We start from the raw sequence: 57671 nt of genomic DNA on the forward strand, positions 1-57671 counted from the left end.
CTCAGAAACCGGTCATTGTCAAAGATGGTCGATTTGGCATGTATGTGACCGATGGAGAAACAAACGCGACGCTACGTCGTGGTGACACTCTAGAAGGATTGACCTTAGAGCGAGGACTCGAACTGTTGGCTGGGCGCCGCGCGTGGGAAGCTGAGAATGGGCCGTCTCCCAAGAAGGGCCGCAAAAAAGTGACTTCCAAGAAGAGCGCCGCCAAATCGTCCAAATCACCCAAATCATCGAGAGCCGCCAAATCAAGTGCTCCTACTTTGACGAAGAACACTGTAAAGAAGTCTGCAGCAAAGCGAGTCGCAAAGAAGGCGGCTACGGGCAAGGCAAAGGCAAAAAGTACTTCATAACTCTTACGGTATAGTAAGAGTTATGAAACATTCCGTGCTCTTGCCCATTTTACGTTCGCAAACCCAGGGCGACCTCTTAGCTTTGCTATTTTTTAACCCGGAGATGGAATTCACTATTGCCGAAGCTGCTCGGCAAATCGGCGTATCTGCCCCGGGTGTCCATCATGAAGTAACGAGGCTTTACGAGGCTGGGTTGATCGCTGATCGACGAGACGGCCAGAGCCGGAAAATACGGGCCCTCCAGACTTCTGTTCTGGCTAAGCCCCTCTTCGATCTACTCGCGGTCACCTACGGCCCTCTGCCGGTGTTGACAAAAGAACTTGCGCATATCAAGGGAATTGACCGGGCTTACATCTATGGCTCTTGGGCCGCCCGGTATAGCGGCAGAACTGGGAAAGTGCCTAACGATATTGATGTTCTCGTTGTTGGCTCGCCCGACCTAGACGAACTTGACTCCGCGTCGTTGCGTGCAAGATCTGCACTTCTAAGAGATGTGGACATTCAACGGGTCTCTACGAGTGCTTGGCAGGATGCGGTCAGTAAATCGAAGGGCGCAAGTTCTTTCCTAGCCACGCTACTAGCAAATCCCTTGGTCGAGATCCACAGGCCTTAAGAAAAGTCAGAGCAGTATGCGAAAGTGGTTGGGTGAAGAAATGGAATCAGGGCCAAGATGATGATCTCGAGGGTGCCTACACCCTGCTTTACGATGCAGCACGGAAATCTTTGGTTGCACTTTTAGAAATACAAGGTCTGCGACCAACTACTCAGGGTGGGCATATTGTTGTGTTTGAATCTCTAATCGCACAATTACAGCCACCCTTGGGAAGGGTCATCAGTCCATTCAATCGAATGCGACGCACGAGAAGAGTTGCGGAATATCCGCAAAGGAGAGATCGGGACGTCACGGAAGTGGATATTCGTGAGGACCTAGAAAAGGCAGAAGAAATCGTCAAACTTGCCGAAATGCTCATAGGAGAACTTCCTCCGTTCTGAGGTGCTGCACGGCGCCAGATTCAGGTAGATATGTCGGGTCCTGGGGAGGACGAACGGACTTATTCTTTTGACCATTCCGACTACCCTTACCCCGTGGCACGTTCACTCCCAACCCCAGCAGCTCTCGCGCCGGATCAGACCCGTGGCGTCATGGCTATCCCGGCCTTCCGCAAACTCTGGAACTCCATGGCTTTCTCCTCCCTGGGAGACTGGCTAGGCCTCTTGGCTACAACCGCGATGGCTCAACAACTCTCCGGTGGGGATTATGCCAAGGCCAACTTTGCGATCGCTGGTGTATTCATCGCCCGACTTGTCCCTTCGGTTTTCTTGGGGCCACTTGCCGGAGTGATTGCTGATCGATTTGATCGACGCAGATTGATGATCATGTGCGACATAATTCGCGCTGGTTTCTATATTTCGATTCCAATTATCGGCAATTACCTCTGGCTCTACATCGCCACCATTTCGGTTGAGTGTGTAACGCTTTTCTGGTCGCCAGCAAAGGAGGCGAGCGTTCCCAATTTAGTGCCAAAAGAGAAATTGGAAAGTGCCAACCAAGTCTCACTGCTTGCAGCATACGGAAGCGCTCCGATTGCGGCAGTCCTATTTTCTCTTTTAGCCCTGGTTAATGGCGTGCTTGCAAATGCTCTTCCATTCATTGAGAGCAATTCAGTTGATCTTGCTCTTTACATTAATGCAGTAAGTTTTCTCTTTGGTGCGTGGACCGTCTGGGGTCTGCATGAAATACCAAAGGGTGCAGCATCGAAGAATGCTAGTGAAGTTGGAGTAGCCAAGTCCCTCCTGGAGGGCTGGCGCTTCGTCAGTACTTCTAAAATTGTGCGCGGACTCATTGTTGGGATGGTCGGCGCATTCGTCGCGGCGGGTGCTGTCATCGGTCTTGCTCGGACATTTGTAGGAGATCTTGGTGGAGGTGACGCGGCATACGGTGTTCTCTTTGGAGCAGTCTTCACGGGGCTCGCAGTGGGCATTGCATTTGGTCCAAAAGTCTTTGCGCAGTTTTCAAGACGCCGGCTCTTTGGCGCTTCATTAGCGATTGCCGGGTTCTTCCTTGTTCTCCTTGCGATTATCCCTAACTTGGTTTTGGCGGTATTTATCGTCATAGTCCTTGGGTCTTTCTCTGGAGTTTGCTGGGTTACCGGATTCACCATGCTAGGAATGGAAGTTGCCGACGATGTACGCGGACGCACCTTTGCGTTTATGCAATCACTCATACGCGTGACTCTCGTAGCTGTCCTGGCAATTTCGCCACTCATTGCCGCTGCAGTGGGTCAGCATAATTTCAAATTTCAAAACACGCAGATTAGTTACAACGGAGCGGCCATAACGATACTAATTGCCGGCGTAATTGCCTCAATTATTGGCATGGTCTCGTATCGACAGATGAAGGACCGCCCCAATGTCTCGATCTGGAGCGATATCTCAAATGCGCTGAAAGGTGAACTAGGGTCCATTACTGGTGCTTCAACCAAGGGCGTCTTCATTGCCTTTGAAGGCGGAGAAGGTTCGGGAAAATCTACCCAGGTGAAGTTGTTAAAGAAATGGTTAGAGGGGCAGGGCCATGACGTCCTTCTCACTCGCGAACCCGGCGGTACCGAACTTGGCAAGGCTCTGAGAGAAATACTGCTCTCCCATGAAACAGGAGATATTTCCCCCCGTGCTGAGGCGCTGCTCTACGCAGCCGATCGGGCGCACCATGTTCATTCGGTGATCCGTCCCGCACTGGAGGCGGGACAGATAGTAATCACTGATAGATACTTTGATTCTTCTATCGCCTACCAGGGCGCGGGTCGGATTTTGGAGCCCGGGGAAGTTGCACGTATATCGCGTTGGGCAACCGAATCCCTTTTCCCAACCCTTACGGTGGTTCTGGATCTTCCGGCAGATGTTGGATTGAGCCGTCTGAAAAAGAAGGATCGGCTGGAAGTCGAACCCTTAGCCTTTCACGAGCGAATTAGGCAGGAATATTTACAGTTGGCACTTTTGGATCCCGAACGCTATTTGGTGGTAGATGCGCAGATGAGCCTTGCGGATATCGAGCACTCCATTATTACTCGCGTTGCAGAGTTGCCTGCGTTGAGCAAGGTTCCCAAGAAAGAGAGACCAATTCGGATTCCGGCAGGACTTAAACGTAAGCCGAGAGTGAAATAGGGTGTCCGTCTTTGCGGAGTTGGTAGGACAGTCACACATCGTTCTTGCCCTACAAGATGCAGTTAAGGCATCTCGAAATGGGGAAGAGTCACAGGAGATGACACACGCTTGGCTCTTTACCGGTCCACCCGGAAGTGGACGATCCAGCGCAGCCATTGCATTTGCCGCAGCACTTATCTGTCCCGAAGAAGGGTGTGGAACCTGCATTGACTGCCGCTCTGCCCAGGCAGGTGGTCATGCTGACGTGGAAATCGTAAGGACCGAAGGACTCTCTATCAAAGTCGATGAAATCAGGGAGCTCCTCCAACGCGTGGCCTGGGCGCCCAGCCTGGGCGGTTGGCGCGTTGTGGTGATGGAAGATGCTGACCGGCTTACCGAATCGGCTGCAAATGCCCTTCTTAAGGCAATTGAGGAGCCTGGTGCGCGTACGGTCTGGTTGCTCTGCGCACCCACTCTCTTTGATGTTCTTCCAACGATTCGCTCCCGCACCCGTCATCTTCAGTTGCATACCCCTTCGACGCAGGATGTCTCAGAAGTACTCATACGACGCGACGGTATTTCACCGGGGATGGCTGAATTTGCCGCACGCGTAAGCCAGGGCCACATAGGGCGCGCACGTCATTTAGCAAATGACGAAAGTATCCGCTCGCGTAGAAATACCATTATGAATTTACCGTTCACTCTGACATCTCTCTCCGCTGCCTTCGCCGCCGCCGCGACACTTGTCGAACTTGTAACCCAGGAGGCGAACTCTCAATCGGAGGCTCGCTCTGAAAAGGAGTCACACGATCTTGGCCAAGCGTGGGGACAAGGTGCGACTGGACGTGGCATGGCGACGGGTGGAGCAAGGGCACTTAAGGAATTAGAGAAGGAACAGAAATCACGAGCGACTCGTATGGTGCGGGATTCGCTCGATGGCGCATTACTTGATCTGGCTACTTTGTATCGCGACGTCATGATGGTCCAATCCTTTTCAACAACTTCAGCGCTTTCCTTACTTAATAAGGAACTCGAAGAAAAAATATTGGTGATGGCGCAGAGATCACAACCCGAAAGAATCCTAGAAAAATTAGACGCAATTATGCAGGCACGGACGAGTTTGAGTTACAACGCTGCTCCCTTGCTAACTATTGAGGCGCTCATGTGCGCCTTAGCGCAGTAGTTATCGGGGCGCACTGAGATATGAAACGTCCTGGTCCGCGGATTTCTAAGAGAAAACGGAACATATCCATCCTTGTTGTCGTGGTTTTTGTATTTATGGGAACTTTCTCAGCGCCGAAAATTGAGGACCTTCCAACATCGCTAGCCCAGTATGAAAGACAGTCATTGGATTGGTCTTCTTGTTATGACAATTTTGACTGTTCTTACTTGCAAGTGCCTATTGATTACGAAAATCTCGCCCTGGGTAGATTCAAACTACGTGTTTTAAGGCATGCGGCAATCGAACAGAAGAATCGGATTGGCTCTCTGGTCCTAAATCCTGGCGGTCCAGGCGCATCTGGGGTTGAGTATGCCTATAACGCTGAATATATATTTAACGCCAATATATTGCAGAGATACGACATAGTTGGATTTGATCCACGCGGAATCGGAGAGAGCTCCCCGATTAGGTGTCTGACGGATCGTGAAACTGATGAGAGTTATGCGGCAGACAGTAAGCCAGATAACGCAAAGGAATTGATTACTCTAATTGAAGAAGTGCGCGTCTACGCGGAGAAATGCAAGTCACGGACAAAGAATGTCCTGCACTACAGTACGCGCGATTCGGCTCGAGATATGGACATACTTCGCGCTTCCCTCAAAGAGAAGAAATTGAATTTCTTAGGCGTTAGCTATGGCACCTATCTGGGAACACTGTATGCAGAACTCTTTCCAAAAAAAGTCGGCCGGATGGTTCTTGATGGCGCAGTGAGCCCCAATGTGGATAGTGAGGATCAGAATCTGACTCAAGCAATTGGGTTTGATACAGCACTGAATGCTTTTGTATCCGATTGTTATTCCAAAACAGACTGCTCTCTGGCGCAACCCATGGAGAATGGTCGAGCGCAGATCATCGCGCTCTTTGCGAAGAGCGCGCGATCGCCTCTCACAAGTGAGAGTGGTCGTGCTGTGACCGAGTCGCTTATTGTTCTTGGCACCGCATCTGCGCTTTATGACAGTTCAACTGGTTGGCCGCAACTTCGAGTTGGATTGGCGCAAGCAATGAAGGGAGATGGAACCACACTTCTCTCTCTGGCCGATGACTATTCGCAGCGACGAAGTGATGGCACGTATATGAATAATGAAACGGATGCAGCTTTCGTAATTGACTGCCTTGACTGGCGCGGTCCGAAATCGACTGCATCAATAAAGGGATTGGCTCAGAAGTTTTCTCAAGTAGCCCCAGTGTTTGGACCGTATCTGGCTTACAGTGGACTTTCGTGTCAGTTCTTCACTGCACCGACGCGAAGTGTGATGAAAGAGGTATCTACGACGCCAGTCATTATTATTGGAACTACGCGCGACCCGGCGACTCCTTATGTTTGGGCACAAGAGTTACATAAGACAATTCGGAACTCACTTCTCATCACATTCGAGGCAGACGGGCATACGGGGTACGGGCACGGTTCTAGTTGTGTAGATTCCGCGGTGAACCAGTACTTCCTGACGGGCATTTTGCCAACCTCTGACCTGACATGCAAATCGCCCGCTTGACCTTGGATGGGCCATCGATGGTAATTAGCACCCCTTTTTATAGGGCAGGATATTACTTATGCGCCTAGACCATGTTTCCTATGTGACTTCCCATGACCAACTCGCCGACACCGTACAACGCCTCGGCTCTCGACTTGGAACAGCTTTCGTCGATGGAGGAGTGCATCCGCGTTTTGGTACGCGCAACTTCACACTGCCCTTATCCAATGGCCATTACATAGAAGTCGTGTGCCCCCTCGATCACCCAGCATCCGACGCATCACCATTTGGGAAAGCGGTATCAAAGCGCGCAAGTGAAGGTGGCGGATGGTTGACATGGGTTGTTTCTGTTGACGATTTAGCACAGGTTGAAAATCGGCTTGGCCGTCCAGCGGTTGAAGGGCACCGCAGAAAGCCAGATGGAACAGATCTTCGTTGGAAGCAGATTGGCGTGCTAGACACGCTCGAAGATTCTCAACTTCCCTTCTTTATCCATTGGCTCTCCGAGGAGCATCCCTCTGCTGATGGGAAAGCACACGCAAAGATTACTCAAATTGAAATTGCAGGGGACGAGCAGACGATTACTAATTACCTCGGAACCGATCTGGCTCATGCGATTGGTGACATTGAAGTTATGTGGAGCGAACCTTCTGACTCAGATGGCAACAATGGAATTATTGCCGTGCACCTCGAAACTCTTGGTGGAGTAATCCGCATAGATTAGTTTCACCAGGCCTCCTTGTCTTGAGGTGGAAATTAGGAATTAGTCAAGTTGTTATTAGAGAATCACTCCATCAGGTGCAATAACTGCAAGTCGATCTTGCCACGATTGAAGCAATTGATACCAGGCCATGGTCTTCGTCTTCTCGTCTGGAGTGACTATGCCTGCGCTGAGAGCTGAAGCAATTTCCGCCGCAGCTCTCTCTACAGTCCACTCCGTCTTGAAATCCAAAACACGGGCGATTTTCGAGAAATCTATTTGGTAAGAGCGATGATCAGGCTGACCGTACCACTCGAATTTGAATTCCTTATTGAGTCCTTGAGCGACCAAACGTGCCAGTTGCATCAGTTGGTAATTTTGATCGTTTGCCCCAACGTTGAAGGTCTCCCCGTTTACTTTCGAAGTGTCAGCCCGCAGTACTTTGATAAATGCATCTGATGTATCGCGAACATGGACCATTGGTCGCCACTGGTTCCCATCGCGCATAAGAGGAATTTGGCCGTTCTGCCACATTCCAAGGGTCATGCCATTGATCGCCAGATCAAAACGCATTCGTTGGCTCAACCCATAGACAGTTGCTTGTCGAAGAACGGTAATGGAGAGATCAGTTCCAGATCTCTCCAATTCCATCGCAGCTTTTTCGGCGCGGATATTCGCTTCAGCGTACGTCGTGAGCGGGTTGGTCGGAGAGTCCTCGGTCAAGATTCCCTCTTGAAAGCCATAGACGCTGCAAGATGAGGCTAAAACGTATCTCTCGACTCCACTCTCAGATGCGATCTCCTGGAGTCTTCTTCGAGATCTATAATTTATGTCAAGCGTCTTTGTCGGATCTAATTCACCGGCAGGGTCATTACTTATAGCCGCCAGATCAAGGATTCCGAAAACTCCATCGACGACCGAACTTCGTAAATTTCTTACATCACCGCGAATCGCCTCAAGATCAGGATCCGTCGGAAGCGTCTCTCCGAAGAAGAAACGGTCGTACACGCGTACCGCAAAGCCATCTTCGAGTAATTTTCGCACCAGCACGCTTCCGATGTAACCTGCGCCGCCTGTGACCAATATTAGTTTCTTCGCCATGCTCAGATGCTACAGGTTTGGAAGAACATGCTCAGTGACAGTCCAATCGGAAAAGGGGATGCATGAAGTCCACCCTGGTGAGACAGCGTTGAGGATATGCGTTGAATTGGCTCCATTTCTAACAATGAAATCTTGCTCCAGTCTTCCAGAAGGGAGGTGGATAAGTTGGGCTCTAATGCCGGGAGGGTTGCGATGCCAGCCTCTTACCGACTTCGAACTGGGTACCAATTCGGTAGCTTCTCTCATCAGAGTAGATGTCAATATTTTCGACCACTCTGATTTAATGATTGCCGACAAGTCGTGAACTCCTCCTCGCATCATTGCACGAATTCCGGCGAGGGAGTTTAAGGAATCATTCAAAGACCAGCCTTTGAGGAGTCCATATTGCTCGCGGCCCAGTATCGGAATTGCGGTTGGACCTATTTTCACTTTGTGGTCAGCGGTGAGGGTGATATGGACTCCTAAGAAAGGATTAAGTGGGTGGGGTACCGGATAGACGAGATGTTTAAGTGGCAACCTATTCTCAGGCACGGAGCGGTAGAGACCCATAAAGGGGATCATGGAGTATTCATGGCCAACATGATATTTATGTGCAATTCGATCTGACTGCGTACCAGTTGCATTAATGAAGTGACGAGTCTGAACGGCAATGCCATTCAATGCGATGACCTGTCCATTGAGTATCTCCAAGGTGGAATTCATTCTGACCTCAGCTCCAAGAGCTCCCACCTCATGGTTGAGGGCTCTTATAATTGAATTCGGATCACTGACGCCAGTCGTTGGCGACCAGAGGAAACTGCCGAATGTTGTCGCAAGGGGCTCAATTTTCTTGAGTTCACTTGCCTCATACCTTTCGAGTGCAACACCGTTAGCCTGTCCGCGCTCAAAGAGTGCTTGTAGACGCAGGACTTCCCCTGAATCTCGAGCGACAATCACCTTGCCCACATCCCGCACCACGATGTCATATTTTCTAGCAATCTCCCTGATGGCCAAGTTGCCATCTCGGCAGAATTTGGCCTTTAAAGAATCGGGAGAGTAGTAAAAACCTGCATGTAAAACTCCCGAGTTCCGCCCACTTGCGTGTGCACCAAGAATGGATTCCTTCTCAACAACTAGCACTTTTAGGAGTGGTTCGCGAAGCAGTAGTGCTCTAGCGAGCGACAAACCAATGACTCCGGCTCCACCAATTAGTACATCAAATCTCTCCATCACGCGATTCCCGACTGCTCGCGGCGTAATTTTTGAGAAAGTTTTCCATTCTTGGAATTGTAATTGAAAGGTAGTCTTCGCGGATCAGTGAAACAAGGTAGGAGTCTTCGTGGTCCGAAGACTCCTCCATTTGTTGATCTAGACGGCCCTCGATAACCATCCCGTAATACTGTTGCCACGCGAGCATACGTTCATTGGATCCCGCGATCCGTCCGTGAAGTTTCTGCAACCCCAACATCTCAAAAGCTACTTTGTATAGAATCAACGTTGCCTCAACGGCGATTGGTTGATTGCTAAAGTTTTTATCAACGAGAAACCGGGCGGGCTCTGCAAGTAGGTTCACTAAATCAATCTTCACGAGTGAGATCATCCCGCAAGGTTCACCATTGGTTGTCTCGATGATGAAATTCAATTCATTTTCAGGCCGAGATTGGATCCACTCTTCTTGCTCACTGATCTTTTGGGCTCCAACGTGGAGTAGCCGTGCACGGGGAGAGAGTCTCCAATTAAGGGTGAGCTCAGCATCGGAGACCACTAGGAGTCTGAGCCTCACATACTTCCCAGTGAGGCACTTCTCCAATATTTCAGGAATCCGCAAGGTCTAATCCGAGACCATGTGGTTTATGCATTTATGTTTCATCGAACACTTTGATCGATATCGATGACAGTTCCATTTACTGAGGGTGCACCTACTAGAGTTTTAATAACTGAGGCAATATCTTTGGGATCCAAACTTGCAGCGGTCGGTATGCGCAATTTGAGTGCGTCCATATTCTTCTGCGGAAGATTCTGGCTGTACCCGAAATCCAACAGCCCAAGCTGCAGTACGTTCGATGTGATACCGAATTTCGCATACTCGACGGCAATAGTCCTGCTTAACCCAACCTGCGCAGACTTAATCATTGCGTAGATGGACCCGCCAGCAACGCCTCTCGAACTCTCCTTTGATCCAATAAAGATGACCCGTCCAAAGTTTTGTTGGATCATTGTTAGCAGAACGTCCTTGATAAGCAGAGTTGGAAATTCAAGATTAGATTCAAGGTCAGCAGTTAACTGTTCATGCGAGATATCTTTGAGCAACGTCGGCTCGGTACCTATTCCGACAAAGACAAGGACGATGTCTTTATTCGAACTTATCTGCGCTGCGACAGATGGCGCATCGTGATAATTGGTGTCGATGAAACCGATATCTCGTCCACTGAATTCACCCGTAAGGCTGGCCGGGCGTTGTCGTCCAACCAGAACTACTTCTTCTTTCTCAAAGTGTCGGAGCAAGCGCTCGGTTAAAGCGGCGTTGGCACCAATGAAGAAAATCATCCTTTCGCCTCCAATAAAACCGATGTCATGCTCAATCCGACCCCGAAGGCGTGAAGGAGAATATTCCTCCCCAATGCCCCATCTGAAATACATTTCAATCTCTCTTTGAGGGCAATTGGGATGCTGGAAGAGACTGTATTTCCGATTTCCGAGGCAGTGAAGAGTTCTTTGCCCTCGATACCTAAGCGCTCACCAATCATTTCTACGACGATTCTACTTCCTTGATGGAGAAACCATTCGTCTATCTCATCGACTCGTAACCCAGCCTCAGCAAGGAGGGAGGGCACCATTTCTGCAGAGTATGAAAGGGACCAAGCAAGGACCGAGGAACCCTCCATCTCAAGTTTGAGATCGGCAAGTTCGGATCCTTGTATAGAAATCTTCTCCGACTGGGAGAAATCATTCCGAGTTTGGTGTTTAACAATCTTGAATTCATCTCCAGGAACGATTGTGCAGAGCGAAATGGCATCCGAGAAAATTGGCGAAACACTTGAATCGCTCTTGGTGAAATAGTCCGAGTACTTCTCAGCACAGACTATATGCACCCTAGGTGCACTATGCGCACTTACTAGCGCATCGGCCATAATAATCGCGCGTGCGAATCCACTGCAACCGTCCGATACTTCGATGATATTCACGGCACTTGATTCCGAAACATCCTTGAAAACTGTGGCCGAACTTCCCGGGATAAATTCAAGGATGGACTGATTCACGAAAATAACGAAATCGCCTTTGAGAAGAACTAATTTCTCTTTGAGGAAGTTGGAGAAGAATTCACTACTCCCTAGTGACGTGTGATGAACATTTATGAAACCTGAGCGGGAGACCAACTTTGAGTAATCTCTACCAACCTCCCTGCAGAGTGCCTCTACAGAAATGCGATTTTCCCCCAGCGCATAGTCAATTTCTTGGATACTGAAACTCACTCGATTAACCCATGATCTTTAAGTTCGGCGAAAATTCCTCGCATGGTGGTGGCTGTGGCAATGCCGGGTATTTTGTCGGTGGCACCGTTAGTCAATTTTGCAAGAGTGGCAAAAATTGAAAGTTGGCCAAGCGAATCCCAATTCTCGGTATTGTCCATTGTGGAGTCGAGATTTAACCCCGACTCTTCAATAGCAAAAGCCAGCTCTTTGAGAATTTCATCTCCGCTTAACATTGTGATACCCCTCAATTGGTCGATGTTCGCATACTTATGGCAAACAAAATCTACTCCCGTCAGGGTCGTAACTCATATATCTGCGTTGTGAATTGAAAGGATTCTCCGTTGGAGGTGAAACTCACCAAGTTCTTCTCTTTTAAGGATTCCATCTCAACTTGATCGTCTACCTTCGGAATTCTCAACGACCATTGATTCTCACTAAGGAGTGTGACGCGCGAGAAGTTGGCTCGCATCAGACGAAGCCCAGCGGCGGTATCGCTGAGTGAAATCAAAGGAATAAGTACGGAAGAATTGGAGTCTCGCAGGTGTGATTTTGCATTTTCAATTATGACCTTCACCAGCGCCAAACCGTCTGCTCCCGTCTCACATGGGACGCCTTCAAACCAGGTGTCGAGCATAGGGATTTGATCCGAAATTCCAGAGACATCGCAGACAATGAGGTCAAAAACTTCATCTACCCAGGGCTCGAAAAGCGATCCATTTACTGCTATTTCACCCAGGTGCAGGATGGAAGCGTTGTATTTTGCAGCCTCAACCGCTTCTCTGGATTGATCTGAAAGACAGACACTCACCTCCCTATTTGGATCGAGAGCCAATTCAAGGCCGATAATTCCCCACCCGCATCCGAGGTCAAGGACCCTCATTCCTGGCGCAATTCTTCTCTTCGCTTCCTTGAGTAGAAAGGAAGTGGTGGCTGTCGGTTGGAATACTCCTTCACCTGATGTACGTAACTCGTCACTGAACGGAAGAAGATTCTCGGCACCAAGTGCACGGAGAAATCGACTTGTCGTCGTCAAGATCGTCCGCCAGCGCTGAGTTGGTGCCCGCGAAGTCCAAGTAGTTCTTCGTAATCTCTAATGTATTCATTCGCATCATAAGGTTCGGAAGCGAAGACCCCTAGAACCGCATTTGAAGTATTGCCATGTTGGATTCCCCAGACCAATGCAGGAATATGCAAACCCTGTCTCGGTGAATCCAGAAGGTACTCCTCTTCGTGCAGCCCGTCTTTAAGTGTGACGAGCACACTTCCCGCTAATGCGACAAGGACTTGCTGGCATGTTCTGTGGGCGTGATCGCCGCGCACACTCGTTGCGGGCACGTTATACACGGAGTAGAAGCGTTTGGGCATAAATGGAAGGTCCGCAAGGAACTCGATAACCGTAAGATCTCCGCGGTCATCAAGTGAAGTTTTGAAAGTTAAAAGTGAGCCAAGAGAACGGCCATTTGTGGAGTTCTTAGTCATTGTCTTCCATCTTTTTATTAAAGATTCTGTGTTCAGAGATAATGGCAATGGGGCGAAGTTTTGTGTTCTCGTAAGCTCTCCAGGCATAGGAGCCCACGACTCCCAATCCCAACAATATTCCAGATGTTGAAGCAAGAATCACTGTCATCAGCGCTGCATATCCAGGCGGATTCAATGATCCCGTAAGTGATACCCAAAAGATCGCAATTCCTAAAATTACTGATGCCAAAATCCCAAATAAGCCCACAAACTGGAGGGCGATAATAGGGATGTCCGTGAATGCGAAGACACTATCCATGAAATAACGAATTCTCTTTCGCAGGGTCCAGCTACTTGACCCATAAGGCCTACTCAATCGAGTGTAATCGATGAATTCTCGACGAAATCCAACCCAGAATAGGAGGCCAATCAAACTCGTGCTTCCCTCTGGTAATTTATTTAGTTGGTTGGCGACGTTACGGGTACAGGCAAAAACATCTACACCACCGGACGGAACCTCCCTATTAATAATGCGTTTGTAGTTCCCCCAATAGATCCTTGCCATGAGCGCAGAAGAGAAATTGTCGTGTCTGGCAATTCTTCTCCCCATGACGATATCTGAGGAGCCTTCCTCAAGTTTGTTGAAGAACTTTCTGATTAATTCTGGTGGCTCCTGCAGATCGGCTGCAATAACGGCGATGTAATCTCCTTGTGCCGCCGCCAAACCCATCCGAACTGCAGATAAAGATCCAAAATTTCTCGAAAGTTGGAGAACTTGCGAGGTCATGTACTCATTTGGAAATCTCAAATTTATCTTTGAAGCTGAAGCGTCGGGAGATCCATCCACCACGAAAACAACCTCTAATACCCCAATAATCGACTCAGATAACTTTTGAAGTGAATCAACCAATTCGTCAATTGATTCTTCGTTCTTGTATACCGGAATTACAACCGAGTGAGTTACTTTGTTTGGCATACGCCTACCCCAGTATTTCTAGGACGGAGTTGGTGACTATCGAAACTTCTTGAGAGGTCATCTCAGGGAAACATGGAAGAGAGACGATCTCGTCTTTCGCCAATCTGGACTCCGGAAGCACGGGGACGATTTTCTGCGGTGGTAGACCGACTTGATCGCAATCCAAGATCGGGAAATGTACAGCTGTTTGGACTCCCTTTTCTTTGAGCACCTTTTGAAAATCACTCCTGACAATATTCCATGGCAGGCGCAAGACGGCCAGGTGCGCCGTTGAGTCTGGTGAATTCTCGGTGACAAAATGCAAATCTGTGCCTTGTAGAGCCTTTCGGTAACTTCCTACAATGTCGCGTCGTTTTTGGTTTAAAGAATCCACCTTTGGAAGTCCTACTCGAAGGATGGCGGCTTGCATTTCATCAAGTCGACTATTTGTGCCACCAGAAAGATCGATTGAGTATTTTTGACCCCAGCCATACTGACGCAATTTGCGAAGCTTGGTGGCAAGCTCTGGGTCGCTTGTAGCGACAGCACCACCATCGCCGGCCGCTCCTAAATTCTTGGTAGGGAAGAAACTGAAAGCCCCTATATGACCCACCGACCCGACTCGCCGATATCCGCTTAACCCGCCGATCGCCTGCGCGCAATCCTCAATGACTTTTATGCCGTATGGCTCGCATAATTCGCGAATTTGCTCCACGGGAGCGATGTTGCCATACAAGTGTGTTACAACGACGGCAACGATTTCGTGAGAGAGGAGTGGGGAGAGCGTATTCTCGCTAATCACGAGTTTCTCCGGGTCAACGTCGCAGTAAGTGATTTCGCATCCGATGCCCGCGGCCACAACGCTTGTATATCCGCCAGCATTTGCTGCGGTGATGATCTTCGATCCAGTCTTACAACCCACGGCCTTCAGTGCTAATTCCAAGGCATCGGTTCCTGAGGCGACACCTATCACAGACTCCACACCGAGAAAGAGTGCCAGTTCATATTCAAAAGCCGCATGTTCGGGTCCGTGAATGTAATACCCACTTTGAATGACACGGTTACAGGCTTCCTGGACTTCTTTGGAATTTGCCAACCACCCACGAGATAGATCGTTAAAAGGTATGTCGACCGGTGTAGAAATCAAGAATCACCCCCCAAGCAATGCGAAGTGGCACGTTGTAGCCGAAACCTATCGCAAATCTTGGGAGAATTCATGACTCCTCGTTCGATCCAAGCTAATTGAATAGAAGTTGCTTACTCAGTAACCTAACGGGATGCGCGGCATCATTCTCGCCGGTGGGACCGGTTCAAGACTCTGGCCATTGACCCGCGGTGTAAGTAAGCAACTTTTGCCGATTTACAACAAACCTCTTATTCATTACCCCTTAGGAACCCTCATGCTCGCTGGAATAAGAGAGTTTCTCATTATTACAACAGAGAGGGACCAGGAAGCTTTTCAGCGATTGTTAGGAACTGGCGAAGACTTGGGCATTGAGATTGATTACGCCATCCAACCCAAGCCAGAGGGACTAGCGCAAGCCTTCATCATCGGCGCAGATTTCATCCAGGATGAGAATGTGGCACTCATTCTTGGTGACAATATTTTCCATGGCACTGGGCTTGGCCATCAATTGCAGTCGCTTAGCAATGTTGAAGGCGCGCACATATTTGGATACAAAGTGAGAGATCCTCACAGTTACGGTGTGGTGGAAATCGGTGCGGATGGCAAAATTCTTTCTCTTGAAGAGAAGCCGGAAAATCCCAAATCAAATATGGCAATTCCAGGACTTTACTTTTACGATTCCTCAGTTGTAGATGTCGCTCGTTCAATACGACCGAGCGCGCGTGGGGAGTTGGAAATAACCGAAGTAAACAGGAAGTATTTGAATATTGGGAAATTAGGGATCTCAATTCTAGAACGTGGCACTGCCTGGCTAGATACGGGGACTTTCGAATCCCTGTACGCGGCGGCTTCATACGTCAGAGTTGTTGAAGAACGACAAGGAAATATGATTTCCTGTTTAGAAGAAATAGCGTGGCGTCAAGGATGGATAGATGGAGTCAAACTTGAATCTCTAATCAATAACATGGGAAGAAATGAGTATTCGAATTACCTTTCTCAATTCCTGGGGACGTTGTTTGAATGAATAACCTCACAATTCGCCTTGGTAAGAAAATAAATCTGAAATTCGTTCCGCTTGCGTTGGGAGGGCTAACCGCCGCCATGGTTGTGGCGTGGGTTTTAAGCGGGTATTTTGGTTATGACGTTCATGTCCTAATTTCATATTACTCATCTGATCTTCCGGGGAGCGCACTCATCGGCGATCGTGCATTTGGTATTCATACTTTTGGTGATTATTTGCTTGCCCATGAGTATGCGACCGCTGGGAATCCATGGGTAAATTCAATGGTTCCGGCAAACAACTACCCGCCCCTCCCAATGGCACTTTTCTGGATTCTCTCGCTTCTTCCATACAAGCTTGGGCTTGCAACTTACCTACTTCTTGCTTTTTGCTCGATGATTTATCCGATCATCCGTGAATTAGGTCGAACCAAGACATTTAACGAGTATGGAGCGGTACTAGTGCCCTGCATACTTTCAGTGGGAGTGATTGCCACGCTAGATCGCGGAAATTATGTGGCTTTTCTTGTCACTCCGCTCTATTTGTTCATTAAAGCAATTAGGGAAGAGAAGTGGGGCAGTTCTGCTCTTCTATTAGGCCTCATGGTTGCTTTGAAGATATACCCAGCCATACTGCTGGTTGTATATCTTAGGAAGAGGAAGATTCTCCCCATTCTGTTAGTTGCCTTTTACAGTGTGGGTAGTTCGATTGCTGCGGCATATGCATTCCCGGGTGATGTCAAGACGACATTGAAGACTATGTCCAGTGCGGTATTCGGATTTGGAGGAGATGGAACATTTGGACTCAATCCTTACAATGTTTCGCTCTTCAGTGCCATCAGTCGAATCCTTTCCAGAATTCCGTCTCTTAGTGAGGAGTTGCAAACTTTCACCGATCACCAGTGGTACATCGGGATTTTCTACATGGCTCTCGTTGCATTTGTTGTAATAGCGCAACGGATTCCATTTGTAATTTCTATGTTCTTATTGGTTTCCACGCTCTGGCTCGTTCCACCTCTTAATTTTCACTACGTAACCGTTCTTCTTCTTGCGCCTCTGGCAATTGTTATCGGCAATTCTCGAGGCTCCAAAAAGTCCCTTAGCAACGCACATTCCTATTCGATTCTTTACTCTCTCACCACCATTTCTATCCTCCTAACCTTATTACCAATCGTAATTCCAATGTCTCATGGTCCCGAGAACGCAATGCGGACAATCCCATCACTGTCCTGGCTTGTACTCGCAATCTTTGCGACGTCTTGGAGCCTTATACCTGCTTCACGCTCTGAACGTATTCAAAGAGTTTGAGTCGAACTTCGAAATAGTTTTGTTCTGAGAATAGATTCCATATCAAGGTAAATATCGTTTCAATTATCGTCAATGATGTGGACTTACAGGAGTGATAACCATAATATTTGGCTATGAAGTCAGTCGCCGTCATTATTCCCGCCTATAACGAGGAAGATTGTGTGGACGAACTCACTTCCCGTTTAAAAGTGGTTTTTGATGCCGAGACTCAATACACATGGCAGGCTCTGATCGTTGAGAATGGCTCTACCGATCACACGTGGGATAGGTTGCAAAAGATCTCCGAAGAAGATTCGCGTTTTAGGATATTGAGGCTTTCTCGAAACTTTCGCATGGATGGTGGGCTTACGGCTGGACTTGAATATGTGGATTCTGATGCCTGCGTTTTAATGACCGCAGACCTGCAAGATCCGCCAGAGTTAATCCCAACTTTCTTGCGAAAGTGGGAGCAAGGTTATGAGAATATTTTTGGGGTTGTCGAAGAACGACAGGGGACAAGTTTTCTTCGAAAGTTGAACTCCCGACTTTTTTACAAAGTAGCCGGAAGTCTCTCCGATGGGGCAATCCCCGCGAACGCCTCAGATTTTAGGTTGGTTGATCGAAAGGTGTACGAAGCGGTGCGAGGGATGACTGAGCGTAATCGCTTTGTTCGAGGGCTCTTTGCTTGGGTCGGTTTTAAATCCATTGGTGTTCCGATGAAACGCCCGCCACGATTTGCGGGCGTATCTAATGCGAGTTCGGTGAAGGTTATTGAATTGGCCCTCAAAGGAATATTTGCCCACTCGTACAAACCGTTGCGATTTATTTCGATTTTTGGATTGCTTCTCTCAAGTTTCTCATTTTTGGTGATGGTTGTGTTAGCAATCATCTGGCTCTTTATTGGGGTCCCCTTTGCTGGCTTTGGGTCAATCATTGCCCTCATACTTTTTGGTCTCGGAATGCAGGCGCTCATGCTTGGCATTGTGAGTGAGTACCTAGGCCTTGTTTATGAGGAAGTGAAGGGCCGACCGAATTTCGTTGTGAGTGAGAAAGTCGGATTTTAAACTTAGTTCTTTTGCCGTGATAAAAAAATGCTAGAAGTTGCGGTGGTCCTAATTTGCTTTGAAAGATCACTCAAGGCGACTCCAAATTCTAAAGCCATCGCATTGAAGGGTTTCACATCGGGTGTGTAGATATCCTCTTCGTGACCGTGAGTTTGTTTTGGGAGAAAGACTTCACCACTGGGATTTATCTCATCAAGAACCAGTCGAGCCAGGTCCTGCAAAGTAGTCTCAAATCCACCCGAGCTAATGAGTTGACCGGGTCCCTTGAGCAGATTAAGAAGAAGCACACCCATCATCTCGCCAGCATCTATATAAGCACGTCTTACTGCGGCGGTATTTGCTAGATGAATATTCCCGGTTGATTTAGCCTGCTCGATGAAATTACCAAGGGCGTACTTAGTTGGAGTGAGAAAATGGCGCCCTGAGATCGACCATATTCGGCATATCTCTACTTTCGCACGGCGGTGATTTCTGAGTTCGACAAATAACTCCTCAGATTCACGCTTCAACTCGCCGTATAATCGTTTTGCTGGATCCTTAAACGCGCTCAGTACCTTGGGATCTGCAGCTCCACTCGAAGCCACCAAGATCCGGCTAACATTGGATCGATAGCTCAGTGTGTAAACAAAATCCGATATCTCTCTATTGAGGCGCGCGAAGTCCTCCGCCCCGAGAATGTTTGCCTTCTCTTGGGTGAGAAAGGCCAGATGGATTACCGTGTCAAAATCTTCGTCTGGGTTGATGTCAAAAAGTCTTCTGACATGGTAGGTGAAACCATTGAGGACAAATTTGGAATCGCGAGATCCAGCCAGGGTTACTCGATGTTCAAACTTGTCTCCGAAGGTCCCCTGCAGCAGTGAAATTGTTTCGCGGCCGACCCACCCTGTCGCGCCAGTGATGAGGATCCGACCATACGGAAGGGATTCCTGAGTCAGAACATCCGTAATCTTGGCAAGAGCCATGAGACTAAAGGACGCTCTTGCCTAGTACCTGCCAGCGTGACTCCAGCATTTCGATTCGGTTGTGATCCTCTTGCGTGATGTTGCTGTAGTAGTCCCGCTTGTTCATCAGCCAGAGCAGTTCAAAGTGCACAGCATTGAGCAATCCATCTTCAATGTTTGGAGAAACAGCGGCATCGCCTGCGAAAACAACTTTTCGAGTCTCAAACCGAGTCAGACCAGTTGCGTGGACACGCTTGAGATTTGGCAGGGCATCTATGGATATCGCGCCGCCCATAACGAGTTCAAGACCTGTGCTCGCGCAGAGTTTGGAAATCTCTACTACTTTTTCGGTCACCTCATCTGTTTCGATGGCATCTCGACCAAGTCCCATAGACCCCGAGAAATCAACACGTCCAAAGACAAAGCCCGAAAGTGAATTCTTGGCTATTTCCGCCATCTCGAGCCGGTGGGAATAGGCGGTAATTGTCTCCATATTAAATAGAAAGTGCATCCCCTCTTGCTCATCTTTTGAGTAGACAGCATCACGGGCATGGATATATTTGCTGAGGGCGTAGGGGGTTTCAATCATCGGGGCAACGATGTATTTCACACCTATTTGCTTTGCTTCAAGCAGGTCACGGATTGCTTCACATCCACCGATCTTTAAAGTTAAAGGAAGTCCCGCAGAGCGAGCGACATCAACTAAACGGAGTAATTCATCGGGCCGAGTGCCTTCAGCTTCAAACTCAGCTTTAACACTGACGACTCCGTGGGATTCTTTTCCCTTTTCAAGGATTTCTACCATTTTGCGCTCTGTGCGGTTCATCAACACTCCAAGTCGGCCTCAGTATGCTCAATAGGTAGGCATCAACGAACTATACCTCTATACATTTAAGTATCTAAATACCTTTTTCGTCACATCCGCACTTAACTCTGGGGTCATAAGATGAAGCGGGTTCGATTCCATGCTGCCATTTGCCAGAACACGACTTGTGATCTTCGGGAAATAAGTTTGCTCGGGGTCTATGGGAAGAATAAATGCGACCGGCTGACTGCTCTGCAAAGATGCAAGTACTGAATCCGTCAAGGGATTGGAGGGATCAATTGAGTGAGTCTCAATTCCGTAGGAGGCAAAAAGACCCTCCCAATTGGGCAATCCCAATCCCGTCTCCCGATCGCAACCCACGTATTCGCCGCCAAAGTAATTTGCTTGCGTCATCCGAATGGATGCATACCCCGCGTTGTCGTAGATGAAGATCTTTAATGGCAGATGACCTGCAACTACAGTTCCAATTTCTTGAATATTCTGTGCAAAGCCGCCATCGCCCTCGATGAGAACCACTCGCTTCCCCGGGTTTGCATAGGATGCGCCGATTGCACCGGATAGTCCATATCCCATGCTGGCTAGTCCCTTGCTGGTGACCACTTTCTGGCCGTATTTCTGTTGGAAGGCCTGCATCATTGTTGTAAATGCCCCGCCGCTACTACACGGAATGACCACGTCTTCGCTATCGAGAATGTCGGAAATAGCCTCAACAAAATCGTAAGGGTTGAGATATCCCTTCTTTCGCGAATTCCCCACTTCATTCGCGGGGAGGACGGCTCGCACCTGCTCGCCGAATTCCTTCCACTCGCTCCATTGAGAACCTTGCTGTTCATTGATATGAATTCTTCTCAATACTTCGTACGCATCTGCGCAGATTGCGAGATCAATATTTGGATGTCCCTTGGCAAGTTCTTGCATATCAATATCGACGTGAACAATTGTGGCCAGTGGAGCGAAGCCATGCCAATTGAAACCGGTCTGCTGAATGCCCAGTCGCGTACCAACTGCAACAATCATATCCGACTGTTGCAGCAGGATATTTGCACTTCGCTGGCCCCAGGTATTCGGACGACCCCAGTAGAGCGGATGCGATGCATCAATTCGATCCAAGCCGTTCCATGTGGTCATGATCGGCATGCCCAGGGTCTCAAGATGAGGCAGTAGTTGAGTCATCTCTTCTCGCGCAAGACCCCCGCCAATTAAAAGGACAGGTCTTGCGGATTTTGATATTGCCGCATCGATCTTTCTGATTTCTTCATCGGTTGGCACAGGTGAAGGAGTCTTCGACTTGCTCAACCCATCATTGAGGTTGAGGTCAGCGGGAGCACCCTGGGCATCTAAACAGAATTCAATGAAGATGGGTCCCGGTCTTCCCTCTTTGCTCACATTGCAGATTTCGAGGATTCGGGATTCCACCACAGGTCTTTGAATCTGGAGAGTGTCCTTTGTAACTGACTCAACGAGGGCCACACCGTTGAGTTCTTGAATTCCACGCTGGCGCAGTTGGGGAGAGGCCAAATCTGAGCTCTTTACCTGCCCACCGATCACGAGCAATTCGCGACTCTCCAACCATGCTCCAGCAATCGCGCTCACAATGTTGGTGACTCCCGGGCCGGCTGTTACTAGCGCGAATGCCTTCGAGTCTGACGAAGTTTCGTTGAAATACTCGACTGCAATACCTGCGGCTACCTCGTGTATAACGGGGATACACGTGAATCGACTTCGGGCGGAATTGAGAAGATGCATGATGTTCCCGCCAGCAACGAAAAAGCAGTGTGTGTAGCCTTGATCGCTCAGCCAGTCGCAGAATTGGTCAGAGTAGGTTTCCTTCATTGCTTTCCTGCTATCACCATGGCCACGGCCTTCGTCATCGCCTCAAGCGCGATCGCAAACTCCTGATCATTTCTTTCGACTTCAACAACCCTCAAAGTACCTTGCTGCGAGAGTATGAGGCGGAAATGCGTCGAGGAATGTTTCTTGTCGCCCAGGAATGCTTTTTTAAACTTATCTACATCGAACGATTTCGCATCCTTTTTGAGTTGGGCCAATACGGGCGCCAATATGAATAGACACTCCTGTGCGAGCTTGGCTTCCAAGGAGCCTTGATGAGAGAGGGGATGCTGAAGGGCAGCCAAAACTCCAAGGTTGATCGCGACTCCGTGAGGAATGGTGAAATCGGTCGCGGATTCGAGCGCATGCCCGAAGGTGTGTCCGAAATTCAGGAGTTTTCGTGGACCCTGATCAAATTCATCGGTCTCAACGAACCACTTCTTAGCATTGAGAACATGTGCAATCCACTCGGCTGCAAGTTCCGATTCGTAGTTTTCGACACTAGATCTGTAGGTGCAGAACTTCTCAAAAGCAGCCGGTCCTTTCGCATAGCAAATCTTCACGCCTTCTGAGAGACCTGAGGCAATCGCCACGTTATCCAGAGTGGTAATCAGCGAAGGATCGACAATGATCTCCATTGGCGGGTAGAAGTTGCCGATCAGATTCTTAGCAGAGCCCACATTGATCGAACTTTTGCCGCCGATGCATGAGTCCATCATGGACATCAGGGTTGTGGGGACATAGATCCAAGAGATCCCACGCATGTAGAGTGCCGACACAAGGGTTGCAATATCTTGTATGTAACCGCCGCCGATCGCAAGAATGACCGTATCTCGATTTGCCCCGAGTTCTTTCAATTGCGAAATGACACTTTCACACGTGGTGAGTGTTTTCTTCTCTTCACTCACTGAAAGTGCGACGACTTTCGCCCCGATTCGCTTCGCAACGTCCATTAAATTGGTGTCTGCCAGAATGATGAAATCTCGGCCTTTTAAACTTTCGATTGCTCCCGATCCGATAGTTATGGGATAAGAGCGCGTTGAACTCTGGACGGTTAGTTCAAACATTGCGGGCGATCGACCATCCACCATCGACAACTCCAGGAAGCACTGCATTTATCGAGATTCCATCTTTACCCAGATTGGTGGACATCTACCGGCCCGTTTGCGCAGGATTGGATGGACGTAACCAAGGCGGTGGGGTTTCTTTGGCCATCGCTGCGAGTTCGTTCCGCTCGCGAAGAGTGTCCATTGGTTGCCAGAAATCATGATGGTGATAAGCCATGAGTTGGTTTTTCTCTACGAGGCGCGGAAGTGCTCCTCGTTCAAATGGTTCGTCATTGTCGAAGACGTAGTCAAGGACTTCAGGTTCGAGCACGAAGAAACCACCGTTGATCCAGCCTTCGTCGGATTGGTTCTTCTCACCAAAGTGAGTAACTTGCGAGTCTTCGATGTGCAAATGTCCGAAACGAGCTGGCGGCCTGACGGCAGTGATAGTCGCCAATTTTCCGTGAGACTCATGAAAAGCTAGCAACTCCTTGATTGGCACGTTGGCAAGTCCGTCGCCGTATGTCGCGATCACTCTCTCGCCGGGGAATACTTTCATGCATTGAGCGATTCGACCACCGGTCTGTGTTTCCAGACCGGTCTCGAGTGCGGTGACACTCCACGAATAGTGATCTCCCTTTCCCAGGTGATGAACCTTCCTGCTATTCGTATCAATGCGGATGTCACCGTCTAAATCATTGAGGTCCAGTAGCCAGCGCTTTATTACATCTCCTCGGTAGCCAAGGGCTAAGACGAATTCATCTAGTCCTTGATGTGAGAAGCTATTCATAAGGTGCCAGAGGATGGGTTTGTCATCAATCAAAACCATGGGTTTTGGCTTACTGTCGGTCTCCTCCGACAGGCGCGTCCCTAACCCGCCAGCAAGGATAATGACCTTCATTGAGCGCCTCCAAGGATTTCGTGAATAGATTCAATCATGTAATCCAACATGGGAATAGTCAGTCCGGGCCAAACGCCAATCCAGAAGGTGTCATTCATGACAACATCAGTATTCTTTAGTTCCCCGTGAACTCTTCGAGGAGTTCCAATAAATGCTGGCTGACGTAGGAGATTGCCGCCAAAGAGCAGTCGGGTTCCGATCTTTCTCTCGTTCAGCGCTTGCACTATTTCATTTCGAGTTTTGGGACTTGGATGTCGCACAGTAATCACAAACCCAAACCAGGACGGATCCCCATGCTCAGTTGCTCTTGGCAAGATCAGATACTCGCCAAGATCAGCGAGCCCGTCTCTGAGGTACTTCCAATTCCTTCTCCGAAGTTCGACGAAATTCTCTAAGCGATCTAATTGCGCCAGTCCAATGGCTGCTTGTATGTCTCCGGATTTCAAGTTGTAACCAAGGTGGGAATAGATGTATTTATGGTCATAGCCCATTGGTAGCTCGCCAAGTTGCCACTCAAATCTTTTAAGGCAGGTATTTTCACATCCGGTGGCGCACCAACAATCGCGACCCCAATCGCGGAAGGATTCAACGATCACTTTGTACGCAGCCTTCTTCGTGAGAACTGCGCCGCCTTCACCGGTCGTGATGTGGTGGGCAGGATAGAAGCTAAATGTTGAGAGGTCACCGAAGCTGCCGAGGTTCTTCCCGCGATACGTGCCACCTAGTGCGTCGCAACTGTCTTCTACAAACCAGAGATTGTGCTTTTTCGCCACTCTTTCCAACATATCAAGGTTGACCGGATTGCCGAGAGTATGCGCAATCATGACTGCTTTCGTCTTTGGCCCGATTGCACTTTCGAAGGCCTCGTCATTAGCCACGTATGTCTCAAGATCAACGTCTACGTAAACAGGTGTCATCCCGTTCTGCAGAATCGGAGTTACTGTCGTGGGGAAACCAGCTGCAACTGTGAGTACCTCATCACCTGGCTTTAGTGCGCGCTCCCCATGCTTCGGACTAGTGAGACTTGTCAGCGCAATTAGGTTGGCAGATGAACCTGAATTGACCATAAAAGAGTGGCGCATCCCGACGGTCTTGGCCAGACGGCTTTCAAAGTTCTCCGAATATGGCCCAGCCGTAAGCCAAAAATCCAGACTTGCCTGGACCGCAGCCGTTAGTTCGGGCTCGCCGAAGACTTTCCCCGCCACCGGAATTGTGGTTTGCCCCGCGATAAATTCAGACGATGCATGCCGTTCTTTCATAGCCACGGCGACCAGTTGAGCGATCATTTCATCGCTACCTGAAGTCAATTTATGCCCCATTTCAAGTCAGTTCCCTAGCGGATTGTTCGTTGGTCAATAAGAGAAGACTACTGTTTGACCATGGATTTAACCTTAGGCAAGCGTCTGCGCGAATTATCGGGACCAGTTTTGGTCACGGGGCATACCGGATTTAAGGGTACTTGGCTCACTCTGCTTCTGGAGAGATTAGGTGTGCCAGTCATCGGGCTCTCACTTCCGGCCGAGCCACTATCGCTCTATGAACGGATGCAGCGAAAGGGAGCAATTCCGGAGGATTTTTTCGATATCCGCGATTTCGAGGCGGTCCAAGGATTCATGGGGACATTCAAGCCAGCGGCGATCATTCACATGGCGGCCCAACCTTTGGTTCTTGAGTCGTACAGAATTCCGCGTGAGACTTTTGAAACGAATGTGATGGGGACGGTAAACATTCTTGATGCGGCTTTCGCCACCAAATTTGTCGAGGGAATTGTTGTAGTAACGACCGACAAGGTCTACAGAAACGACAACTCCGGAGCCAAGTTTGTTGAGTCAGATGCGCTCGCGGGGAAAGATCCATACAGTGCGAGCAAGGTCGGAACTGAGTCGGCGGTAGTTGCGTGGCAACAGATTTCTAAAGTATCTGGTGGCCCTAAGGTTGTGGCAGCGCGTTCGGGCAACGTCATCGGTGGTGGCGATTGGGCGGAAGATCGAATAATTCCAGACCTCATTCGAGGTTTTTCGACCAATTCCAAAGTCATTGTGCGGAATCCGAAAAGCACGCGGCCGTGGCAGCATGTATTGGATCCACTGCTTGGTTATGTCATGGTTCTTGAAGCAGTACTCGCTGGAGAGCAGATTGTCTCAATGAATTTCGGGCCAGATTCCAAAAGTCTCTCGGTGAGTGAAGTAGTAAATATCAGCCGAATGGGTTGGCCTCACCCAACTTCTATTGAGTTTGCAACAGGAATCCAAGAAGAAGGTTTGGAAGCGATTGCACTCCAACTCGATTCGCGGAAAGCAAGGACAACTCTCAATTGGAGTTGCGCATGGGATCAGAGCGAATCTGTATCTGCGACCATCAAATGGTGGGACAAAGTCTTAAATGAATCAGTTGATCCGAGGACGGCATGCGAGGCAGATATTGATCTATTGCTTGAAAATGCTCATAGTTTGGGTATTTCTTAGCCACACGGTACTTTTTGCACGCACCATTAGCCGCCTTAGCTCAGGGGTAGAGCAACGCACTCGTAATGCGTAGGTCCGGGGTTCGAATCCCCGAGGCGGCTCCATTTATTTGTATTACTCCGGTTGATGCTTGACATAACGTATTCGGCTGATGCTTGACAGGTATTCGGCTGATGCTTGACAGGTATGTTCGCCTGATGCTTGACAATTCATTCATGTTAATTGAGCTCAGTGTGATGGAGCAGCGCCCTATGCGAGCGTTCCGTAACAATTAGTGCATCAATGATACTATCATTAGTGATACTATTCTGAACTATCGGCAACGGAAGAGGTGGTGGGTCGTGTCTGGTTTCATCGGGAGAGGCGTCCAAATCGCAGTACTAAATAAGATTCTTGAACAAATTTCAACTAATGATGACAACAAGCCTGGCCAAGCCTTACTTATGCGAGGACGCCGCCGAGTTGGCAAGTCACGCTTGGTAGAGGAATTCCTCGATCGAGCGGGGGTTCCTAACGTCTTTTTTACTGCATCCAAGCAAACGACTCAGGAGGAGTTGCAGCTTTTTGCGCAGGCTGTACTTGAATCGAGTCTCCCAGATAAAGCAGTTTTTGACGGCGTTAACTTCGAGTCTTGGGATGCGGCCCTACGTCTGCTGGCAAATGCTTTGCCGAGTGATGTACCAAGCGTCATTGTGATAGATGAATTGCCTTACCTTATGGAATCTGATCAAGCATTCGAGGGGACACTGCAAAAGATCTTTGATCGCTATCTCTCTCGTCACAAAGTTCTATTCATTGGAATAGGGTCTGATCTGGCGATGATGGAGGCTCTTAACGAGTACGGCCGGCCTTTCCATCAAAGAGCAACCGAAATGGTAATTCCTCCGTTAAGCCCCGCTGAGGTGGCCGACATGTTGGGGCTAAGCGCGGCGGATGCTTTTGATGCCTACCTCATAACGGGTGGGCTCCCGCTTATTTGTAATGAATGGCGAAAAGGTCTCTCAATCTGGAAGTACCTCGAAAGCGCGCTGAGTTCTTCAACTTCAGCTTTGATTGTCAGTGGCGAGCGTTCTATAGCTGCAGAGTTCCCACCGGATGCCCAGGCGCGAAATGTGCTGACGGCGATCGGTTCTGGGGAGCGGACATTTTCTAATATAGGAAAGGCATCGGGGGGTTTGCAACAAACCTCCATTTCGCGCTCGTTGAAAATCCTGACCGATAAAAGGATTGTCGTTGCCGAAGTCCCACTCTCCACCAGGATTTCAAAGGAAACCCGATATCGAATTGCGGATCCATATATTCGTTTTTGGTTGAGTTTCCTTGGTCCAAATCTCGCGGAGATTGAGAGAGGGCGAGGAGATCGCGTTCTTGAAAAAATCCGCACTTCATGGACATCGTGGCGCGGGCGAACTATTGAGCCAATTATTCGGGAATCTATCGAACGCATTCCAAATCCTAGACAACCAGATGTGAGTGCGGTTGTGGGTGCCTATTGGACAAGGACAAATCAACCCGAGATTGATCTTATTGTTGCTGATCGAGGTCGCGTTGCCAGTGCCATTTTAGAAGTTGGGTCAATCAAGTGGCTCGAAAAAACACCATTCGGTACGGCAGAACTTAATCAATTGATTGCGCACCGGGCAGAGCTACCTGGGGCCACGCCAGACACACCACTTGTGATCGTCTCTCGAGCAGGCTTCAATGTGACACCCACCCCTGATGTGCGAGAGCTCTCGCCAGAGGATTTGCTCAAGGCGTGGAGGTAAGTCGAATAGTTACCGGGAATTCAATGGTTCTCATTACGCGTCGACTCTGAACGCACTGTATTACTCATGACTTGGCCTACCGAAGTACCCGTTGAACGTTAACAAGACCAGAATCCACAGGCATGCTTATAAGGTAAGCCCATGAAATCACTGAAAAAGGTTCTCCTCAATGAGGGCACGTTTCTAGGTGCGCTCGTCCTCTTCTTTGTAGTACGGCTTGGATATGCCTTGAGTAGGAATCTCTTTGCCAGTGGCCCAGATGCTCCGGATTACATGAAGGCTCCCCTTGAACTTGCTAAATACGGATTTTGGTCTAGCCATATTGAAGCTGCCCCTCTATACCCTCTGGGCTATCCCACTGCGCTTTGGCCTCTGGTAGAAATCGGAGGATCGAATTGGGTGATGCTTGCCCAAATTGTGCAGATACTTTTTTCAATACTTACGGTCTACATAGTTTATAAGATCTGTCAGGTTTATTTCACAAAGGAAATTGCCTTAATTATCGGCCTTGTTTTCCTCTTTAGTCCGGCGTTTACACCTATGAGTGGTGAAGCAATGTATGAGCCACTTTTAATGTTTGTTTTCTATCTGTATTTGTATCTAATGTTAAAGGCGCAGAAAGATTCCCAAAGTTACTTCCAATTTGCTTACGCTGGATTGTTGGCTGGATTCGTCGCTGTTATTCATCCCCGGGCAATTCCATGGATTCTTGTGGTGCAGGTACTTCTATTTGGGAAAATAGGATTGAAAAGGAGTATCGTCTTTTTTGGTCCATTCCTGGCTCCCGTGATGCTATTCCTGATCCGGAGTAAAGTGGCACACGACGTTTGGACGTTGAGTAATGCGGGGAACATTTGGGTAAAAGACGTTCGTCATGAGAGTTTTGGAGAGATATTGAGGAATGGTTTCTTCAATGCCATGTATTTCTGGTCTCCCTATTCTGGGGATGCAAAAAGAGGGACATGGATGCACAACTTCACCTTTTATCATGAGATAAAGAAGTTCACACATTCCTCAACCTTCGTGATTGCCATTGCAACTGTTTTCGCACTTATCTCAATTCTCGTGTGGCTCCTTGGATCATTCCTGCTTATTAGATCAAGTAATTTGATTGGAAGCATTGTGCTTTTGGTTCCGTTATTAGCTTGGGTAACAGATATTTTGACTGTAGGGGATGATCGTCATCGACTTGTTGTTATGCCACTACTACTTATGGGACAGGTTTACGCTTTCGTGTGGCTTCAGAAGAGAGTGTTTAGTCGTGGCTCACATTGATGGAATGCGTATCGGCGCGAATGTGAAACATTTCCTGTTACTCGGGAATACCAGAAGGGGAGCGCAATTAGAGCAAATGCGCATGCTATGGGCATAATGCGACTTCTTTATCCGATAATCGCAAGACTATATTTTCGGGCAAACTTTCCCGGCTCAACGCGCATGCTTAGCTATCTTTTTAGAATTATTCCTTTGAAGTGTGGATCAATACGTCATCCATTGGGATTCCTTTGGGAGATTGATTCACGCGAGTCGCTCTGGACATACCTCACTAGTTGCGAAAAATATACAACACGATTAATTCAGATGAATTCATTACACCTGGACACATTTGTATGCATCGGAGCTAATCGAGGATGGTATCCGCTACTTGTAGGCCAAGGAAACAAGAGGGCACGCATAGTGGCATTCGAACCCAACACTATGACTTTTGGGATTTTGAAAGGAAATGTGTTGGCAAACCAGAACCAATGTGAACTGCATCGAGAGGCGATAGGAGAGACAGAGGGCAACGCTGATCTCTTTAGTTATCCCGCCTCGAATGACGGAATGTGTACTCTGTATCCGACGACTCAAATCGGCGAAGATCCCACTGTTCTCGAAGAAGTCTCTGTAGAGAGTCTGGATCACTTTTTGGAAGGAAGACCCGAGGAATTGGGAACGGCATTAATCCTCATAGATGTTGAGGGTGGTGAGGCGGGAGTACTTTCCGGTGCCATAGAGACCCTCACCCAACACAGGCCCACTGTAATTTGTGAGGTGAATCCAATTTTACTTGGTGCTTCTGGATCGAGTTACAGGGAACTTTTTCAGTTTATGGAACGACTCAATTACATTGCGTATTGGATTGACGAGCGTCAGAGCCTGAGGAAATTGGAAATTTTGGATAAGTTACCCCATTTAGACGTTTTACCGGCGGGTTCCGGGGCTAACTATCTATTTATTCAACCCGATGAAGTGGGAAAGATGGGAGTTATTTGGCAGAATAAAGGTCAGAGTCTTAACTAATTGGAATACTCCTAATTAATTTCGACGTGATCATTTCGAAGTATTGCGTTGAGATTGGGGTTGTAGTTGAAAAAAGTCGTTAGAAGACTCTTTCCGCACCTTGTCTCGCGTTATCGGCAGCTTCGGTATCGACTGGAGAATAGGCCGAAGGTTACATACTCCTTCAGCGGTGAAGATACCTTGATCGCCTATATCGTTTCGAATTCGAAGAAGAGTATTCGATTCGTAGATGTTGGGTGCGTCCATCCGATTTTTGATAATAATACCTTTCTCTTGTATAGAAAAGGTCACTTCGGGGTCAATGTTGATGCGCGAACTGAAGTTAAGAGACTCTATTCACTATTTCGCCCGCGAGATAGATTTGTTAACTCCATAGTGTCAGATTCAACTGAAAGTGAGTATGCGGATTTTTACGTGAATGCGGACGATCCCCATGTAAGTTCAATATCGGCCGATTGGGCTGTCGGAAATTTGCAGTCGAGGCAAAATTTGGAGTCGAGGCACCTACCAGTCGCCACACTTGCTGACATATTCCGTTCCAATTGGACTTTTCTAGGCTTGGATACTGATGAAAAACGAAATAGCGTGATCCTAGTTTTGAGTATTGATGTGGAGGGTCAGGATCTTTCTGTCCTCACGTCAAATGATTGGACAGCTTTTATACCAGATATCGTCTGTATCGAAACTTTTGGAACCGGAAACATTGAGGATTTGATGCAAGGTGACATTTACCAATTCCTCTCATCGCGTGGCTATCAGTTAGCTGCATTGACGCCTTTAACATCCATTTTTGCCTTGGGTGCCTTGGTCCAACCCACGGAAAGCAAATAGGGATGCTTTTCAATACCCTCGCCTTCCTTCTCTTCTTCGCCGTAGTACTTCTTCTCTACTGGCAACTTCCAGTGAGGATGAGGACACCCGGTCTTCTCGTGGCCTCCTATTTCTTCTATGCCTACTGGGACTGGCGATTTCTGGCTTTAATAATTTTGGTTACTTTTGCAAATTTTCACCTAACTCGTCTAATGGGGGAAGAGTCTGGGAGAAAAAGGAAACAGATACTTATTGCAGTGGTCTCCCTCAATTTAGTTGTGCTAGGCACCTTTAAGTATTTGAATTTCTTTGCTAATTCTTTTGATTCGCTTGTTCGTGCTTTTGGATTTACGCCGAGTTTCACTACTATTCATATAATTCTTCCTTTGGGAATATCCTTTTTCACATTTAAAGCCATTTCGTATGCAGTTGACGTGTATAGACGAGAATTGGAACCAACCACATCCCTTGTCGAGTTTGGAATATTTCTTTCATACTTCCCCTACATGATCGCCGGCCCAATCATGTCCGCGAAAGTAATGTTGCCTCAACTTCGAGTACGAGCAACGCGACTAACCTCAAGCACCATCAATTCTGCTCTTTTACTGATCGCGCTGGGATTCTTTAGGAAAACAGTGATTGGCGATTATGCTGCGCCACTTGTAAATAGGATTTATGAGAATAACACACTCTTTGATTGGAAGACGCTGTTAATTGGTATTTTCGCTTTCTCCCTTCAAATTTATGGAGACTTTGCAGGCTACAGTGACATGGCGCGTGGAATCTCGAGACTTTTAGGAATAGAACTCATTCGCAACTTCCAAGAACCTTATCTTTCAAAGAACATAACCGAATTTTGGCGACAATGGCATATCTCTTTATCCAGCTGGTTTAGGAAATATCTCTATATTCCCCTTGGTGGCAATAGAGTGAAGTTTCAAAGAAGCCTCTTGAATCTACTAATAGTAATGACTGTGGCTGGTCTATGGCATGGCGCAGCGGTCACATTTCTTATCTGGGGCTTAATTCATGGATTACTGCTCGTACTCCACAAGTTAATGGTTCATTTCAATCCGTTGAGAACACCCGCAAGGCTTCTCTCGCTTACAAGGCCCGTAAAAGCTGGAGTAACTTTCATTATTGTCTCGCTAATTTGGGTCTTTTTCCGCGCGGATTCGTTTCATACGGCCACTGAGATGATCACGAGAATCGCAGGGAAGGCCGGTGGAACCTTCGACCGAATTGATTTTCTTCAACTCTTGATACTGATCATGATTTCATTCAGCCTAGATTTTATTGTTAGACATTACCGATCAGCCCGCTATGTGTTAAACACTTATTCAAGTGGGCTCGTAATTGGAGCATTGTTCGCCATTGCTTTGAGTTTCCGAGCTAGCGAAATCGTCCCCTTCGTCTACTTTCAATTCTGAGGACATATGAAAATATTGAAACTCATCTCAGGGATGGTCTCGGCGGTACTGCTGCTTGAGATACTCATGCGTCTTGCAAGTCCAATAATCGGCCCGCCGCAGACTGTTTGGCAGATTCAACAACAGGCCAAGTTAATTAAGATTCAAGAAAGACCTAGTGCGCTCGGACCTATAGACATGGTAATCATGGGCGATTCCACCGGAAAGGAAGGAGTGGACCCAGACGTCCTTGATGCTGCGGTGGGTGGAGGATTTCATAGTTTCAATGCGTCACTCAATAGTTCAACGACTTATACGATTATGAAGCAGTTCAAAGATATCTTGCGTTACTCCAAACCCAAGTACTTGTTAATAATGATGGCTCCAAACATCTCCCGCGAGTCCGACGTGGATGTTTCGGCAGAAACCTACGATGTAGCGGCAAGTGCACACCAGGGGACTGGGGTAAAGAGTTTTCTCAATCGAAATTTCTATCTCTATCGGTATCGGAATAATGTTCGAGATCCTTTCATCTTGAATACCCTTTACCGTTCCATTCGATTCCGGAGCCTAAGAGAAGGCGTTGTCTATCGAAATGTGGATACCATGAAATTTAATGGGGATTCGAGTTTTGCGCGCACCCTAAATTCATACGCCACGGGTCGGTGGCAGTTGCCAGCAACTGAATCTCTGGAGATTCCTTCTCAGTTTCCGAGCGCCACGCTGAGGCATTTGAGAATCATGAAAGCAGAGTGTCAAAAAATTGGGGCAAAACTTATTCTGGCGACGGTCCCAACGAACAGTTACGATCCAACTTATCGAGCCCTTATACCAGCGATGGCGAAAGACCTTGGAGTTGGATTTATACAGGGCAACGATGCTACGACTAATCTCGCACATTTTAGTGATGGTGTGCATTTAAATGAGGTTGGTGCGAAGAAGTTGAGTAGATTTGTAGGAGACAAAATTCGAAATATTATCTAGTTGGTAGCGCCAGTATTTCTAGAATATCGCGGATGAGTTAGCTCCTTAATTTTCTAATGATTTTTGGACTATAAAACAGTTTTGTGCGAGGACGTTAATACCGCCGCTCGTTTGATCAATTGGCCGGAGTCTTAATTTCAAGGTAACTCGTGAGAATAACGGGAGTCTCATAAGTACTCGGAAGATTCGAAATCTAAGGACTCCAAGCTTGCCAAACGTTCTCCTTCTCAAATCGTAGTTATCAGACTGGAGAGCGGAATAGACGAGTTTCCCATTTAACTTATTCGCTAGGTCTAGGCAGTTGTATGACACGGGCGACCAAGAATGTGACTTTGAAAGAGTGAAAGTGGCCTTGTGGTCTGAGTTGAATATTGACGGGAAATGACCCTGTTCGTAAAGATCTTCATCAGGAACGATCGTAATTAGGAAGCCCCCAGGTTTTACAAGAGAAAACCAAGATTTGATGGCATCCCCCGGATTCACCATATGTTCCAGGCAATGTGAGGAGAAAACGGTGTCAAAACTCCCCGAAGGAAAGTACTGGTCCAACACTTGTGCGTCACCCTGCTCTTTATCGAAAATTACTGCATCTTTCGTGATTGGATCAATACCAGCTCCGATATCTAGGATCTTTCCTTGAAGGAAAGGCATCAACAAAGTGGAGTAGAGGGATAATGTTTTTGACGCTTCATCCACGACGAGTCCTCCAAGAATACGCAAAGCACCAATTTCGAGAAACGGTATCATTCCTTGAAGGAAAAGTCCTTTGGAATTGCCGCATTCTATTTTGGTCGAATCCAAATGGTTTTCGTAAGGGATTTGAGTGAGTCGTTAGCGGGAGGTTTGTCGTTGATAAAGGTGAGAACGTGGCTGAAGCGATTGCTTCTGGCTTCTGTCCCGCATCTTGGCAGAGGCATAGTCTCTGAAGGTTCCGATCCGCGCATTGTCGTTCTCGCCAATTGGGAAAATCTGGGTGACTTTGTTCTGTTTTCTTCAGTTATCCGCGAGACAAGGAAAAATTTCCCAAATTCCAAATTGTTTGTTGTTGCTCAGAAAGAGAACTCTGGGCTTGTCGAATTCTGTCCCTATGTGGATCGGTGGATCTGGATAAGGGGGCACCAACCGCCGAAATCCGGGGAAGGTCATGGGAAAGCAACGAGCTATGGCAGAAAAATGTTTAGTACATACATCGCGTTGCTCCGCCACGGGAAAGGACAAATAGACTTGTTGATCGGCCCGGATTGGTTACTCGTCGAAGATGCTAGTCATTTCACCGAGAACTTCATATTCAAGCACGTAAATGAAGGACGGAATTCGCTCGCTGAGACTGCGCGGCGGAACCCTGAAATGTTTGTTGATCATTCGCATCAAGTAGAGCGGATGCTCTCGATTCTGAAGATGTTTGGCTTAAAGGTGTCAAGTAACGAAATTGAAAATTGGACGATACCCGAGAATCGGATAAACCAGGTCATTCGAGAAGATCGGGGAGTAGCCAAGCGAGTTCTAGTAAGTCTTGGTGCTGGTCAGGCTAGAAGAAACTGGCCAATTGAGAAAGTGTCGGCTCTTGTCGGACTCATGATCTCCGAATATCCCGAGATAGAACTAACCATTCTTGGTCCCCCATCATTTGATTCACAGGAACTTGCTGATGTGTTTGTTGCTTCAAAAAACTTGACGAATTTAATCGGCAAGACGAGTTTGGGTGAGATTACTGAGTTGATGTTGGGCGCTGATTTGTTGATCAGTAATGACTCAGGCCTAGTACACATAGCTGCCACGCTTAAATTACCTTGCGTTGTTGTAAGTGCACATCCGCTCGACGGGAATCCTTGGCACTTGCACTCCCCAAATCGCTATCATCCTTGGCAAACGAGATACATTGAATTACAACCTCAATTTTTGCTCTCACCTTGCGTGGGATCATGCCAGGCAGATTCCCCCCATTGCATCACCGCTATCGAGCCGAATGAGGTTTTTGAAGCGTGCAGAACGCTTTTAATCCAAAGTTAAGGGGAGATAGGGCATAATGCCCTTGTGATTGAACAATCAATTAGAGCGCGATATCGTGAATTTCTCTCTATAAGCGATTTTCAAATCGGCCTGATACGTTCACTCGCTGAGGAAATCTCGCAAGCCTTCATTTTGGGACATCGCGTCTATGCCTTTGGGAATGGGGGAAGTGCCTCTCAGGCTCAACATTTCACGACAGAGTTGATTGGTCGTTTTAAAGGTAATCGAAGATCGCTTCCGGCGATTTCACTCTGTACCGACACAAGTGCGATGACAGCGATATCGAATGATTTCGGATTCGATCATGTTTTTTCGCGCCAGGTTGAATCTTTAGTTGAAGCTGGCGATGTTGTTATTGGCTTTACTACTTCTGGAACCTCACCGAATGTACTAGCGGGATTGGCAGAGGCGAAGAAGCACGGGGGCATTACGGTGCTTATTTCTGGCGACAAAGGCCAAATCGCTCCAGGCGCCAGCGATATTGTTATTGAAGTTGGTGGCCAGGAAACCGCAATCATTCAAGAGGCCCACCTCATATTGATCCATATTGTCTGTGAGCTGATTGAATCAAAAATGGGGTTATCTGAAAACGAGTTGGAAAGAGTCGTGCCTAGATTTGTTCATGAGAGTCATCTCTCTGAAATTCAACTTCCACCCCATGAGGCAATAGTTTGGGTGAACGGTTGTTTCGATCTCCTTCACGAAGGCCACCTTCGGTTACTTAACCAAGCTTCGAAAATGGGAAAGTATTTAGTGGTAGGAATAAATTCGGACGAATCAGTCAGACGCATAAAGGGGGCCTCTAGGCCCTACGTGTCAGAAGAAAACCGAGCACGGACGCTTTTGCAATTCCCATTCGTGGATTTGGTCGTTATCTTCGCGGAGGATGATCCGCTAACAGTTTTAAAACATCTGCGTCCTGGAAAAGTTATAAAAGGCCCTGAGTATCGGGAAAGAGATTATCCGGAAAAGTCTTTTTTGACCGAAATAGGATGCACGGTTTCCTACACTGATGAAGTACAGGGTGTGAGCACGACGCGCATAGTGGACAGGATTATGACGAACGGTAATTCATGAGCGTAAGTATTTTTCTTGATCGCGACGGAACTCTCATCGAAGATGCTGGTTATATATCTTCCCCCGAGGATGTTCGAGTTCTCCCGGGAGTTGTCCAAGGTCTGCAACTTTTCAGGAAGAACAATTATCAGTTACACCTAGTGAGCAACCAGTCAGGCTTGGCACGAGGGAAGTTTTCGCGAGCGGATTTTGAGCAAGTTGAACAACGCGTTAACGCCATTTTCCTCGAGAATGGTATTGAATTCGATACGGTTCACTACTGTTTTCACGGTCCAGAAGAGAATTGTGCTTGCAGAAAACCCAAACCGGGCTTACTTGAACAAGTGGCCGAGACTGTAGTGATTGACAGGAGTCTCTCGGCAATGATCGGCAACTCTGAATCGGATAAGGGAGCTGCCGCAGCATTTGGCATTCCTTATTGGGATGTAAATATTGAGACAGTTCTTCCAGGGAGTGAGGGGCCATTTGAATTTCAAGCGATCCAGATCGTTGCCTATTTCGATGGGGTGTTAAATGAATTGGAATAACGCACGAGTTTTAGTTGTCGGCGACGTGATGTTGGACCGGTGGATTTACATGAAGAAGACAAGGATTTCTCCGGAAGCTCCAATTCCAATAGTTGAAGAGCAGGAATATTTCGCAGAATTAGGTGGGGCGGGAAACGCTCTCAGACATTTGAATAACTTGTCTAAAGCGGACCATTTCTTGATCGGAGTACGTGGTCTTGACTCGGTCGGAGATGAGATGAGTTCATTGAAGGGTTTGGATGCTGGGCAGATGGATTTAATGATTGATTCTTCCCGTCGGACGACAGTCAAAGAACGAGTTTATATTGATGGCGTACCCATTTTTCGAAAGGACTCGGAGGATGTGAATTCTTTGAATCACGAGATGGAAGCCGAGATCATTAAGGAGGTGAGTGGCCGGATTGATAATTGTGACGTATTGCTGCTATCCGACTACGCCAAGGGACTATTAACCGAAACGCTTATTACGAGCCTTTTGTCGTTGGCAAAAGTCAGAAAGAAGCCGGTAGTTTCGGATCCAGGGTTGGGGAGGGTGGCGTTCTTCGCAGGATGCGACGTAATAAAGCCGAACGCAAAAGAGTGGCAAGAGTTTGTTCATACCCACCGGGACGAAGCAGAGGCATTGGCTTGGCTCTTCTCTCAGGGGACTGAATTTGTAATTGTTACCCAGGGAAAGAATGGAATTACTTGCTTTTCAGCGGGACAGAGCGTTGTGGCGACACCGACTGATGAAATTCATGCAGTGGATGTTACCGGTGCAGGAGATTCGGTTGCCGCGATAGTTTCCTTGATTGTGGGCTCTGGAAAAGAACTTGTCGATTATTTGGACACGCTGAATCAGGTGGGAGGTTTGACTGTTGCGCAAAGCAGAACGTCATTACCGAAGATCTAGACTTATTTCACGAATATCTTCTATCTAATCCTTCTATTTCCATGATGGACAGGCGGGCGGGTGCCAATGGCAAATGACGTGATGCACTGCTACTTCTGTGGTTCTCAGAGAGTCAAGTTAAGCCTGAGCCAGAGGACCATACTTTTTAGAGATAAAGAATACCGCTTCATATTCTGTCAAGGGTGCCGTGGTTTCTCGCTTTTTCCTACACTTACCGATGCACAATTGTTCGAACTTTACTCTTCCGATTACGTCGATCAAGGTGAAAACGAGCAACTTCCTTCGGAGGAGTCACCTCCCACAAAGTTTTCAGATCTTGAGGCTTATCTGAAAGAGCGCACTAGGGGGCTTGGCGAGTCATTTCTTGACTATGGGTGTGGTGCAGATCCGATCTCCTTTAAATTTGCTCAAGAAAATGGTCTCACTCCTTCAGGCATGGAACTAAGCGCCGATGTGCGGGAATTGGCCGAACTAAATACTGGTGTCAAATTGCTTTCACGAGAAGAAATTCAAGCTGGAAACCGGAGTTTTGATATTGTATTTCTCGGAGATGTTCTTGAGCATCTCGTAGATCCGATTGTAGAACTGAAATTCTTGCGAATGAAAATGTCCCCGAAGGGGATACTTCTTGCTCAAGGCCCTCTTCAAGGTGCCATGACACTTACGCATCTAATTGTGCGTTTTTTCGCTTGGACGACAAGAGGAAAACTAACCTCATATCCTCCCTATCACGTTTCTTTGGCCTCATCTATTTCAATGAAAAAATTGTTGGAAACGAGTGGCTTTCAATTAACCTACATGAAGACATTTGAGGTCGATTGGCCAGCGCCGACCTTTCAAGACTTAAAACGCAGTTTTACGCTTCGAAACTTGATACTTTATACCTCGAAGCAGATCGACTTAGTGCTGGCTCGAATGTTGCCGAATTACGGCACTCGTTACTTTCTATCCGCTACTTTGGAGAATCAATTGTGAGACTGCGAGCGTGAAACAAAACCATCTGATTCACATTGTCGAATCCTCCGGAAGACATATGTGGCTGGAGAGATTGATAGAACACCTGGACTCAAATGGCTTTTCGCAATCGGTGATTACTTTGGAGAGCCGAGGGGAGATAAACGAATATTTGGAAAGAAGTTCGGTGAACGTATTTTCTCCGAAGAGTAGTAGTCGACTAGTTGCCGTCTTGGAGTCCGCGTACTTGATACGGCGCGCGCGGATAAAGGGAGCCAGGAATTTCCTTCTGCTTCACGGACACATGGCATCGATTGCCGGCATGATCGGTGGGAGAGTTACAAAAACAAATTTTGGAGTGATTCATCATATGCAACCTAAATATTTTGAATTTATGAGATCTCGAAAGCCGTTTAGGGGTTTCATTCACCAAAGAATCTACCGTTGCTACGTTAGGCGTGCTCAGATGGTCCAATCTTTATCGAGGGAGGTGACCGATTCAATTATCGCTTCAGGCTGTGACCCAAGACGTATTTTGTCTGTGGGTCATGGCGTGGATTTCACTTCGTTCTACAAGTCCATGGGAGACTCGAGCGGTGACTTGATACTCAAATCGGGTTACCCGCGCGTCCTCGCCGTGGGTCGTCTCGCGTGGGAGAAGAACTATCCCTTAGCTCTTGAATCTTTCGCTCAGCTTTTGCGTTCGTACCCCAACGCGCAACTCCTTATAGCTGGGACCGGCCCTTTAGAAAATGACATTAAATCAATGATTGTGAAATTGGGATTGGGTGACAGCGTATCCTTGCTGGGGAGAGTTAAAAACGTGCCAAGACTAATGGCAGAATGCGACCTATTTCTCCACTTGGCAGTGACGGAGTCCTATGGCCAAGTCTATATCGAAGCTTGTTTGGCGAATTTGCCGATATTCACGCTTCCCGCAGGAGTTGCAATGGATCTGGCTGCGGAAGGAAACCCTCTCGTCCACATATTGGCAGGCACATCGCCTGAGGTAATCAGTGAACAGATTGTGGAGTTTTTGAGAGTTGCAAATGATGCGTCACGAGACATAGCACCGCCAAAGATTGACTATGGAAAGCACGATCAACGAATTGTTTTCCAGGAAATGGTGGATTTTTTGACTCGCCTGCTTCCGGAGTTGGATTGAGATAGCAATAAGGGGAGTTAGACTCGAGAAATGGATACGCTAGTTTCAATTGTAATACCAAATTACAACGGCGCGCTCTTCCTGGAAGATGCGGTTTCGAGCGCGCTTGAGCAGGATTATCCCAATAAAGAGATCATTGTAGTTGACGATGGCTCGAGTGATAATTCTGTTGAACTCCTCAAGGCATTTAGCCAAGAGATTGTATTGATAGAGACAAAAAATCGGGGAGCTTCAGCGGCCAGAAACGCAGGCATTCTGGCTGCAAGGGGCGAATATGTAGCGTTTTTGGATAGTGATGATATTTGGCAAAAAAACAAACTGAGCATTCAAATGGAAATTATGGTGGCAAGGAATTTAGATCTCGTTTATTGCCACGGACAAGATTTTGGAGGTAAGGAAAGCCAAAATCAATATCACGAGGCAATATTTGAGGGTGACTGCTATCAATATTTTAAAGAATTTCCAGGCCGCGCGATTATTGTTATGGGGTGTAGCGGAGCGATAATTCGAAAATCTCGCCTTGAAAGATCTGGTTGTTTTGATGAAGCTTTCAGGGGACCCGCAGAGGACTGGGACTTCTTTCGAAGATATTGCAGGGACGCAAAAGTTGGTTTCTGTGATCAGGTTCTCGTTCGTCGTAGGATTCATTTGAATAATCTAAGTAATCGTTCTCTAACAGAATATTATCTGGGCAATAGAAGAGCACTTTTGAAAATGTTTACCGAGGATCCCCAAATCGGTTTTCTTGAAAGAAGACTCATCTGGGTGAAGTTCCATTTTAGTTCTGCAAAATCCTTTGCAAAGGGTCGTCTGTATCTCGATGCAGTTCGCTCAATCCTTCGAATGTGTCTTCCAGTCACAGACTGAAGCAAAGTGATATTGAGAGGAATGACTTAGATGTGCGGTATCGCGGGGAGAGTTGGCACTCACGCTGGAAGTCGAGAAGTCTTAAAGAAGATGACTGACTCCCTTCTTCATCGTGGTCCAGATGACGAAGGTTTTTTTGTACTCCCTGGTGTCGAACTCGGGGCACGTCGGCTTTCAATCATTGATGTGCAAGGCGGGCATCAACCAATCGTGACTAAGAACGACGAAGTTGCTGTTGCATTCAATGGCGAGATATATAACTTCGTGGAGTTGAGGAAGGAATTACTCTCTCGTGGTTGCCCTCTAAAGACCCAAGGTGACACGGAAGTCATCGCTTATCTTTATCTGTTGGATGGTGTCGAATTTGTTCATAAATTGCGGGGAATGTTTGCAATAAGCATCTGGGATGCAAGAAGTCAGACTTTATTGTTGATTCGCGATCGGATGGGCGAGAAGCCCCTTCTCTACAGCACCAAGGCAGATGGTGGAATGGACTTTGCCTCAGAAGCTAAAGCGCTACTGAGAGTCGGTGCGGCAAGAGAGGCAGATTTGAGAGCCGTGGATTTCGTTCTTGCATTTGGGTATGCCCCTCCACCTATGACCGGTTTTTCTTCGATCGCCGCACTTCCTCCGGGTCACCTTCTCAGATGGAGGGCGGGAAAGATTTCGATTGAGAGATATTGGAAATTTGATTCGTCAAAAAAAGAAGCATTTACGGAGGAATCGGCGAAGGAGGCAGTACACGCAGCACTAGAAGATTCGGTCAAGATGATGATGGTCTCCGAACGACCTTTGGGTGTCTTCTTAAGCGGTGGGGTGGATTCGACCCTTGTAACTGCCTTGGCTGCTAAGAATTCAATGCAGAAACTAAAAACCTTCTCTGTTGGATTTAAAGATCAGCGATTTGATGAATCGAAGTACGCCAAGACCGTTTCGGATCATCTTGGCACTGATCATCATGAACTCATTGTCGACCCAGATCCTCTCGAGATGGTTGAGATTTTGACATCGACTCTTGACCGACCATTCGCCGACTCTTCTGTAATTCTTTCATTTCTGTTGAGTGAGTTTGCTCGATCCGAAGTGGTGGTTACCTTGGGTGGAGACGGAGGCGATGAGGCACTGGGAGGGTATTCGCGTTATCTCATGCTAGAAAGACGGCATGCCGCCAATGTTGCCCTGAAAATACTTTCACCACTCTCGCCATTTCTCGGAAAATTCGAATCTCAGTCCAACGGAAGAGTATTTTCCAGATTGGAGGGCGCTCTACGCCCATATCCAAACAAGCAAGCTCGATATAGAGGAATGGTCTCTTTGGTACATGACAGCGAACGTGCCAAGCTTTGGCAAGGAAGCGTCGCTGGAGGAAGGGGCGGTGGCGGTCCAGGCGAGTGGTTTGACTCAATCTGGCAGAATGCGAGCGCACTTGGTGCGAGGGATCGAGCGCTGGCCGTCGATATCGAAACTTACCTTCCCGAGGATCTCAATTTCAAAACTGATATTGCATCGATGGCACACGGTTTGGAGCTGCGTGCTCCCTTCCAGGACCATAAATTCATGGAACTCTGCGGGAGTATTAGTCCGGATTTGAAATTCCGTCATAGGACGACCAAATATTTATTGAAAGAGATCGCAAAGAAGTATGTGCCTGAAAACATAATTGATAGAAAGAAGATGGGATTTGGTTTTCCGCGCGCCAGTTGGATGAGAAATGAACTCAGCTCACAGGTGTCGGAAGTGCTTCTTGGCTCGACCGCCAGAAATCGGGGATGGTTTAATCAGACTGAAGTGAGTCGCTTAATAGATGTTCATAAAGGTGGAGTGGATAAGGATCGCATTCTTTGGCCGCTCTTCGTCATCGAACTTTGGGCGCAGAAGTGGCTAGATTGAAGAGGCGGAATAGGGATTTGATCATTATTGGTAGGGTAGTTGTTAGTCATGAAATGGAGCACTTAAGGGCGGGAGTCGTGTGAATAGGTTGCGAAACCGCTGGTATCTGAGCACTCTCGGCCGGTCAGCGAGGGTACTTTCACGGAAGGACCAAAAGAAGGTCGTTGCCGTTGCTGCCTTGCAAGTATTCATGAGTGGCTTGGACTTGCTTGGGGTTCTAGTAATTGGCCTATTGGGCGCTGTCGCGGTCAGTGGAATTGAATCGAATCAACCCGGGGATCGCGTGAGCGCGGTATTGCGATTTCTGCACATCGAGGACTCTCCATTTAAAACGCAAATCGTAATCCTGGGCCTTACAGCCGTACTTCTTCTAGTGGGTCGAACGGTATTTTCGATATTATTTACGCGCCGAATACTTTTCTTTCTTAGCCGGAGAGGTGCTTCAATTTCGGCGAATCTAGTTTCGAGGTTGCTGGCTCAACCATTGTTGATGATTCAATCGAGGACTACCCAGGAGACTCTTTACTCCGTAACCCGAGGTGTCGAGTACATAACCCTTAATGTATTGGCCACCTCAGTTGTTCTCGTGGCAGATGTTTCTCTACTTGTGGTTATGGGGATCGGATTGTTGATCGTGAATCCAACAACAGCGATCGCGACTGTCGTTGTATTCTCCGTGATCGGATTTTCACTTTATCGCCTTTTGCACGTTCGCGCTGGAGAGCTCGGTCTCGAGTCTTCGAGACTTACTATAAGCAGTAACGAGAAAATTGTTGAAGTATTTAGTTCTTATCGCGAATCTATTGTTCGTAATAGGCGCGATTATTACGCGCGTGAAATCGGAAAATTGCGTTTTTCTCTTTCCGACACTATGGCGGAGATATATTTTATGCCATTTATTGGTAAGTACGTTATTGAAACCGCAGTGGTGCTCGGCGCGCTGCTAATCGGTGGCGTCCAATTCATATTTCAAGATGCCACTCACGCTGTAGCGACTCTTGCGATCTTTTTAGCAGCCGGAACGCGCATTGCCCCTTCCGTGCTTCGAGTACAGCAAGGTTCAATTCAAATTCGAGGTGGCCTGGGCGCCGCTGGGCCAACGTTAGATTTGATTGAAAGCCTGGGAAATGCCCCCATGGTGGAGAACGTTGATGACACGGTTGACGTGGTTCATGAGGGCTTTGTCGCAAGTATTGAGGTGGACGGAGTTTCGCTCACCTATCCCGGTAAGGCAACTCCGGCGATACAAAATATTTCACTCTCTATTCCGGTCGGATCTTCCGTTGCAATTGTCGGACCGTCGGGGGCTGGCAAGACCACGATTATCGATGTGCTTTTAGGTGTTCTTTCCCCAGATTCAGGAACCGTGATGGTGTCTGGATTGGCGCCGCTTCAGGCAGTGGCAAAATGGCCAGGAGCCATTTCATATGTACCGCAAGATGTTGTCATCTCAAATGGCTCGATCCGTGAAAATGTTGCTCTGGGCTTCCCTCCGGAAGCCGCTACGGATGAACTTGTAATGAGTGCATTGACCGTTGCGAGCCTGGAGGACTTCTTGGTTGACTTGCCGGAGGGAATAGATACCGCAGTTGGAGAACGCGGAGCGAAAATAAGCGGAGGTCAGAGACAGCGATTAGGCATTGCTCGCGCAATGTTTACGAAGCCTCATTTATTGGTTTTGGATGAGGCTACCAGCTCATTAGATGGGGAGACGGAAGCGAGTATCTCCGCAGCCATCCATGCACTTAGAGGTTCAACCACGGTTGTGATGATTGCGCATAGGTTGTCGACTGTGCGCAACGCAGATCTGGTGGTCTATATGGCGGGTGGCAAGATAATGGCTACTGGGACATTCGAAGAGGTACGAAGCGCGGTACCCGATTTTGATCGTCAAGCGAAGTTAATGGGACTCTAGATCTTCATTTCCTTGTAGAGATCTAAGTATTTTTCGGCACCTTTGTCGATGTCAAAATATTTCTCAGCAAGTTGGCGGCATCTCATGGGCGTTTCTGGATCAGACATGAGGTTGAGGAGCACTTCTGCCTTTATGGAGAGATCTTTTGGCGAACCATCGAGGATTACTCCAGCGTTGAATTCCGTTAAGTACTCGTCAAAGTCACCAAGTCCTGCATTTACAACCACTGGTTTGCCGCATGCGAGAAACTCTGCAACTTTTGTTGGCATAGCTGCCTTGAGTGATGGTCCTGCATCCAATTTGCAGATGGACAAGCCGAAACTATATTCAGAAATACGATTGGCCATTTCGTTCTGCGTTGACTCAAATACGTGACTCTCTCCAGCGTCTAGAGATCTGCGATGTGATTCGTGAGGACGAGCCCAGTGGACTTCTATTTTTGCGCGTGTGGAGAGCTCGTCAATAAATTTCTTGCTAAGGCCAAGATCGTAGTAATTGTTGTAGGTCCCTGAGTACAGCCCCCTGAAGGGTGAATTGATCGCCGGGTTGAATTTAAAGCGATCTAAATCAACGGCCGTTGGCACGACGATGCGTAATTTAGGTAAGCGATGATGCCGGCGTTCAAGTTCCGGCACGACGCTATGCGTAAGAGTGGACACTGCAGATGCGTTGAAACTAGAAATATTTTCGAGAAGTCGGTACGACCTCAGAACTCGTTTTTTAAGGGGGTTCGGTTCGATGTATGCCTTTTGATCGGCCCACAAACTCCGAACGTCCCAGAGAATGGGAGCTCTTCTGGAAAGACTCGCCGCAACAGCGGGGATGTCACTTCGCGCGTGAATCACATTTGTTTCAGGAATGTGCTTGCTGATTTCCATGAGCCGAGTGAATCCACCGAGTGCTCCGTTGGCCTTGAATTGGCGCAAATCCCACTGAACACCTAGCGATCTGAGTAGATCTCGAGTGGCGGAAGATGGCTCGACCTTTTCAAAGCTGATCAAGTTAATGGATAGGCCCGCCGAGGAGAGGCGCTGCATGAGCGGCAGGATCTGGCTTGAGCCCACGCCCTCAGAAACAGAATCCACTGTTATGTAGGAAAGGTCAAACTTCCTTGGCTGAGACAAAGAGCATTCCTCTCAAGTGGGGTGACGTACCTAGAGTACAGATTGGAATGCTTGATCCCATTTAGAGAGCAGAATTTCGCTGTTGTGATTCTGCGCAAGATAGTTCTGACCTCTGGTCACAACGTCCCGCGCAAACTCGTGATCTTCGAGTACCTGAGACAACTTAGATTCCCATTCTTTAGGAGTTTCGCATATGGTGTCGGTCCCAGCGCTCATTGCCACCCTCTTGTAAGCGGGACTTGAAGAAGTAAGACAAGGAAGACCGAGACGCCACATGATCAACAACCGATTCTCCGGTTTCATAAATTGAAGTTTATTCTGCAATTGAATAGGGATGATCGAAGCAGTTGATCGTCTGGCAGCATCAACTAGGTTAGATTGAGTCCACGGGATGATTTCAGAGGATTCATATGCTCCATGAAGACTTCTTCTGAGCAGCGATGAGGTTTGACCTGAAAAGAATTTTCCTAAAAGGCGATAGTAATTGGGATCAGTAACGAAATTTAAATGGATGCCACGACTCTTCTGTAGATTTTCGAGAGCCTCACGAATTTGCGCCACGCCCGCAAGAGTGGCGGGCATTCCCTCCCAGAGAATTTGTGGAGGTTGAGTTGAGTTCTGGGAGTGATCGCCGAAGGGAAGAAGTGGCATCTCTTCATGAGAATCCAAAATCACGTGAACATTTGTCGAATACGTGAGAATCATTTCGCGCTGTTCGGTGGAGCTGCAAATGACGGCAGCAGATTGTGAGCATAGATTGGCAACAAACTTTGTAAATGGCTTTGGCGTGCCAGAAAGTTGACCGGCAAGAACCTTGGAGGTTCCTCGGAACCAGTCGTGGAGAACTGACTCAGTGGCTAAATATCCGTCCACTAAGTCAAAAACTATTGGAGCACCGCTCGTTTCTTTCTTGTAGGCGCTTAAGTTCGATCTTTCGGAGAGGAGCAAAACATCATAAGGTTCGTTCAAATCCAGAACAATTTCATGCCCGCGATTCTTTGCCCAGAATGCGACTCTCCTGCGATCGCCAGGCGCCGATAAGTCCTGACTGATCGGCACATAGCCGATTCGAATCCTTCTCATGTTCTCTCAGGACTGTGGGGTGATATCGCCTCCGCAAGCAATATTCCATCTTTGTCTTTAGTAGAGATCTGAGAGATCGGGAGGGGCCAAGTAATTCTTAGTGAGGGGTCTGAGTAGAGGAGTGATCGTCCACTCGTAGGAACATATTCGCCGCAGATCCCATAAATTACTTTTGTATTTGGTGTAAGTGTCTGAAAACCGTGTGCAATTCCTTTGGGCAGGATCAATGTTGTGGGATGGTCAGCATCCAACTCAATGCTCGCCCACCGTCCAACAGTGGATGAGTCTGGCCTTAGGTCGACTATGACGTCGTAAATCCTGCCTTCGATGCAAAGAATTAGTTTCTCTTCCTCATGTGGAGGCACCTGGAAATGCAATCCTCTTAGGGTTCCAGCCGAGGTGTTTTCTGAGATGGCCAACGAATCAATATTTAGACAAGAACCCATTGATCGATATTCGTCGACTTCAAAGAACTTGGTGAATGATCCGCGGTTGTCAGGAACTCGATTAGCCTTGATCGCTCTTACGCCTTGAATTTGTTCGAGTGCGACGGATGTTTTCATCTAGGAAATCATTTCTAGGGTAGGTATAACTTGCCAAATTCGAGTATCGCTGGAACTTTGCATTCTTATAAGGGGGATTAATTCATTCTTGATATTCCAAGGGAAGATGATGATGTCGGTTGGATTCATTTCATACATCTTCTCCGGGGAGATGATTGGGATTCCTTGAACAGGCATAAATCGTCCTTGCTTCTCGTAACTTGTATCCGCAATTCCGATTATCCAATCTTTCTGGATTTTTGAGGCGTTTATTAGGGTGCTGGCTTTGGCTGCGGCCCCAAATCCGTAGACGGTTCGCCCTTCTTGATGGGCCCGGTTTAGCCAATCGTGGAAGGAACGAAGAGTGGACTCAACCCGCGCTGCAAAAGAATCCCAGGCTTCTACATCGAAGAGCCCAGAGTCGATCTCCCTGGAGACAGAGTTTTCAACCTGCCCGCTGCTTGGCGTCGCCGACCCTTGGAGACGAAGCCAGTACCTATTGGATCCTCCGTGTGTATTGATCCTCTCAACTTCGAAAAGCTCCAGGCCAAACTCGGCGGCTATAACTTTGACGGAGTGAGCGGTGAGGTACGAATAATGTTCATGATAAATAGTGTCGAATTGATTGCCCTCAAGGAAATTCATCAAGGAGGGATTCTCGATGCTGATGAGAGTATTTGGGCCGGCCATTTTGGCAAGGCCAGAAATGAAATCGCGAATGTCGGGAACGTGAGCCATGACATTGTTGGCGACGATCAACCTGGGGTGGCCCTTTCTTTCAAGTAATGACTCAGCAAAAGCCAAGCCAAAGAATTCACTCTCGGTGGGGATGCCCTTTTTAAGGGCGATTTCTGCGACATTTTCGGCTGGCTCTATACCAAGAACTCGGACGCCAAGGTCTATGAAGTGTTGAAGGAGGTATCCATCATTGCTCGCGACCTCGAGAACCCAATCTTTATTCTGGAAATTCAACCGTTTGGTTACCTGAGTCGCATAAATTCTGGCATGTTCAATGAAGCTTGCGCTCATGGACGAGAGGTACCGGTAATCACGAAAAAGACGGCTCGGTGTCACGACATCTTCTACTTGTCCTAGCCCGCAGCGGCGGCATATCCGCAAGTGGAGAGGAAATTTCTCTACTAGCTCAGATTCAGCCTGCCAGAGTTCGTTCGCAATGGGGAGGTCGCCCAAGTCGATGGCAGAGAACAATTCAGAGTGATTGCAGCCACGACAAAAATCCCTGCCTCGCCCAGGTATGAATGGATTAGCCATGGATGCCTGGGATATATGAGCGCATGGGGTAAGACTAGTGGTTGGTGTTATTCGCAAACCTGATACCTGGTAAAAGCAGAAACCCCTCGAAGATCCAGGGGCGCTATCTGCCCACTTTGGCGTTGGCGGCCCTGTAGTCAGAGCGAGCGCAATCCATGCGATCCGTGGCTTTTTTGGAAGAGATTGAATGTTTGACTAATCTAAAACCGTGAAAACTTTGACGGAACCACAGTATGACTCCTGAGCGAATCGGTGTAGTTGGTGCTGGGATCATCGGGCGTGCAGTTGCGCGGCGACTTGGAGAGTTGCGCGGCGACGCGATGATCACGGTCATCGATAAGGAAGTCACGGTCGGTGCTCATCAGACCTCACACAACAGTGGAGTTGTGCACGCCGGGATCTACTACGCCCCCGATTCCCTCAAGGCGATCTTGTGTAAGCGAGGGGATCCAAGAATGATCTGGTCAACGGTTTGATCTATCCAGTGCCGGATCCGAACTATCCATTCTTGGGTGTTCATTTCACCCGCCGCATTGATGGGCATGTAGACGTTGGCCCAAATGCTGTGTTGGCCATGTCGCGGGAGGGCTACCTTCGTCGTGACATATCACCTAAAGATCTCTGGACTACATTGCGCTGGCCCGGCTTTCAGAAGTTGGCTCGGACTCACTGGAAGATGGGGATCTCTGAGGTTGTCGGATCCATGAGCAAGCATCAATTCTTGAAGCGTGCCCGAACTTACGTGCCCGAACTTCGCGACCAGGATGTGGTGCGAGCGGGTTCCGGAGTTCGTGCTCAGGCAGTCGACCGCGACGGCAGTCTGGTTGAAGACTTCCGGATCCATCGACTTGGTCGTGTATTGGCGGTGCGCAATGCGCCATCTCCAGCGGCTACGTCCAGTCTGGCTATCGCCGAGTATGTATGTGACGAACTCTTCAAGGGCGATAACTAGCCTGCTTGATCCGATCACGGCAAATGGTTATCTAGGTCTGCGGCGTCTCTGGTCTTGGCCAGGGCGTGGCTCGCCTTCTCTGTTCACAAGGGCCACTGACCTTTCGGAAGTATTGGGTAATCCTCTTACCCTTCCAGACGTGAGCAAGCCAACCGCAATCGTCTATGTTGATGGGTTTAATTTGTATCGGAGGGCTTTGAAAGGGACACCTTATAAGTGGCTCGATCTGCTTGCTTTGTCCTCAGCACTTCTTTATGAGTATGACGTCATTCTTGTTCGATATTTCACTGCTCATATTTCTCCTATGCCGAATGATCTCTCTCAAGGGCAGAGGCAACAGGCGTATCTTCGCGCCCTGACAGTGAACCACAAGATCAAGATTCACTTAGGCAAGTTTAGATCAGATGCTCGACTCATGCCGTTGCATCCTTGGGAGTTCAATGTAGATGGGCGCCCTAAGACTGTGAAAGTCAAAAAGACAGAAGAGAAAGGTTCTGATGTCAATCTTGCGACATATTTTCTCTTCGATATCTTCACCAAGAAGGCAGATGTATTTGTCATCTTGACAAATGATTCAGATTTGGCTGAACCTCTCCGTTTAGCGAAAGATGAATTGGGACAGACTGTTGGCCTCATCTTGCCAACGGATACACCATCATCGGAGCTACTCAAAGTTGATCCACAGATCATTCGCCAGATTCGCCAAGGAGCGCTAACAATCTCTCAGTTACCTAAGGATCTCTATGATCGTCACGGAACGATAACAAAACCAGAGTCTTGGTAAAAGCAGAAATCCCGACCGAAGCCGGGATTTCGCAGCCAGCCACCGAAGGGACTGGGGGTGTTGAGGAAAATATAGCAGATTTGTCTGGGCCTACGTCGTCTCTGGTCTTGTCCTGGGTGTGGCTTGCGACTAACGAATTTAGGCTTTTCCACGATGGGTGCAATATATGCAATCCCACTTGGCTCTTTGGAACCAGTGATGGATACCAATTCTGCGTGGTGTGGACCGACATCAACGAATTTAGGCTAAACGCCCGCACGCGAGGTTAAGCCACGTGCTATCCCCAATCGGGTCTTGAACTCTTCTTTGAGATGCGAATAAAGATATCTTTGCCCAGCAATTCATTCGCTGCCGGGAGACCTTGTTGGCAAATATTTACTGTTATGTTGATGAATACGGTGATATTGGAACCTCACATAAGTCGTCACCCGTTTTCGTGCTTTCCGGGGTACTTGTTGCAGAAGAAGACGTTTTTGCAAGTCGAGAATTAATGATAAGCCTTCGCGTTGATCTCGCTCAAGGATCAAAAAGTCTACATTGGGTTAAGAATGCTCGTAACTGGGATAGACGCCAACATATCGTCGATAGTATTTCAAAGTTACCATTGAAGTTGATTTTTACGGTAGCGGTCAAACGTGACTTGCGAGCGCCCTACCCATTGTCAAGTCAAGATGGCGCGGCGCTTCTATGGGCAACGCAACTTCTGGCGGAACGTGCACTTCTCGCTGCTCGAGATTGGCCCGGAGGTTCCCGTCATCTAAAACTTCGACTTTCAAGCATTAAAGGCTGGAATGCTCAACGCACAATTGATTCTTTAACTCGAGCAAGATTGGAGTCGACCTGGGTTCCGTGGGGCTTGCTTGAAGAGCCCGTCAAGATATTGAGTAATGCAGAACTTGATGGTCTTCAACTGGCAGATCAAGTGTGCGGAGCTTTTGGCGCGGCGATTACGCCCGGTGTATTAAGTAGCAATTTGGATGTCTCGCATTTTGCAAAACTTTATCCCTTGATTAGAAGGAGTGGAGCGGGGGAAATATTGAATTATGGAATCAAGGAAACGAGCCCATTTGTAACGACATTGCCATGGTGGGGAACACTTGGATAAACGAAACCCCTCGAAGATCCAGGGGCACTATCTACCAACCTTGTGGTTGGCGGCCCTGTAGTCAGAGCGAGTGCGATCCCTGCGACCCTCGAGGGGCTTCTGAGGAAAATATAGCAGATCTATCTAGGCCTACGTCGTCTCTGGTCTTGTCCTGGGCGTGGCTTGCGACCACCGAATTTCGGTTTATCTGCGACTGGTGCAATGTATGCAATCCCACTTGGCTCTTTGGAACCAGTGATGGATACCAATTCTGCATGGTGCGGACGGACGTCGACGAACTTGGGGTAAACGCCCGCACGTGAAGTGAGTCCGCGGACGGCACTCTGCTGTTTGGATGTAGCAAGAGTCACGACGACACCTGCTTCTCCGGCACGAGCTGTTCGACCAGCGCGGTGGAGGTAATCCTTGTGATCGGTTGGTGCGTCAACGTGAACTACCAATGAGACGTCATCGACGTGGATACCGCGCGCTGCGACATCTGTGGCAACTAACGCCGCGGTTGGATTGGATTTGAAGTGCTCAAGTGTCCGCGTACGGACGGCTTGTGACTTTCCACCGTGGAGTGCACCAACAGCAACGCCGACACTTGCGAGTTTGTCTGCAAGACGATCGGCACCGCGTTGTGTCTTAACAAAGAGGATTGTGCGGCCATCGCGGGAAGCGATTTGTGCCGTGATCTCGTCCTTGTCACTTGGGTGCATCACAAGAACGTGGTGTTCCATGGTGCTGACAGAGGCACGGTCATTTTGAAGTGAATGAGTCTTTGGGTTGTTGAGGTATTTCTTGACGAGTGAATCAACGCCACGATCAAGAGTTGCGCTGAAGAGCAGGCGCTGACCGTTTGGTCGGGCTTGATCAAGAATTTCTTTGACAACCGGCAAGAAGCCCATGTCGGCCATCTGATCGGCTTCATCAAGAACGGTGATTTGTAGATCATCGAGTTGAACCTCACCGCGGTTGAGAAGATCAATGAGGCGACCAGGAGTTGCAACCAGGATTGGGCAGCTCTTGCGCATGGCAGTGATCTGCTTTGCGTACGGCATTCCACCGGCGATGACAACCGAGTCAAGACGGATTGCCTTGGCCAGGGGAGTAATAACATCGTTAATTTGTAGCGCTAATTCGCGAGTTGGTGTGAGGATCAAACCAAGTGGGCGGTGAGGGGCTGCTTGCTTGCCCTGCAGGTTGCTGAGCATCGCCAGGCCGAACGCCAGAGTCTTGCCCGAACCAGTCTGTCCGCGACCAAGAATGTCATCTCCATTGAGTGCATCCGGAAGGGTGGCAACCTGAATTGGGAAGGGTGAATTAATTCCTTGGCTGGTAAGGATCTGTACTAGTTCAGCGGGAACCCCAAGCTCGGCGAAAGTTGTTGTGGTCTCTTCATTGGGCTTGTGGTGTGACGCTTCCACAGTGCTCTCTTGCTGGACATCGGTGATGTAATTATCGTCAGCACCGAAATCTTCGCCATAGCCGCTGCTTGAGTGGGATGGCGAATGAGAATTTGAATGTGATGCAAAAGTGTTCTTTGATCGCGAAGTCGTCGCGCGGTTGAAAGTACGGTTATTTGGCGTAGCGGTTCCGCTGTGGGCGCTGCGAGTTGGAGCAGTGGTGCGCTTTCCACCGGGGATGAACTTGACGCGCTTCTGCGGTTCAAAATTAGGACGGCCATCTCCGCGGGCAACCTCGGCGATGCGGGCATCACGGCGTGTGGTTGGACGGGTGTCTGGACGGGTTGCGGGGCGTTCTTCGCGACGGGCAGGTGCGTACTTTGAATTGCGTGGCGCAGAACGGAATTCGCCTCTTTCGGCGCGGGGCGCGGCGGTGCGAAAATCTTCGCTCCGCTCAGATCGCTCGGTTGGAGTGGTTGTGCGAGACTCGGCAAAGCGCTTGGCACGCTCAAGTGAGCGAGGGTTGTTCTTGAGGCGCTTGCTCGGGGTGTTTGTGGACCCTGGCTTGCCACCCTTAGCAAAGGCGGGCTTTGCCGACTTTGCGTAGGCAGGCTTGGATGAAGATTTGGCCGGCCTCTCAACAGAATCCGTGGATGAGGTACGGGTAATCGGGGTGGCGGCATTTCCCTTGCGGTGAGGCTTAGGAGATTTCGCGCGCACAGGAGTTTTAGAGCGTGGTTGTAATGACATGTTTTAGCTATACCAATCGAGACGACAAGCGCGTCTCGGTACGACTGGCCAATTCAAGCGGTATTGCGTTGGATCTGGGCCGGTCGGGTGGTGATAAGACTCGCAAGTAAGCGCAAATACTGCGCTTTAAGGGAAGAAATCACTGCTCCGGTTGGAGCAACGGGGGCAATCTTACCGTGGATTGTGGGTGTGGATTACCAGAGGTGGCCTGTCATGGGCGATGGAGAAAATCCCTTATGAGAAAAGTTATGGATTTTTTGCCTTTTGCGAGGACGGGACATATATATCATCAATGGTATATACTATCGGTGGTATGTGATTCACATGCTCATTGAAACAACTCGGGAGTTTGAAATATGGCGACAAAACATTCGGAATCTAGCGATACGGGATCTCAGAATGAAATTGATTTCCGAATTGGTGGACCTCGAGATGGATTTCCTAAAGGCTTTAACAGTACCTCCACGCGTCGATTCGAAAAAATTATGTCGCATACGGAGTTCGAGGCAATATCAGATATGGCGGGTCAGCCATCCGTTTGTCAGAGGGATAGCCATCCGTTTGATCGTTTGGTTCCCGCCAATGGAGATAATTTCAAGCGCAGTTGTTGTTCTCGGGACAAACAAGGCAAAGATGGGAGATGTTTTTTATGACGGAGTCGGTGCACGTGCAGACGGTGCGATCAACAAGTGGGTCAGGGAAAAGCAAAAAGAAGAAAACGGTGGATCCATTGAAGAATATTGACCTTAGAAAACTCCGCGATCGAGGTAAAGAGATTCTTGATGCGATGACACCTGAGGAGAAGGAGCACCTCTCCGTGCTACGTCGTTGGGCGGATGAAGATGAACGCAAATTTTTAGAAAATATTCCCGCGATTCGAAAAGCAGCCGAATTAACGCAGTCTGAGGTAGCCGAGAAACTGGGCATGGCACAAGCTGGTGTCTCTCGCTTGGAGAATCAAGGCGACATGCTGCTCTCGACTTTAGGCAAATATCTTGAAGCAGTCGGTGAGCATCCGCGATTAGTTGTGGAAATCAACGGAGAAGATTATGAACTCGACCTGGGGGCACTTGCCGAAAACCTTAAATAATAATCGGTTCTCCTTCCCCGCACCGCGCTAGTGCGAGTTGATAAGTTGGGTTTGGTTTGTGGGTGTGGATTACCAGGGTTGGTTTGTCGGAGGCGCCCCCTAGGAATGTCCTATGTGAGATAACAACCCACCACCCTCCAGTTGCCTTGGTTTAAATTTAGGTCTAAATTTAATGCCAGGGGAAAGGAGGAGAAAATGGATCGGATTATGACTGAATTAACCACGACTATTTCTGAGTTTAAAAAGAACCCAAACGCGGTTGTTAAGAAGGCGAAGAAAAAACCCTTTGCGGTTCTGACGAACAACAAGCCGACTTTCTATGTTATGTCGCCCGAATTATTCGATGAAATTGAAGAGATACTTTGGGAAATAGAGATCACCCCGCTTATAAAGAAGCGACTTGCGAGCAAAGAGAAGCACATTTCGGTCACTCTCGAAGAATTGGCAAAGTGGTAATCCAATGTACACATTAGATTTCCTCGTTAGCGCATCCAAAGAGTGGGTAAATCTCGATAAGGGACTCAAGGATCAGTTCGCGAGAATAAGTCCGTCTATCGGACGGCGGCGAAGAGGCTACGCCAAATTGAAGGAACTTAAAGGTGAACTTGGGAGAACGAGAAGAGGAGCATTGGGCAAGAACTTCTCGATGGTCTTCACTGATATGTGAGACATCAGGCAAGGTCTGGCGGCTAAAATCCAAGAGTGAAAACCCCTGCAGTCCCAGCCATCAATGTCGCTAAGCGCATTGTTGGGCGTCGGGACTCAGTTTCCGTTCTGGCCCGGAAGAATATTCGGGACTCCTTGGTCTCCGTCGCTGGGTTGATCGGGTGTCCGGTGCGTGACGACGAAGGTCGTGATTTGGGAAAACTCGTAGACATTGTGGTTCGCCACGGTGAGGAAACTTATCCCGCGGTATCTGGGCTTATTGTCAAAGTGGGAGCGCGCAAATCTTTTATTGATGGGGCGCGAATTTCGAAATTGACCAAAGATGAAATCCGCCTTTCTTCGACAAGAATTAATCTCAAGGAGTACACGCGACGTTCAGGCGAATCATTATTGGACGCCGATGTCATCGACCATCAGATCGTTGATGTGAATGGGCTGCGTGTTGTTCGATCCGCAGATTTGTATTTAGCACCGCTAGATCGTGAAATTCGCTTAGTGGGTGTTGACGTTTCCTTTGTCTCCTTTTTACGCCGCGTCTTTCCTGGCACGTTGCGTCGCCGACCAACACCTGATCGGGTAGTCGACTGGGCAACCGTTGCATCGTTGACTGATAGCGCGGGGCAAGTGCGAACTTCAGGTCCCAGATCGGCGCTCGCCCAATTGCGTCCAGCCGACTTGGCCGACTTAATTGAAGATTTAGTAGGGCGCGAGCAGAATGCGTTGATTGAATTGCTTGACCCCGATCTTGCCGCTGATGTACTCGAAGAAATGGAAGATGACGACCTCCAAGGTTTCCTTCGCGGATTACCGGTCGACCGGGCAGCAGAGTTGCTTGCGCTGATGGAGCCAGATGAGAGCGCCGAAGTTTTGCGTGACTTGGATGACGAACACAGGGAAAGCATTCTTAATTTGATGACAGTGGAGATGGCGAAGACGCTGCGGCAACTGGTGGCATTTGACGAAGAGCTCGCTGGTGGGGTTATGACAACGCATATGGTGATCTGTCACGAGCATGACACGGTTGCGCAAGCATTGGCTCAGTTGGTAAAACATAAAAAGCGCGATATTTCCGATGGCGTAGTCGTTGTTGATGCTAAAGGAAAGTTGCTCGATCACATTCAGATGATCGAGCTGGTCTCTGCTAAATCAAGTGCGGCACTCATCGATCTCATGGGGCCGCCATATCCAACGGCGGTTCACATAAATACTGCACTGGACCAGGTGATTGAAGAATTCTCAAATAACCGTGGCTCCTCTATCGTGGTTATTGATGGGAAAAATAAGCCGGTCGGACGGATTATGGCCGACGACATCATTGATGCACTTGTCGCGCGCACCGCGCACCGCGGATTTGCGCAAGGCAGTGGTGCGCTCGCATGAGTGATGAGAAAAAGACCGCCGTGAAAGCGGTCAAGGTAGTTAAGGGCGTCAAAGTTCCGACGATCTCTCCACGGAAGATTCGCATTACTGCCCTACTTGCCGTGATGGGGCCCGGAATGATTGCCGGGCTTTCGGATGATGATCCGGCGGGTATCACCACCTATTCACAAATGGGCGCGAAATATGGCTACCGTCTTCTTTGGGTACTCGTCCTCTCGACTCTTGCACTTATTCTCTTTCAAGATCTCGGCGCGCGCATTGGTGTCGTAACCAGGCAGGGCCTTATCGGACTTGTGCGTCAGAAGTACGGGGCGCGTTCAGGAGTGTTCAGCGCCTCTTCACTCATCCTGGCCAATATCGGAACGATGACGGCAGAGTTCGCAGGAATTGCGGCAGCGGGACAACTATTCGGAGTTTCAAAATACCTCTCTGTCCCTGTCGCTGGAATGCTGGTGACTTTCTTGGTTTTGCGCGGGTCGTTTGGTCGCGTGGAAAAAGTGTTTTTTATTCTTTCCGCGGTTTTTCTTTCATACATACTTGCCGGTTTTTTGGCGCACCCTGATTGGGGAAAGGCATTTCATGGCATGGTTGTTCCGTCTATGCCACTCACCCGTGATGCCGTTTTTATTGCGACGGCGACATTA

At 48.3% G+C, this 57671-nt stretch carries 55 protein-coding genes, 1 tRNA gene and 1 pseudogene (2 of these 57 running past the window's edge); 35 read left to right on the forward strand and 22 right to left on the reverse strand.

Features of this window, described 5'->3' with window-relative positions:
* From topA to VMW30_09090, 7 genes are all read left to right on the forward strand, one after another.
* On the forward strand, window positions 1-356 hold the end of the coding sequence (gene topA / locus VMW30_09060; GenBank protein ID HUW88500.1) for a type I DNA topoisomerase. It extends 2410 nt beyond the left edge of the window; 356 of the gene's 2766 nt are visible here — the last part of the coding sequence; its start codon lies off the left edge, out of view; the stop codon is at window positions 354-356.
* Window positions 357-378: 22 nt separating this feature from the next.
* Entirely contained in the window at window positions 379-969 is a 591-nt protein-coding gene (locus tag VMW30_09065; GenBank protein HUW88501.1) for an ArsR family transcriptional regulator, read from the forward strand.
* A gap of 32 nt (window positions 970-1001) precedes the next feature.
* The gene (locus VMW30_09070; protein ID HUW88502.1) at window positions 1002-1349 is read left to right on the forward strand and encodes a HEPN domain-containing protein; all 348 of its coding nucleotides are present in this window, start codon (window positions 1002-1004) and stop codon (window positions 1347-1349) included.
* Between the two features lie 93 nt (window positions 1350-1442).
* The gene (tmk, locus tag VMW30_09075) at window positions 1443-3518 is read left to right on the forward strand and encodes a dTMP kinase (protein ID HUW88503.1); all 2076 of its coding nucleotides are present in this window, start codon (window positions 1443-1445) and stop codon (window positions 3516-3518) included.
* A 1-nt stretch (window position 3519) separates the two neighbouring features.
* Window positions 3520-4680 carry a DNA polymerase III subunit delta' gene (locus VMW30_09080; GenBank protein HUW88504.1) on the forward strand — a complete coding sequence of 387 codons (1161 nt, stop codon included), beginning with the start codon at window positions 3520-3522 and terminating at the stop codon, window positions 4678-4680.
* Between the two features lie 20 nt (window positions 4681-4700).
* A complete protein-coding gene (locus VMW30_09085; protein HUW88505.1) occupies window positions 4701-6212 on the forward strand; it encodes an alpha/beta hydrolase in 1512 nt (503 codons plus the stop codon).
* A gap of 58 nt (window positions 6213-6270) precedes the next feature.
* Window positions 6271-6915 (forward strand): VOC family protein, encoded by a 645-nt coding sequence (locus tag VMW30_09090; protein HUW88506.1) that lies wholly within the window; start codon window positions 6271-6273, stop codon window positions 6913-6915.
* Window positions 6916-6969: 54 nt separating this feature from the next.
* Here the strand turns inward: VMW30_09090 and VMW30_09095 are convergent, their stop codons facing one another.
* The 10 genes from VMW30_09095 to VMW30_09140 form a co-directional block, all read right to left on the reverse strand.
* The gene (locus VMW30_09095) at window positions 6970-7992 is read right to left on the reverse strand and encodes an SDR family oxidoreductase (protein ID HUW88507.1); all 1023 of its coding nucleotides are present in this window, start codon (window positions 7990-7992) and stop codon (window positions 6970-6972) included.
* Window positions 7993-8001: 9 nt separating this feature from the next.
* Window positions 8002-9201, reverse strand: coding sequence for an FAD-dependent oxidoreductase (locus tag VMW30_09100; protein HUW88508.1), 1200 nt, complete (start codon window positions 9199-9201; stop codon window positions 8002-8004).
* Entirely contained in the window at window positions 9188-9754 is a 567-nt protein-coding gene (locus tag VMW30_09105; protein ID HUW88509.1) for a GNAT family N-acetyltransferase, read from the reverse strand. Before VMW30_09105 ends, VMW30_09100 begins: the two co-directional genes overlap by 14 nt.
* Window positions 9755-9837: 83 nt before the next feature.
* Entirely contained in the window at window positions 9838-10518 is a 681-nt protein-coding gene (locus VMW30_09110; protein HUW88510.1) for an SDR family oxidoreductase, read from the reverse strand.
* Window positions 10515-11444 carry a 3-oxoacyl-[acyl-carrier-protein] synthase III C-terminal domain-containing protein gene (locus tag VMW30_09115; protein HUW88511.1) on the reverse strand — a complete coding sequence of 310 codons (930 nt, stop codon included), beginning with the start codon at window positions 11442-11444 and terminating at the stop codon, window positions 10515-10517. The genes VMW30_09110 and VMW30_09115 overlap by 4 nt, the downstream gene beginning before the upstream one ends.
* A complete protein-coding gene (locus tag VMW30_09120; protein HUW88512.1) occupies window positions 11441-11677 on the reverse strand; it encodes a hypothetical protein in 237 nt (78 codons plus the stop codon). The genes VMW30_09115 and VMW30_09120 overlap by 4 nt, the downstream gene beginning before the upstream one ends.
* Before the next feature lie 59 nt (window positions 11678-11736).
* Window positions 11737-12477 (reverse strand): methyltransferase, encoded by a 741-nt coding sequence (locus tag VMW30_09125; protein HUW88513.1) that lies wholly within the window; start codon window positions 12475-12477, stop codon window positions 11737-11739.
* On the reverse strand, window positions 12474-12923 hold the full coding sequence (locus VMW30_09130; GenBank protein HUW88514.1) for an FdtA/QdtA family cupin domain-containing protein: 450 nt from the start codon (window positions 12921-12923) through the stop codon (window positions 12474-12476). The genes VMW30_09125 and VMW30_09130 overlap by 4 nt, the downstream gene beginning before the upstream one ends.
* Window positions 12916-13878: a glycosyltransferase family 2 protein gene (locus tag VMW30_09135; protein ID HUW88515.1), complete on the reverse strand. Its 963-nt coding sequence runs from the start codon at window positions 13876-13878 to the stop codon at window positions 12916-12918. The genes VMW30_09130 and VMW30_09135 overlap by 8 nt, the downstream gene beginning before the upstream one ends.
* A 4-nt stretch (window positions 13879-13882) precedes the next feature.
* The gene (locus VMW30_09140; protein HUW88516.1) at window positions 13883-15004 is read right to left on the reverse strand and encodes an aminotransferase class V-fold PLP-dependent enzyme; all 1122 of its coding nucleotides are present in this window, start codon (window positions 15002-15004) and stop codon (window positions 13883-13885) included.
* A 130-nt stretch (window positions 15005-15134) separates the two neighbouring features.
* On the opposite strand from VMW30_09140, the gene rfbA reads away from it, so the two are divergent.
* From rfbA to VMW30_09155, 3 genes are all read left to right on the forward strand, one after another.
* Window positions 15135-16007, forward strand: coding sequence for a glucose-1-phosphate thymidylyltransferase RfbA (gene rfbA, locus VMW30_09145; protein HUW88517.1), 873 nt, complete (start codon window positions 15135-15137; stop codon window positions 16005-16007).
* The gene (locus tag VMW30_09150) at window positions 16004-17290 is read left to right on the forward strand and encodes a glycosyltransferase family 87 protein (GenBank protein ID HUW88518.1); all 1287 of its coding nucleotides are present in this window, start codon (window positions 16004-16006) and stop codon (window positions 17288-17290) included. The genes rfbA and VMW30_09150 overlap by 4 nt, the downstream gene beginning before the upstream one ends.
* Window positions 17291-17403: 113 nt before the next feature.
* Window positions 17404-18333 (forward strand): glycosyltransferase family 2 protein, encoded by a 930-nt coding sequence (locus VMW30_09155; protein HUW88519.1) that lies wholly within the window; start codon window positions 17404-17406, stop codon window positions 18331-18333.
* 2 nt (window positions 18334-18335) lie between these two features.
* Here VMW30_09155 and VMW30_09160 read toward each other — a convergent pair whose 3' ends face one another.
* From VMW30_09160 to rfbH, 6 genes are all read right to left on the reverse strand, one after another.
* Window positions 18336-19295, reverse strand: coding sequence for an NAD(P)-dependent oxidoreductase (locus VMW30_09160; GenBank protein ID HUW88520.1), 960 nt, complete (start codon window positions 19293-19295; stop codon window positions 18336-18338).
* Between the two features lie 4 nt (window positions 19296-19299).
* Entirely contained in the window at window positions 19300-20100 is an 801-nt protein-coding gene (locus VMW30_09165) for an aldolase (GenBank protein HUW88521.1), read from the reverse strand.
* Window positions 20101-20157: 57 nt separating this feature from the next.
* Complete coding sequence (locus VMW30_09170) at window positions 20158-21933, reverse strand: thiamine pyrophosphate-binding protein (protein ID HUW88522.1); 1776 nt, start codon at window positions 21931-21933, stop codon at window positions 20158-20160.
* Window positions 21930-22997 (reverse strand): 3-dehydroquinate synthase family protein, encoded by a 1068-nt coding sequence (locus VMW30_09175; protein HUW88523.1) that lies wholly within the window; start codon window positions 22995-22997, stop codon window positions 21930-21932. The genes VMW30_09170 and VMW30_09175 overlap by 4 nt, the downstream gene beginning before the upstream one ends.
* A gap of 85 nt (window positions 22998-23082) precedes the next feature.
* The gene (locus tag VMW30_09180) at window positions 23083-23877 is read right to left on the reverse strand and encodes a sugar phosphate nucleotidyltransferase (protein HUW88524.1); all 795 of its coding nucleotides are present in this window, start codon (window positions 23875-23877) and stop codon (window positions 23083-23085) included.
* Window positions 23874-25184, reverse strand: a complete 1311-nt coding sequence (gene rfbH / locus VMW30_09185) for a lipopolysaccharide biosynthesis protein RfbH (GenBank protein ID HUW88525.1) — start codon at window positions 25182-25184, stop codon at window positions 23874-23876. Before rfbH ends, VMW30_09180 begins: the two co-directional genes overlap by 4 nt.
* A 72-nt stretch (window positions 25185-25256) precedes the next feature.
* On the opposite strand from rfbH, the gene rfbG reads away from it, so the two are divergent.
* The 8 genes from rfbG to VMW30_09225 all read left to right on the forward strand — a co-directional run bounded on the left by rfbG (window position 25257) and on the right by VMW30_09225 (window position 33594).
* Window positions 25257-26342, forward strand: coding sequence for a CDP-glucose 4,6-dehydratase (gene rfbG, locus VMW30_09190; GenBank protein ID HUW88526.1), 1086 nt, complete (start codon window positions 25257-25259; stop codon window positions 26340-26342).
* Window positions 26343-26371: 29 nt separating this feature from the next.
* Window positions 26372-26446 (forward strand) — tRNA-Thr (locus VMW30_09195).
* 237 nt (window positions 26447-26683) lie between these two features.
* Entirely contained in the window at window positions 26684-28108 is a 1425-nt protein-coding gene (locus tag VMW30_09200; protein HUW88527.1) for a DUF234 domain-containing protein, read from the forward strand.
* Between the two features lie 141 nt (window positions 28109-28249).
* A complete protein-coding gene (locus tag VMW30_09205) occupies window positions 28250-29383 on the forward strand; it encodes a glycosyltransferase family 39 protein (GenBank protein HUW88528.1) in 1134 nt (377 codons plus the stop codon).
* Between the two features lie 306 nt (window positions 29384-29689).
* Window positions 29690-30391 carry an FkbM family methyltransferase gene (locus VMW30_09210; GenBank protein ID HUW88529.1) on the forward strand — a complete coding sequence of 234 codons (702 nt, stop codon included), beginning with the start codon at window positions 29690-29692 and terminating at the stop codon, window positions 30389-30391.
* Between the two features lie 375 nt (window positions 30392-30766).
* A complete protein-coding gene (locus VMW30_09215; GenBank protein HUW88530.1) occupies window positions 30767-31222 on the forward strand; it encodes an FkbM family methyltransferase in 456 nt (151 codons plus the stop codon).
* A gap of 2 nt (window positions 31223-31224) precedes the next feature.
* A complete protein-coding gene (locus tag VMW30_09220; protein ID HUW88531.1) occupies window positions 31225-32631 on the forward strand; it encodes an MBOAT family O-acyltransferase in 1407 nt (468 codons plus the stop codon).
* A 6-nt stretch (window positions 32632-32637) separates the two neighbouring features.
* Window positions 32638-33594, forward strand: coding sequence for a hypothetical protein (locus tag VMW30_09225; protein HUW88532.1), 957 nt, complete (start codon window positions 32638-32640; stop codon window positions 33592-33594).
* A 45-nt stretch (window positions 33595-33639) separates the two neighbouring features.
* Here VMW30_09225 and VMW30_09230 read toward each other — a convergent pair whose 3' ends face one another.
* A complete protein-coding gene (locus VMW30_09230) occupies window positions 33640-34341 on the reverse strand; it encodes a class I SAM-dependent methyltransferase (protein ID HUW88533.1) in 702 nt (233 codons plus the stop codon).
* A 72-nt stretch (window positions 34342-34413) separates the two neighbouring features.
* Between VMW30_09230 and VMW30_09235 the strand changes: the two genes are divergently transcribed.
* From VMW30_09235 to VMW30_09275, 9 genes are all read left to right on the forward strand, one after another.
* Window positions 34414-35604 (forward strand): glycosyltransferase family 9 protein, encoded by a 1191-nt coding sequence (locus VMW30_09235; protein ID HUW88534.1) that lies wholly within the window; start codon window positions 34414-34416, stop codon window positions 35602-35604.
* Between the two features lie 24 nt (window positions 35605-35628).
* Complete coding sequence (locus VMW30_09240) at window positions 35629-36681, forward strand: SIS domain-containing protein (GenBank protein HUW88535.1); 1053 nt, start codon at window positions 35629-35631, stop codon at window positions 36679-36681.
* Complete coding sequence (locus VMW30_09245) at window positions 36678-37208, forward strand: HAD family hydrolase (protein ID HUW88536.1); 531 nt, start codon at window positions 36678-36680, stop codon at window positions 37206-37208. Before VMW30_09240 ends, VMW30_09245 begins: the two co-directional genes overlap by 4 nt.
* The gene (locus tag VMW30_09250; GenBank protein HUW88537.1) at window positions 37195-38100 is read left to right on the forward strand and encodes a PfkB family carbohydrate kinase; all 906 of its coding nucleotides are present in this window, start codon (window positions 37195-37197) and stop codon (window positions 38098-38100) included. Before VMW30_09245 ends, VMW30_09250 begins: the two co-directional genes overlap by 14 nt.
* Before the next feature lie 225 nt (window positions 38101-38325).
* The gene (locus VMW30_09255) at window positions 38326-39075 is read left to right on the forward strand and encodes a class I SAM-dependent methyltransferase (protein HUW88538.1); all 750 of its coding nucleotides are present in this window, start codon (window positions 38326-38328) and stop codon (window positions 39073-39075) included.
* A gap of 10 nt (window positions 39076-39085) precedes the next feature.
* Window positions 39086-40219, forward strand: a complete 1134-nt coding sequence (locus VMW30_09260) for a glycosyltransferase (protein ID HUW88539.1) — start codon at window positions 39086-39088, stop codon at window positions 40217-40219.
* A 30-nt stretch (window positions 40220-40249) separates the two neighbouring features.
* Window positions 40250-41086, forward strand: a complete 837-nt coding sequence (locus VMW30_09265; protein ID HUW88540.1) for a glycosyltransferase family A protein — start codon at window positions 40250-40252, stop codon at window positions 41084-41086.
* 30 nt (window positions 41087-41116) lie between these two features.
* The gene (gene asnB, locus VMW30_09270) at window positions 41117-42976 is read left to right on the forward strand and encodes an asparagine synthase (glutamine-hydrolyzing) (GenBank protein HUW88541.1); all 1860 of its coding nucleotides are present in this window, start codon (window positions 41117-41119) and stop codon (window positions 42974-42976) included.
* Between the two features lie 79 nt (window positions 42977-43055).
* Entirely contained in the window at window positions 43056-44891 is a 1836-nt protein-coding gene (locus VMW30_09275; GenBank protein HUW88542.1) for an ABC transporter ATP-binding protein, read from the forward strand.
* On the opposite strand, the gene VMW30_09280 is transcribed toward VMW30_09275, so the two are convergent.
* From VMW30_09280 to VMW30_09295, 4 genes are read right to left on the reverse strand one after another with little or no spacing between them, the layout of a single operon-like run.
* Complete coding sequence (locus tag VMW30_09280) at window positions 44888-46015, reverse strand: glycosyltransferase (GenBank protein ID HUW88543.1); 1128 nt, start codon at window positions 46013-46015, stop codon at window positions 44888-44890. The two genes, VMW30_09275 and VMW30_09280, sit on opposite strands and share 4 nt — an antisense overlap.
* Window positions 46016-46045: 30 nt before the next feature.
* Window positions 46046-47098: a hypothetical protein gene (locus VMW30_09285; GenBank protein ID HUW88544.1), complete on the reverse strand. Its 1053-nt coding sequence runs from the start codon at window positions 47096-47098 to the stop codon at window positions 46046-46048.
* The gene (locus tag VMW30_09290; protein ID HUW88545.1) at window positions 47095-47661 is read right to left on the reverse strand and encodes a dTDP-4-dehydrorhamnose 3,5-epimerase family protein; all 567 of its coding nucleotides are present in this window, start codon (window positions 47659-47661) and stop codon (window positions 47095-47097) included. Before VMW30_09290 ends, VMW30_09285 begins: the two co-directional genes overlap by 4 nt.
* Window positions 47662-48669, reverse strand: coding sequence for a class I SAM-dependent methyltransferase (locus VMW30_09295; GenBank protein ID HUW88546.1), 1008 nt, complete (start codon window positions 48667-48669; stop codon window positions 47662-47664).
* Between the two features lie 476 nt (window positions 48670-49145).
* Here VMW30_09295 and VMW30_09300 point away from each other — a divergent pair.
* The 3 genes and pseudogenes from VMW30_09300 to VMW30_09310 all read left to right on the forward strand — a co-directional run bounded on the left by VMW30_09300 (window position 49146) and on the right by VMW30_09310 (window position 51753).
* Window positions 49146-49864: pseudogene (locus VMW30_09300) on the forward strand (FAD-dependent oxidoreductase).
* Between the two features lie 139 nt (window positions 49865-50003).
* On the forward strand, window positions 50004-50648 hold the full coding sequence (locus VMW30_09305) for an NYN domain-containing protein (protein HUW88547.1): 645 nt from the start codon (window positions 50004-50006) through the stop codon (window positions 50646-50648).
* 364 nt (window positions 50649-51012) lie between these two features.
* Window positions 51013-51753: a DUF3800 domain-containing protein gene (locus tag VMW30_09310; GenBank protein ID HUW88548.1), complete on the forward strand. Its 741-nt coding sequence runs from the start codon at window positions 51013-51015 to the stop codon at window positions 51751-51753.
* 119 nt (window positions 51754-51872) lie between these two features.
* Here the strand turns inward: VMW30_09310 and VMW30_09315 are convergent, their stop codons facing one another.
* Window positions 51873-53891 carry a DEAD/DEAH box helicase gene (locus tag VMW30_09315; GenBank protein HUW88549.1) on the reverse strand — a complete coding sequence of 673 codons (2019 nt, stop codon included), beginning with the start codon at window positions 53889-53891 and terminating at the stop codon, window positions 51873-51875.
* A 582-nt stretch (window positions 53892-54473) separates the two neighbouring features.
* On the opposite strand from VMW30_09315, the gene VMW30_09320 reads away from it, so the two are divergent.
* The 5 genes from VMW30_09320 to VMW30_09340 all read left to right on the forward strand — a co-directional run.
* Window positions 54474-54635, forward strand: coding sequence for a hypothetical protein (locus VMW30_09320; protein ID HUW88550.1), 162 nt, complete (start codon window positions 54474-54476; stop codon window positions 54633-54635).
* Window positions 54613-54981 carry a helix-turn-helix domain-containing protein gene (locus VMW30_09325; protein ID HUW88551.1) on the forward strand — a complete coding sequence of 123 codons (369 nt, stop codon included), beginning with the start codon at window positions 54613-54615 and terminating at the stop codon, window positions 54979-54981. The genes VMW30_09320 and VMW30_09325 overlap by 23 nt, the downstream gene beginning before the upstream one ends.
* Window positions 54982-55176: 195 nt before the next feature.
* Window positions 55177-55437: a type II toxin-antitoxin system Phd/YefM family antitoxin gene (locus VMW30_09330; GenBank protein HUW88552.1), complete on the forward strand. Its 261-nt coding sequence runs from the start codon at window positions 55177-55179 to the stop codon at window positions 55435-55437.
* A gap of 246 nt (window positions 55438-55683) precedes the next feature.
* Window positions 55684-57027, forward strand: a complete 1344-nt coding sequence (locus tag VMW30_09335) for a CBS domain-containing protein (GenBank protein ID HUW88553.1) — start codon at window positions 55684-55686, stop codon at window positions 57025-57027.
* Window positions 57024-57671, forward strand: partial view of a divalent metal cation transporter gene (locus VMW30_09340; protein ID HUW88554.1) — the start only. It continues 648 nt past the right edge of the window; only the first 648 of its 1296 coding nucleotides appear in the window; it begins with the start codon at window positions 57024-57026; the stop codon falls past the right edge of the window. Before VMW30_09335 ends, VMW30_09340 begins: the two co-directional genes overlap by 4 nt.

Source organism: Candidatus Paceibacterota bacterium (assembly GCA_035530615.1).
Taxonomy (GTDB): Bacteria; Actinomycetota; Actinomycetes; order Nanopelagicales; family Nanopelagicaceae; genus QYPT01.

Bases quoted from the DNA above. Each gene is read 5' to 3' on its own strand.
- VMW30_09065 (HUW88501.1), top strand. From the start codon at position 379: ATGAAACATTCCGTGCTCTTGCCCATTTTACGTTCGCAAACCCAGGGC.
- VMW30_09085 (HUW88505.1), top strand. From the start codon at position 4,701: ATGAAACGTCCTGGTCCGCGGATTTCTAAGAGAAAACGGAACATATCC.
- VMW30_09090 (HUW88506.1), top strand. From the start codon at position 6,271: ATGCGCCTAGACCATGTTTCCTATGTGACTTCCCATGACCAACTCGCC.
- VMW30_09095 (HUW88507.1), bottom strand. From the start codon at position 7,992: ATGGCGAAGAAACTAATATTGGTCACAGGCGGCGCAGGTTACATCGGA.
- VMW30_09100 (HUW88508.1), bottom strand. From the start codon at position 9,201: ATGGAGAGATTTGATGTACTAATTGGTGGAGCCGGAGTCATTGGTTTG.
- VMW30_09110 (HUW88510.1), bottom strand. From the start codon at position 10,518: ATGATTTTCTTCATTGGTGCCAACGCCGCTTTAACCGAGCGCTTGCTC.
- VMW30_09120 (HUW88512.1), bottom strand. From the start codon at position 11,677: ATGTTAAGCGGAGATGAAATTCTCAAAGAGCTGGCTTTTGCTATTGAA.
- VMW30_09130 (HUW88514.1), bottom strand. From the start codon at position 12,923: ATGACTAAGAACTCCACAAATGGCCGTTCTCTTGGCTCACTTTTAACT.
- VMW30_09135 (HUW88515.1), bottom strand. From the start codon at position 13,878: ATGCCAAACAAAGTAACTCACTCGGTTGTAATTCCGGTATACAAGAAC.
- rfbA (HUW88517.1), top strand. From the start codon at position 15,135: ATGCGCGGCATCATTCTCGCCGGTGGGACCGGTTCAAGACTCTGGCCA.
- VMW30_09150 (HUW88518.1), top strand. From the start codon at position 16,004: ATGAATAACCTCACAATTCGCCTTGGTAAGAAAATAAATCTGAAATTC.
- VMW30_09155 (HUW88519.1), top strand. From the start codon at position 17,404: ATGAAGTCAGTCGCCGTCATTATTCCCGCCTATAACGAGGAAGATTGT.
- VMW30_09160 (HUW88520.1), bottom strand. From the start codon at position 19,295: ATGGCTCTTGCCAAGATTACGGATGTTCTGACTCAGGAATCCCTTCCG.
- VMW30_09165 (HUW88521.1), bottom strand. From the start codon at position 20,100: ATGAACCGCACAGAGCGCAAAATGGTAGAAATCCTTGAAAAGGGAAAA.
- VMW30_09170 (HUW88522.1), bottom strand. From the start codon at position 21,933: ATGAAGGAAACCTACTCTGACCAATTCTGCGACTGGCTGAGCGATCAA.
- VMW30_09175 (HUW88523.1), bottom strand. From the start codon at position 22,997: ATGTTTGAACTAACCGTCCAGAGTTCAACGCGCTCTTATCCCATAACT.
- VMW30_09180 (HUW88524.1), bottom strand. From the start codon at position 23,877: ATGAAGGTCATTATCCTTGCTGGCGGGTTAGGGACGCGCCTGTCGGAG.
- rfbG (HUW88526.1), top strand. From the start codon at position 25,257: ATGGATTTAACCTTAGGCAAGCGTCTGCGCGAATTATCGGGACCAGTT.
- VMW30_09205 (HUW88528.1), top strand. From the start codon at position 28,250: ATGAAATCACTGAAAAAGGTTCTCCTCAATGAGGGCACGTTTCTAGGT.
- VMW30_09210 (HUW88529.1), top strand. From the start codon at position 29,690: ATGAATTCATTACACCTGGACACATTTGTATGCATCGGAGCTAATCGA.
- VMW30_09220 (HUW88531.1), top strand. From the start codon at position 31,225: ATGCTTTTCAATACCCTCGCCTTCCTTCTCTTCTTCGCCGTAGTACTT.
- VMW30_09225 (HUW88532.1), top strand. From the start codon at position 32,638: ATGAAAATATTGAAACTCATCTCAGGGATGGTCTCGGCGGTACTGCTG.
- VMW30_09230 (HUW88533.1), bottom strand. From the start codon at position 34,341: ATGATACCGTTTCTCGAAATTGGTGCTTTGCGTATTCTTGGAGGACTC.
- VMW30_09245 (HUW88536.1), top strand. From the start codon at position 36,678: ATGAGCGTAAGTATTTTTCTTGATCGCGACGGAACTCTCATCGAAGAT.
- VMW30_09250 (HUW88537.1), top strand. From the start codon at position 37,195: ATGAATTGGAATAACGCACGAGTTTTAGTTGTCGGCGACGTGATGTTG.
- VMW30_09265 (HUW88540.1), top strand. From the start codon at position 40,250: ATGGATACGCTAGTTTCAATTGTAATACCAAATTACAACGGCGCGCTC.
- asnB (HUW88541.1), top strand. From the start codon at position 41,117: ATGTGCGGTATCGCGGGGAGAGTTGGCACTCACGCTGGAAGTCGAGAA.
- VMW30_09285 (HUW88544.1), bottom strand. From the start codon at position 47,098: ATGAGAAGGATTCGAATCGGCTATGTGCCGATCAGTCAGGACTTATCG.
- VMW30_09290 (HUW88545.1), bottom strand. From the start codon at position 47,661: ATGAAAACATCCGTCGCACTCGAACAAATTCAAGGCGTAAGAGCGATC.
- VMW30_09295 (HUW88546.1), bottom strand. From the start codon at position 48,669: ATGAGCGCAAGCTTCATTGAACATGCCAGAATTTATGCGACTCAGGTA.
- VMW30_09315 (HUW88549.1), bottom strand. From the start codon at position 53,891: ATGTCATTACAACCACGCTCTAAAACTCCTGTGCGCGCGAAATCTCCT.
- VMW30_09320 (HUW88550.1), top strand. From the start codon at position 54,474: ATGGAGATAATTTCAAGCGCAGTTGTTGTTCTCGGGACAAACAAGGCA.
- VMW30_09330 (HUW88552.1), top strand. From the start codon at position 55,177: ATGGATCGGATTATGACTGAATTAACCACGACTATTTCTGAGTTTAAA.